At 40.5% G+C, this 42,197-nt stretch carries 24 protein-coding genes (1 of these 24 only partly in view); 15 read left to right on the forward strand and 9 right to left on the reverse strand.

The genetic code is table 11. The features are described from left to right. The 6 genes from GGR21_RS05975 to GGR21_RS06000 all read left to right on the forward strand — a co-directional run. Window positions 1-166 carry the final stretch of an APC family permease gene (locus tag GGR21_RS05975; RefSeq protein WP_183306273.1) on the forward strand. Its footprint begins 1,133 nt before the window's first position, so only the last 166 of its 1,299 coding nucleotides appear in the window; its start codon lies beyond the left edge, outside the window; its stop codon occupies window positions 164-166. A 486-nt stretch (window positions 167-652) separates the two neighbouring features. Beyond that, window positions 653-1,528: an ABC transporter ATP-binding protein gene (locus GGR21_RS05980; protein ID WP_183306274.1), complete on the forward strand. Its 876-nt coding sequence runs from the start codon at window positions 653-655 to the stop codon at window positions 1,526-1,528. Between the two features lie 12 nt (window positions 1,529-1,540). Continuing rightward, window positions 1,541-2,212, forward strand: coding sequence for a hypothetical protein (locus GGR21_RS05985; RefSeq protein WP_183306275.1), 672 nt, complete (start codon window positions 1,541-1,543; stop codon window positions 2,210-2,212). 23 nt (window positions 2,213-2,235) lie between these two features. Then, window positions 2,236-3,471 (forward strand): DUF4857 domain-containing protein, encoded by a 1,236-nt coding sequence (locus tag GGR21_RS05990; protein WP_183306276.1) that lies wholly within the window; start codon window positions 2,236-2,238, stop codon window positions 3,469-3,471. 50 nt (window positions 3,472-3,521) lie between these two features. Beyond that, complete coding sequence (locus tag GGR21_RS05995) at window positions 3,522-4,070, forward strand: hypothetical protein (RefSeq protein WP_183306277.1); 549 nt, start codon at window positions 3,522-3,524, stop codon at window positions 4,068-4,070. Further along, window positions 4,006-4,620 carry a PepSY-associated TM helix domain-containing protein gene (locus GGR21_RS06000; protein WP_246348004.1) on the forward strand — a complete coding sequence of 205 codons (615 nt, stop codon included), beginning with the start codon at window positions 4,006-4,008 and terminating at the stop codon, window positions 4,618-4,620. The genes GGR21_RS05995 and GGR21_RS06000 overlap by 65 nt, the downstream gene beginning before the upstream one ends. A 36-nt stretch (window positions 4,621-4,656) precedes the next feature. Here the strand turns inward: GGR21_RS06000 and GGR21_RS06005 are convergent, their stop codons facing one another. From GGR21_RS06005 to GGR21_RS06030, 6 genes are all read right to left on the reverse strand, one after another. After that, on the reverse strand, window positions 4,657-6,273 hold the full coding sequence (locus tag GGR21_RS06005; RefSeq protein ID WP_221232933.1) for a DUF6850 family outer membrane beta-barrel protein: 1,617 nt from the start codon (window positions 6,271-6,273) through the stop codon (window positions 4,657-4,659). A 19-nt stretch (window positions 6,274-6,292) separates the two neighbouring features. Then, entirely contained in the window at window positions 6,293-7,624 is a 1,332-nt protein-coding gene (locus GGR21_RS06010; protein WP_183306279.1) for a DUF4876 domain-containing protein, read from the reverse strand. A 26-nt stretch (window positions 7,625-7,650) separates the two neighbouring features. Further along, window positions 7,651-10,626, reverse strand: a complete 2,976-nt coding sequence (locus GGR21_RS06015) for a TonB-dependent receptor (RefSeq protein ID WP_183306280.1) — start codon at window positions 10,624-10,626, stop codon at window positions 7,651-7,653. 249 nt (window positions 10,627-10,875) lie between these two features. Further along, complete coding sequence (locus GGR21_RS06020) at window positions 10,876-11,088, reverse strand: hypothetical protein (RefSeq protein ID WP_183306281.1); 213 nt, start codon at window positions 11,086-11,088, stop codon at window positions 10,876-10,878. A gap of 211 nt (window positions 11,089-11,299) precedes the next feature. Continuing rightward, on the reverse strand, window positions 11,300-16,321 hold the full coding sequence (locus GGR21_RS06025; protein ID WP_183306282.1) for a hypothetical protein: 5,022 nt from the start codon (window positions 16,319-16,321) through the stop codon (window positions 11,300-11,302). 4 nt (window positions 16,322-16,325) lie between these two features. Beyond that, window positions 16,326-17,009, reverse strand: a complete 684-nt coding sequence (locus tag GGR21_RS06030) for a hypothetical protein (protein WP_183306283.1) — start codon at window positions 17,007-17,009, stop codon at window positions 16,326-16,328. 779 nt (window positions 17,010-17,788) lie between these two features. Here GGR21_RS06030 and GGR21_RS06035 point away from each other — a divergent pair. Further along, window positions 17,789-18,121: a hypothetical protein gene (locus GGR21_RS06035; RefSeq protein WP_183306284.1), complete on the forward strand. Its 333-nt coding sequence runs from the start codon at window positions 17,789-17,791 to the stop codon at window positions 18,119-18,121. Between the two features lie 24 nt (window positions 18,122-18,145). Here the strand turns inward: GGR21_RS06035 and GGR21_RS06040 are convergent, their stop codons facing one another. Then, on the reverse strand, window positions 18,146-22,210 hold the full coding sequence (locus GGR21_RS06040; protein ID WP_183306285.1) for a hybrid sensor histidine kinase/response regulator transcription factor: 4,065 nt from the start codon (window positions 22,208-22,210) through the stop codon (window positions 18,146-18,148). Between the two features lie 252 nt (window positions 22,211-22,462). On the opposite strand from GGR21_RS06040, the gene GGR21_RS06045 reads away from it, so the two are divergent. From GGR21_RS06045 to GGR21_RS06075, 7 genes are all read left to right on the forward strand, one after another. Further along, on the forward strand, window positions 22,463-23,611 hold the full coding sequence (locus GGR21_RS06045) for a glycoside hydrolase family 26 protein (RefSeq protein WP_221232935.1): 1,149 nt from the start codon (window positions 22,463-22,465) through the stop codon (window positions 23,609-23,611). A 102-nt stretch (window positions 23,612-23,713) separates the two neighbouring features. Further along, a complete protein-coding gene (locus tag GGR21_RS06050) occupies window positions 23,714-25,093 on the forward strand; it encodes an FAD-dependent oxidoreductase (RefSeq protein ID WP_183306287.1) in 1,380 nt (459 codons plus the stop codon). Between the two features lie 49 nt (window positions 25,094-25,142). Continuing rightward, a complete protein-coding gene (locus tag GGR21_RS06055) occupies window positions 25,143-25,997 on the forward strand; it encodes a glycoside hydrolase family 16 protein (protein WP_183306288.1) in 855 nt (284 codons plus the stop codon). 10 nt (window positions 25,998-26,007) lie between these two features. Next, complete coding sequence (locus tag GGR21_RS06060) at window positions 26,008-27,861, forward strand: FAD-dependent oxidoreductase (RefSeq protein ID WP_183306289.1); 1,854 nt, start codon at window positions 26,008-26,010, stop codon at window positions 27,859-27,861. Window positions 27,862-27,918: 57 nt separating this feature from the next. After that, on the forward strand, window positions 27,919-31,122 hold the full coding sequence (locus GGR21_RS06065; RefSeq protein ID WP_246348005.1) for a SusC/RagA family TonB-linked outer membrane protein: 3,204 nt from the start codon (window positions 27,919-27,921) through the stop codon (window positions 31,120-31,122). Window positions 31,123-31,137: 15 nt separating this feature from the next. Further along, entirely contained in the window at window positions 31,138-32,910 is a 1,773-nt protein-coding gene (locus GGR21_RS06070) for a RagB/SusD family nutrient uptake outer membrane protein (RefSeq protein WP_246348006.1), read from the forward strand. Window positions 32,911-32,944: 34 nt separating this feature from the next. Then, window positions 32,945-33,763: a hypothetical protein gene (locus GGR21_RS06075; protein WP_183306290.1), complete on the forward strand. Its 819-nt coding sequence runs from the start codon at window positions 32,945-32,947 to the stop codon at window positions 33,761-33,763. A 522-nt stretch (window positions 33,764-34,285) separates the two neighbouring features. Here the strand turns inward: GGR21_RS06075 and GGR21_RS06080 are convergent. Together GGR21_RS06080 and GGR21_RS06085 are read right to left on the reverse strand one after the other, a co-directional pair. After that, window positions 34,286-40,045, reverse strand: coding sequence for a hypothetical protein (locus GGR21_RS06080; RefSeq protein WP_183306291.1), 5,760 nt, complete (start codon window positions 40,043-40,045; stop codon window positions 34,286-34,288). A gap of 135 nt (window positions 40,046-40,180) precedes the next feature. Then, a complete protein-coding gene (locus tag GGR21_RS06085; protein ID WP_183306292.1) occupies window positions 40,181-40,834 on the reverse strand; it encodes a hypothetical protein in 654 nt (217 codons plus the stop codon). Window positions 40,835-41,453: 619 nt separating this feature from the next. Between GGR21_RS06085 and GGR21_RS06090 the strand changes: the two genes are divergently transcribed. Continuing rightward, window positions 41,454-41,849 (forward strand): hypothetical protein, encoded by a 396-nt coding sequence (locus GGR21_RS06090; protein ID WP_183306293.1) that lies wholly within the window; start codon window positions 41,454-41,456, stop codon window positions 41,847-41,849. The last annotated feature ends 348 nt before the right edge of the window (window positions 41,850-42,197 follow it).

Here is a 42,197-nt window from a genome sequence, read left to right on the forward strand (position 1 = left end):
TAAAAGTCCTTTATTTCCCCTATTCCAAATCTTTTTTATTGTTATATCCTTATGGATGATCGGCTTTGCTTTTTTTAATAACCCCATTGAGTGTATAATCGGACTAAGTAATATATTATTAGGATTAGCTACGTATTTCCTTAGTATAAGGCTGAAACAATCATAAGTAAATATTTTCATCCTTTTGCCTTACTAGAATATCGAACAGGCAGAGCAAAAGAAATATCCGATGAGACTTCTCTTCGAAAATAAAAAACAGAGAGAATATAAAAAATATCCTCTCTGAAAAATTCATTCTATTTTACGCAGTAGCCCTACAATCCAACCTCTTCTACATTTGTGTATTTATGAAGAGACCCAATTTGAATTTAGCTGTCAAAACACGACGAACAGCACGGTCTATATATATATATTTCTTCCAACTGATTTTTGGAGGGGCTGTTTTACTTTTTTATTTTATTTCCATTATATAGCAAATCCGCCATGACATTGTACCTATTAATAGGTATCCTTATCCTTTCTTATACCCACTAATAGGTATTTAAATAATGAATCTATATTTATAAATTCGCAGCTTAATTATTATACTCACAAAGAGTTGCTGTTATAAGTCTACTTCAACAAAATGTGACAATTATCCCTAAACTACCGAATGAATACAATTATTCAATGTGATAACATTACCCACTATTACGGTACACGTTTAATATACGAGAACCTGTCTTTTGAAGTAAAGCAAGGTAAGATACTTGGCCTGCTTGGAAAAAACGGAACAGGAAAAACGACAATAATCAATATATTGAACGGTTATCTCAAACCACGTTCGGGTATATGCAGGATGTTTGGTGAAGATATGGAAAACATTTCACCTGCAACTAAAGCCCGTGTAGGGCTATTACTTGAAGGGCATATACAACATACCTACTTCAATGTAGAGCAAATAGAGCGCTTCTACAGCAAGTTTTTTCCTAACTGGCAAAAAGATGCATATTACGAACTACTGAAAAGGTTGCAGGTAACGAAAACCCAACGTATCAGTACAATGTCATGCGGACAGCGTTCACAGGTCGCATTAGGGCTGCTATTTGCCCAAGATCCTGACTTATTGATTTTAGATGACTTCTCCATGGGACTCGATCCCGGATATCGTCGTCTGTTTATCGAGTATCTTAAAGAGTATGCAACGGCTGAGGGCAAAACTATATTCCTCACATCGCATATTATTCAGGACATGGAGATGCTTATAGATGATTGCATGATTCTTGATTATGGTCGCTTGCTACTTCATGAACCGACAAAATATATAATGAACAACTTCCGCCGTTTTCGTTTCAAAAGCCAATCTGAAAAGATAGAAAAACATGGTGGCCTATGGAATAGTGAAAAACTGGGCTCATCCTGGGAAACATACTCTTTTTTATCAAAAGAAGATGTACAGAATATTCTTTCACCTTATAATATAAGCGAGTTGAAAGAAGAGAGCTTATCATTGGAGGATGCATTTATTGGCTTAACCGGAAAGTATTAAACAACGATTTTTATGTTACAAGCATTATTTTACAAAGAATGGTGTAAGACAAAGCGGGTAATACTGCTCTTATTCCTTGTTTTCATTGGAGTTCTGGGCTATACGTTTATCAATATAGATCAGATGTTCCGTATATCGGGAGCCATTAACACATGGTCTAATATTATAATGAAGGATATGTCCATCTTACCGCAGATAATGACATGGGTACCTGTTTTAGCTGCCCTATTATTGTCATTCGCTCAATTCATTCCCGAAATGACAGATAAACGGTTGAAACTGACGCTGCACCTTCCTATGCCCGAGAACAAGATAATGACAACAATGTTATTATATGGGATATGTACGCTTCTCACATTGTACATTTTAAGTTATATCATATTAGTAATAGGAGCAAGCATATATTTTCCTTCCGAAATTGTCGCTGGTATGTTATGGCAATCCATTCCGTGGTTTCTGGCCGGGATTTTGAGTTATATACTTGCCACATGGGTCACCCTTGAACCGACATGGCGTCAACGCATATCTAATGCATTCATTGCAATATGCTTTCTTTCGTTTTTCTTTATTACCGCCAAATCGGGCGCATACAGTACATTTATCCCTTACCTGATATTGGTTGTAATTATCAGTATTAGCTTTCCATTCTACTCTACAGCCCGGTTTAAGGATGGGGCTCAATAAATAATGACCAGCAAGATCAAACAATGAAACAGAAAAATAAAATATATTACATTATCCTTATACTCACTACTCTAATAGGAATGTGGGTATTGCCTACCCTGGTAAAAAAAATCACATACAAACCCGATTCTTACCCTTTTGTGTACTACAGTTGCATGTTGAATGACTTATGCTTTATCGAATATTCGAACAAGAAGACTCCGATGCAAGATACAAAAGGGAATATATATACAACTTCCCAATTCGACTCACTGATGCCTATGCTCAATTTCAGGCAACTGATGTCTGACGGGCGGTTGCCTGATAGTATAAAAGGGATTGCGATCGAACCCAGAATTATAAGATCGAAGATGGTCAATTATAAATATAGCCCTAATGAAACAGCCACCCCTCAAATCGGTTTATACATCTTATTCGAAGCTATGCCCAAACGTGTGGGGATAGAAATGCCCGATGATGTATTCCGCATAAAGGATAAAATAGAATTTATAAATACGGGCACAAACTCTGTGAATAAAGAGAAAAGCAAGCTGTTTCAGGCTGCTATGGATAAAGAAGGCTATACCTTCCCTACCCAATGGGCCTCCGGGAATCTGAATCCTAGAAAACCATATGATGAAGGTTATTTCTGCCTTGATGCTAAGGGGGAACTTTATCACCTGAAGATGGTTAATGAGCGTCCGTACCTAAAAAACACACATATAAGCGATAGCATCGACATAGCCCACTTTGCTATGTTAGAAGTTGCAGACAAGCGGTTCTATGGTTTCCTATATAGTAAAACCGGAGAAATGTATATCATCGAAAATGAAGGCGGAGGATATAAAACAGTGAAATTGGACATAGATCCGATAAATTTGCAACAAGATCAGATCATTCTGATGGGGAATATCTTTGACTGGACTGTATCTGTCATTACCCCCGAATCTAAAAAATGCTACGGATTAGATGCTGCATCCCTGAAACGTATAGCAGAACACGATATAGATCGCACTCCCGGCAAATGGGACAAAGTATCGAAATGGATATTCCCGGCCTATATTACCATCGAAAGCAAATCCAGTGATTACTTGCTTCCTGCATTCCATTTCACTGCATTCACTGCATTATTAATCAATTTTTTATTAGCTTTGGGCATAGGTTTATTTGTACAGAATACTACCAGGAAAAGGTTATTCAATTTTACATTTGTCCTGATAACCGGAATTGCCGGATTCGTAGCACTACTTATCCTGCCCGGATTGAGAAAAAAATATTAGAAAGGAAATAATAAACAGGTCTGTGACCTTAACTAAAAAATTATATTGAAATGAAAAAGTTAATTTTATTTGTGTCCATACTTGGCTTATTGGTATCGTGTGGAAACAAAAAAGAGAATCAGGCAAGCGATAATGACAGTCGTAACGATACAGTTATGGCAAATAACATTCCAACCTATGGTTTAGATAGCTTGTTGGCTGTGGCAGATCAATTAATAGACAAAACAGTAATAGTGAAAGGTAGTGTCACGCATACCTGTAAACATTCGGGTAAAAGATGTTTCATTGTAGGTGACAATGAGAACGTTACCATGAGAGTGGAGGCTAAAGGCGATATCGGAGGATTCAACCGTGAACTTGTCGGTTCGGAACTGGCTATAAAAGGCGTTGTAAAAGAGCGTCGCCTGACAAAGGAATATATAGACCAAATGGAAAAAGAAACTAACGAGAAAAAAGCTAAAGAAGACGGATCTGCTGAAACATGCCAGGCCGAATTGAATAATATAAAAGAAATGCGCGACTGGATGAAAGCGAATGACAAAGAATATTATTCAATCTATTTTATGGACGGAGAGCAATATGACATCGTCAGCAAATAACGATAAAAGCAATAAGAAAGTCATATCTAAATGGGCTCGCATAATTCATCGCGATCTGGGATTCTTAATGGTCGGAGTCTGTTTAGTATACGCAATATCGGGCATTCTGCTTAATCATATGGACGGAAAAGATCCGGCTTACAAAACTGAGGAAATCAGCCTTCGGTTTGATCCGGATCTGAGTAAAGAAGAGCTTATGGTAAGCTGGAACGATAAAAAAGATCTGCCCGAACTACGTAAAGTGATGACGATCGATGACGATCATTTACGGTTGATGCTGGACGGTGGAGTTGGTGTTTACAATAAGTCAGACGGCAAACTCGATTACGAAAAGTATACAAAAAGAGAATTTATATACTGGATCAACAAACTCCATTACAACAAAGTGAAAGGATGGAGTATTATGGCCGATTTTTTTGCCGCTTCGCTTATTTTCTTCGCCATTTCAGGATTGGTAATAGTAAAAGGGAAAAAGGGTATTTCGGGCCGTGGAAAGTGGTATCTGATACTCGGATTACTTATCCCGGTTGTATATGTGATATTTAGCTGACCTGAGAAAAATAACAAATAAAAACAGGTTGTTCTTCTAAAAAGAGCAACCTATTTTTATTGTAGCGGATGTATAAGAACTTCCCTGCAGGTATTTTATATCCATTGCTTTAGTAAAACTACAATCTAAACCGACATAGCCATTCACGCTTTGCGATACTGGTGTATCGAATTTAAATCCGGCATTGATACCAAAGCGCGATGCGGTCAGGTATTCATATTCACGGTTTAGGTGCATATCAGAACTTTCCGGCTCTTTCTGGCTAGACGATGGGGTGGCATACAGTCCGTCATTGTTTGGTGTACCACTGCCCGAACCATAACCGGCACCCAGAGATATACTGTAAATATTATTTCCCGAGAATATGCTTCTACGGGCAGATACATTGCCCACGAAAGAGCGTATCGTTTGTTTACGGTAATAAGGATATACCGATACGGTTTGTTCCCTGCTTGAGAAATTCCCTCCGGCTTTCAACACCCATGTCGGATGATTGTCTTTTAGCCCGATATTTCCGGTGTATTCAATTCCGGCATTGATATCTTTTCTTTCCAGCATCTGGGTTTCCCCATAATATTCTATTATAGTATTTCCCGCGGAAGTAGTTATCCTTTTATATATTTTCTCGTAATTATCCAGTTTTTCCAGACCAGCTACCAAACGGACAGAGTGAAGGTCTGATTTCGTTTTCAGCGAAAACATCCCATTGTATTCGAGTAAATTGCCTTCATGCCTTGTATATTGAATTGTGGTACTTGACTTTATACCATAATACCCATCCCGGGATTTATATGTGAATTCGTTAAACAGATTCACTTTAGGCGACAGATTCAGGTTCAATTGGACAGCCCCCCCGTTAAACTGATTAAAGACCGGTGTAGTTCCACTGGTCTTGCTGGTATAACCTGAGTCTCCAAACAATTCGGATCTGCCATAGAATGACCCAAAACTGATCAATGAGTAATATTGCCGGTCAGTATTTCCGTACGTTTTGAAGTTCATCCCTTCGGTATTGCGCCTGTAGAAATAATTGGCTCCAATCTCTATTAACGGATTAATCTGATAGCTGGCACCTAAAGTCAGGTACATGTCCATCAGTGTATTTTGATGTCTCAAGTCCTTTATTTTAGCATAATTGCCTGTCAGATAATCTATTTTTCCTCCCAACCGTAACCCCTTGTAAACCTCAGCGCTGATAGCACCTGCAAGATGATATCTCTCCAGTTCTTTTTTGCCGGAATTTTCATCACTCATCTCCACTATATCAAATGGCATATAATAGGGGTCTATAAATGCAGACCCACTCATTTCCTTGCCTACAAACCTGCTGTATTCCACATATCCGTATAATACAACTTTAGGATTCATGCGGAAATACGATTCGGCTTTTCCTCCATACTGGTAACTATCCCCGGATTCAAAATAGTTGATGAACTTACCGTTACTTTTATTCAGATAGACTTCAGCTATAGAAACATCCTTGACCGGCAGGGTATGCAATCCTGCAGCATTATCGCTAGTAAACCACGCCTCCTGATTTTTTATATATTCAAAATCGGAGAGGCTTCTTATGCTGTCCTGCGCTGCTATCCCGGCGGAGCCGAAAACTCCGCCAAGCAGCATTAATAATGTTAATATCCTAAGTCTAAACATTATTTCTTGTCAGTGTATATCAATCGCGCAAAGAAGCTCTGCTACGTTGATGGAAATCATTCGTTGAGTTGTTTGTATCTTTATAAATGATACGTGCACCATTTTTAATTGAAGCTTCAGCATCGATACCGCTCGGATCTGTAGAGTCTGTTGTACCAAAACCATAATTGTATACAAGTTTATCAGCATTATCAGCTCTGGCTTCGGTTGCCTCTTTATCTACATTACGATATAATGTATAACCCTGCTTAGAAGTAAAGTTCACGAATCCGGCATCTACCCCTCCGGTCAGTCGTTTACTATTGCTCGTAGCAGCACTGGTAAATACTTCCATTCCGTCAACGATCCATTCTACCGGTACTTTCTTGCGGGCTTGTGATGCACTTCCCCCATAGTTATCCGTCAGGCTTGCGTCATCATTAAATGCTTGTAAGGTTGTCTCTTCATCGGGGATAAAGATAAAAAATGCAGGACTTGTCTGGCTTCCTACCCATGCACTTCCCTGAGAAACCCTCAAGGCTTTCAAGTAATGGCTGGAACTGATCTCCGCCGATGGTGCAGAATAGTATGATGTATGATTAAATCCGGATTCGGGATCATAAGTGCAATAATATTTTGAATTAGCAAAGTTGATAGAGTTACTAAAAGTGATTGTATTATCGATAGCATTATTAAGGGCAATAACTATATCTTCGCCTGGAGCCAGTTCTTTTGAGCTCGAGAAATACCATATAGCCATACCTGCCGGTATCCAGTTTTCCGCCTCATAAAACAGAACTCCATCTACGTAATCTTTATTCGCAGCATTAGAATTCCACGGATTAACACAAGCCAATGCTAATCTGCTGATATCTATAGGTATGTCCGAGTTGTTGGTAAGTACTACGTACTGGTCAAAGGCATATGCCCCACTGCCATCATCTTTCTGGCATCCTCCGGGATAAACTTCTTTAAAGACAACACCTCCCACTTTAGAAAGAGTGAGATTAAGCTCTACAATAGTTTCAGAGTTCCAATCCGCACCTATCGAATAACTGTTTTTAGAGCCGGTGAGACTATAACCAACACCACTGCTGGAGCGTACATCTGTAGCAGAAATAGTATATACACCGGCCACAACTGTAAAGGTTGCTTTTCCTTCTTCATCTGTCTTAGCCTCAAAAACAGTGCCGGTACTGCCTGTTAATGTAACCAATATATCTTTTTGAGAAGAGAATTCACTCTCGCTGGGGTAATTTAGCTTTACATTTACATTATAAGTTTTGTAATCATCGCCTCCGTTGTCATCATCGCTACAAGAGTAACAAAACAGTAGCGAACCAAGTAGTAAAAAGAATAAGTATTTTTTCATTTTTTTATTGTTTTAATTCAACATTTTCAGATTTTTATTCGTAATGATAAGCCATAATAAAAGCTGGGAATATAGCTTGTATTTTCATACAGGCTCACGTCATTGTCAGTCTGGCTCGATTTCACAGTCCCCAGACTGTTGAAAAAGTTCCTTGCATTGAAAGTTATCGATGCGTATTTTCCTATTTCCTTCGTTACAGAGATATTTGCATTGTAATAAGCCGATATCTTATTCGAATTGAATGTATAATTGCTAGAAGTCTTATTTACCATTTTTACCAGATCGTTATATAAAGCAGTATTATTCTCCTTTGCATCACGTAAGAGTTCGGCTGTGAATGGTATCTTGGTGTTCATATCATCATGACTTACATAGTATAGAGGATATGTGGCAATATACTGATCTCCTGCATATATATCCTTTTTCGTTTCGGAAGGAAGAAAGTCATCTTTAGAATCGAGAACAAAAGAGTAAGCCTTCCCTTCATATTCACTTATATATCGTGAGTAGTTGTAAAGGCAGGCTTCGATGCGAAGAGAAACAATAAGCTTTACTTCGGGAATATGGGTTGTAATAGTTAAATTTGTATTCAGTTGCTTACTTATTTTTCCATTAGATGTAGAACCGGTAGATCCTACATAATATGCTATATATTTGTATGAGTCGTTTTCTTCTATATTTACAGGCCGGGTAGCGTATAATGATTCGTCGGCACCTTTATAATAATAGTAGTTACCATCCAGACGGAACGAAGTTTTCAGGACTGGTATCTTAACAAAATCTATAATCCATTCCAGACCGCGACGTGTAATGGGAGAACCGTTAGACCGCATCAAATTACTGATAAAAGTATTCCTTACATTATATGCTAATTGCTGGTCGGGGTTTGCTCCTGTTTTATCCGATACAGTTACAATGCCGGTCGGATCTATCGAGTAAATCCTGTTTCCATCAGCAATAGGAAATGTTTCATTCTCAGGATTTGGAGTATATTTATATGAAAATGGTGTGTAGACAGATCGTGATGTATATGGATTTATCGTTTTATTGCTGTAGAATGACAAACTGACATTTGCCCATTTTGTTTTCAGGTCAACGCCCACCTCACGTAAACGATTCTTTTGCCATTTCAGATCCGGATTGTATAAAGCTTTGGTGGATGTAGAATAATATCCATAATAGGATGTTCCGTCGCTTAACGATCCGGGAGCAAAGACCGGAATATCTTTGTATGACGGTTGCGGGTAAAGAACCTCAAAAGAAGGAAGTTTTACCGCTTCACCCCATCCGGCACGAATGTCAATATTTCTGAGGAAAGCATCTTTGTTGAAAGGGATATTGTACTTCAGATTGAAACGCGGGGAGAAGCTACTTACTGTCCCATACTCCGACCTACTTATCGATGTTATATCGGAGCGAATCCCTGCGGTTAATTGCAGACTGGTTCTATTAATCGGTAAAGTCACCTGATCTTCAGCATATAGTGCCATATTGTTGAGTGCAGGTAAATCGCTGTAAGGATAATCGCGCCATGTGGGTGCAGTAGCTATATCTCCATAATACACGCCACGCCCATTATTGCTTGTACGGCTAAACTCCGAGCCTATTACCAGACGGTTGGTCATCCGGTTTATTTTCTTATTCCACGAAGCTTTAAGCTTTCCGTTCAGTGTTAATTCTTTGCTCTCATCATTTTTTATCTCGTACCAGTTTCCGGCAGGTATCAGATACACACCACTATAGGGATCACCGAGCTGCCCTACATAATAGCCATCTTCTGTGGCTCGGAGGACAGGAGTAGACGAAGCGCTTGAATTATATTTATTCTTTTTCCAATGCTTATAGTTATAGTTTGCCGAAACAGAAGCTTCCAGTTTAGTTATCCAGGGTTTGTTCAATAACCAGTTAATCTCCACATTACCTCTTATCAGGTTATCGCTTTGTTTCACATACGTATCGGCATAATAGTCGGGGTCAGTTTGTGCATCGTATCCTCCGAGATTACCAGTGAGGCCTGCTTTCAATATTATAGGTGCTCCTCCCCTGTTTAATACATTATTATATGCCAGTGATGCTATATTTCGCTTGTAGGAAGTATGTGGAGATGCGATATCCGATACCGACTTGGTATGTTCCAGATGTAAATTCAGCGTTCCTGATTTTTCACCTAGCAGGAATCCTTTGCCCAGTGTATATTGTTTAGCATTCGATTTTGTTACAAATTCAGCCGTAAGAGGAGATTTGCCTTTTATTGTGTTTACCTTGATAACTCCACTGGTTAAATCACCATATTCAACAGATGGTATACCTGTAATGATTTCGACAGACTCAATATTGCTCGAACTTATATTACGGGTATCAATTCCTTTGGGAGAAAACAATGAGCTATTTGAAATAAAATTAGTAGGATTGGTCATATTCCCATTATTCGACAATCTTACACCATCCACCTCAACTACGGTACCCATAGTGGCATTGCCAAGCTCACCTGATCCGCTGCGCAACGAAAACTGGTCTCCCGATTCGGATGCCAATGTATTTTTCCGGCTTGTTTGTCCTCCGGGTAACAGGCTGGTAAGGTCTGCTACATCCAATACCTGCATATGATCTATCGTGGTACGGTCAAGTATATAGGTCGTCGTAGCATCACTTTCTTTACGTTGGGCTGTAACAGTCACTTCGCTCAACGCCAGATTATCTTCGGAAAGAGTTAAAGTCAGATTTCCTATATCTTTTCTTACATCGATGTCTAATTTATATTTGGCATATCCGATATATGATGCTATTATTGTTGTTTTTCCAACAGGAACTTGCCTGATAACGAACGATCCGTCTTTCCCACTTACCGCCCATAAATCATAAAAGGGCAATGTTACAGTTGCGAATTCTACAGGTTCTTTAGTGACATTATCCAAGACCTTTCCAATGATGGTATAATTCTGGCTAAATACAGAAAATACAGGATAAAATATAAAGAATATAACTGTTATATATCTTCTCATCAGATGGTTAATCATTTAAGATGCAAAGATATTAATACCAGAAAATTATGCAATCGCCAAAGATAGGTATCATCGATATTGTTTATACCTATTTATAGGTATACATGAAGATTTTACAGCAGTATATCAAAGGAAATAATTCATTAAGAAGTTTTAACTCCATTGAAAATGGGCTTTTTATTATTGGGTATATCTAGCATCACCTGTTCTGCACTTTCCCCTGAACTATAGGCAGACGATTATCTCGGATTACCAGTCCAAAGTAGAATGGTCACATGGAGTCTTTGATGGAAAAGTAAATATTGAATTAAATGTACTTGCTACATCACACAATAGCTCATTAGAGGTGGAAGCTACTATCAAGTCATAGCCATCCTGGGAGAACGAGGGTTCCAAGTGGTCTAATGGAAACAAGGTTCCCGATGGAAATATCCCTGCAGCAAGAGACGAAGTGAAATACATTCAGCGAATCGATAAAAATCTAATTACTCATTGTCTACACAAATAAATCAAAGCCGCCTAGTCACATGACCCGACGGCTTTGTCTATTTATTGGGAAGAAATACTGGACGGCCTTGTCTGCCGGCGGCATAACCTACTTCCCCGAAGTATTACAGTAACACCCTGTACTATTTGTTTTTTGTTTTCATAAAATATCTTCACCATTATTTATCTACTGCACCCGCACCCGCATAGCCGGATTAGCCCTCGGCACAATCGAAGATTTACCTATTGTCACAAGATCGGAGGCGGAGCAGCTGTCGTTGGTTACTGTCCAGCGCAGTACAGCCTGTTTGGTGTCGTTTATCAGTTGAACCGTAGTAGTAGGAGAAGCCGTATCTGCAATCGTTGCCTCTCCGGTTACGAGTGTCCATTCTCCCGTACCGCCGGTGGCTGTTGCCGCCATAGTGAACGGATTGAGTGGATTGCCATTCTGGTTCGGCCCGGCATTGGCTGTCGGCATATCGCTTATTTCTACCCCGATGTGCGAACGCATAGGAGACGTACAGACGTTGTTGGTTACAAATTCCAGATAGTAGTCACCGCCATTGGTTAGCGTAAGCGTATCGCGCAACAGGTTACCACCAGTGGCAGCGTCATATACCTGGATCGTGTCAAAAAGCACAGTATTGGTGTAAGCCTCTGACACGGAATCCAGTTTTGTCATCAGGTCACTGACACGGAAAGTATTCGTTTCACAATAGTTCCAGGTGATGTCGGTTGTTGTTCCATTAGCAAAGGTAATTATCGGAGCCTGATAGGTGATGGTAATTTCGTCTACACTTTTGCAGGCGGTTGTCGCCGTAGAATCGTACACGATTTCCACTTTGTAAGTACCGTCCAGGCCAAAGTCGCGGGTATCTATTTCCTCTGTAGTTGAAGGCATAGCAAGCGGTGTTATAGAATAAGTGCCGTTGGCATTCTGGCGATACCATTTGTAGGTACTCAGGTCGGTACCGTAAAACTCTTTAGCCGAAAGCATATAGGCCTGGGGGTTGGCTACGATGTCAACGGGAGCACAGTATGTGTTATCGGGTAAACCCACAAGCCCAGGTTCCCCATAAAAGACCACCTTGTCGTTGTTAAGACTGTAGTTGGACGAGTTGCCGGCGAATTTCAAGCTGTCACCTGTGGCAAGGATTCCGCCCACCTTTACCTGATCCCACTCATTAACTCCCATGGAGTTCAGATAGTTGATACTTGCCGTAGCAGAAATTTGCGTAGCTCCCGATTCGGTTGTCGAACTACCCGCACGAAGCGTGTTTTGCAAACAGGGCGAACCACTGAGTTGCATCAGGTTGTTGACCGTCTGCGTGGTGCCGTTCGCCAGATAGAGTGTGAGGCCTCTCGGGCGTAACAGCAGCGTGTCGATGGTATTACTGCCCACGAGCTGCCGGTCATGGTTCAAAATCAGTTTCTCAAAATAAAGGTCGCCTGTAATGGTATTCATAAATACTGGTTCACGACCTCGGATAGTTTCCACTGTGCCGTATCGATGTCCGTTAACCCCGACGAAGTTGTAATACACCTGGATATAGCTACCTCCGGCATTCAAGGTGGCGCCGGTACCGGAGTAATACCAATTAGAATAGTTAGAACTGCCAGCTGTGGTTGGTATTATTATCTGCGCGTTGCGGATATTCAGGGTACGTGTGCCACTGGTACTGCTGAATCCGCTTATATTCCAATACGTATTGTCGGCATTCAGCGTGCAGGAACCGTTCATTGTGTAAGTGAAAAATGAGTTGGTGGCTCTGGTCATAAGCGAATCCGCCATATTGACAATACCTGCATTATGCACAATCTGATAACCGCTAAGTTTGTCCATATCGAGAGTCAGTTCGGTAACCGCCGAAATTGTCAGCGTATTGACCATCGTCATGTTATCCTTAAATGTCCATTGGGCTGCGCTGTTATTCACTACCAGCCGGTAGAACGATGAGCCTGTGCCGTTGATTAGTTGAGCATCTGTTGCCGGGCCTAGCAGATTGACCACATAAGAAGTATTATTTGATGTAAACTCCATGTCTTCGCCTGTATGAAAGAGGTTACCGTAGGAGTTTATCTGTACAGAAAATTGATTGATGATAATCCCGGAAGGGGTTCCCGCTTCGGCTATGAAGTTATTGAAATTTGCATCATTAGTCTCAATCCTGATGGTTTTATCAGCGGGTATTACAGAATACTGATTGAAATGGACGTTGTCCATCCTGGCCGGCACACAGCCTCCGTCTGGTGTCCCGTCGGAATTAGATGTCCAGTTCGTGGACGTATTCCACAGTCCGTCACCCGCTGCTCCAATCCAATAGAGGTCTTTGGTGAAGCGCTCGGTAAATATCCAGCCGTCATTGCCGCCGTTGTCGATACCCGAAGCGGTGAAATTGCCTCCGCCGGTCGATTTGACGTTGGTCATCTGCACATTCGGAATATTAATGTTCACCGCCGAAGAGATGGTTGCCGAAGCGGGATTGTAGGGCTTTAGCGTTGAAAACCCGGTGCAGTCGGGTGTCGGTATTTCCATCGACTCGTTGATAGTCAACTGAGCTGTAAAACCTATGCTGGATGCAGTCCCCGATGTAGGGCTTGGCAAATTAACGGTAGAAAACGGCGCGGCATAGAGTGAGTCGAGCTTTACCCATCTGGTTTCGAAAGTCAGAGGCGAGTTATCTTCCGAACGTATGGAGTTTGCCTCAAACTGTGTCAGCGAAGAGGTCTGCCCAGCATTGGATATCCTATTGGTTCCTAGACCTTTGAATACAATATTGTAGTAACGCAAGGTTCCCAAAGCCTCGTTGCGGGCAACAACGCTCGGATTGAGGGCACCATTGAGAGCCGTTGGAGATATGTCGGTGGATATGGCGCTGCTGTAAGCGGATAGTGTACTAGATCCTGCGATTGAACTGTTTGCGGGATCGAATATTATTGTGGAAGTGCCGGCATCAAGCGTATCGGTAACGGTATTTCCGAAAAACCAATTGCAGGAAGAGAGGGACAATCTCCCCCTGATGGTTATTTCCGAACTGCCAAGAACCAGCTTGCGGTAAGCCATAGCACTACTACCTGCCGGAAGATAGCTGGCACCAGAATCGTTTCCGTCAAAACTGTTGGCAATATCTACTTTATGCCCGTTGGTGTTGAGCGTTCCATTCCGGAGAATCAGGTCTCCGTACTGAAATGATGATCCAGTATTAAAAACGGTTTTCAGGTCGTCCTCCAGCACCCAGCCACCCACATTAGTAAAATAAATATCGGAGAAGGTTGAGGTATTGGATGTAATGGTTTCGTCCATGTCGTCGGACATAAAATATACATCGGGATACACGCTGACGCCCGGTTTCATATACCATGAGCCGTAGCAGTAGATTGCAGGTGCCACCGCACTGTTAATAGGTGAAGGCAGGATGGAAAAAGTCGTTTTGGGACAATCGTCCTCTATAGTGATGTCGTGAAAATAGGCATTTACGGTGGTGATGGTAATGGCGTCGCCGGTTATTACGGAGTTTTCGTCAAACACGATGTCATCATACTGTGTGGGCGTGCAATAGTCGCTGCCACCCGATGTACGCGACCAGTTTTCGAGTGTATGCCACTGGTCGTCACCGGCATGCCCTACCCAGTAGAGCTTTTTGGGATTGGGAGCCGTAAATGTTATGTTGGTATTGCCTCCGTCGTCGATACCCGTAGCGTTTATGGCGTCGGTACCTGCGCCAATGATACCGAAAATCTGCACGTTTTCGAGCACAATGCTGTGACCTGTACTGTTGTTGAGGGTTGCCACACTGCTACCTCTAAGTTGCCAGTAAGTTTCGCAGTCGGGCGTGGTATCTACCAAATCGTTAGTCAGGGTAATGGTTCTGCCGCTACTGATGGTGTATGCCGCAGAGGGCGCCACGGTGAGCGTTCCGATGGACATGCTTTGGGCGATGGTAGCGCCACGCTCCATAAAGGTCACCGAACCGATGGTGATTCCCTGCGAGTAAGTACCCGTAGATGACAGGTAGGCTTCTGCGTTGGCGTTGTCAAAAATCACCTTGTTGATTTGTGTTCCGTCCTTTGCAAGAAAATGGGCATTGTTGGTTGATGTACCAGCGGCTGTACCCGTATAGGTGATATGAAACTCAGACTTATCGGCATTTAGCAGTGTTCCGCTGAATCCCCATCCCCGGCAGGCTACAAGGGTTCCACCTGTTCCCAGCGCCAGCGAGGTGTTTGCATTTCCCGTCTCCATTTCTGAGGTCAGCGTAAGAGTTTGAAGCGCAGGGAAAGATTGGGCAATGGTGCTTGACAGTGTAAATGAATATCCCGTTATGGTCGTACAGACAGGCATAGACAAAAACGATGGCTCGAGAATATTGAGAGGCGACCCCTCACCTAATGAAAAAGTAGTACAGAGCGGTAGTGTCAGTCCGTAGCTGGAGTGGACATATGTAGCGCCGCTACTGAAGGACGTTACCTGGGGTACGATCAATTGCGCGTTTGTTGCGGGTAACATAGCCGAAGCGGTCTGGACACTGTAGTCAGTCGCTGTTCCGCCAACATATGAAACACCAGTATTGGTGTATGTGTTGATATTGGACATATTCATTACCGTACCGTCATTCATTACATACATAGAAGCGCCTGACCAGTTGATTCCGTTGAAGTTGAGCGTTCCACCATACACCCTGAGGTCAATGCCAGAGATGTTGTCACCCACGATATTGGTAGTCCCCGAGCCATTTTTTCCGAAATAGAAAGTTAATGGATTATTATTAGTGGTCAGCGTGGATGTGTTGCCTGCATCCGGTTCCATGACGATATTAAAAGATCTATAACTTGTAATAGTTGTATTCGCCTGCAGGGTAATATCACCTGTAACCCTCAATATTCGGTCGCCTGAATAATGTAGAAAAGCATTGCTTTCTGGGGTAAAAGTCAGCGACTTGATAACCGGAGAAACGTTTATTAAGATTCGCCTGGCCGATGAAGTTGTTGTACCCGCCAGACCCGAATTGCCATCGATGATGACGTTGGTGGTAGCCGTAGGCACGGACGATGGCTGGTTGGACGGGTCTTGCGTTCCCGACTGATATGACCAGTGGGTAAGGTCGCTCCAGCTTCCCGCTCCGCCAATCCAGTACATTGTTTGCTCTGTCTGTGCAAACGCAGAAGTAGCAAGGATGGCGAGAAATATTATAAGTAAGAAGTGTTTCATGACGTTATTTGACTTTAAACACAATATTCATGAACGTCTTTTCTGTGACCTTTGTCGGGTCTGCCTTGTATTTCAATATGCCGTTGGCATCGAGCGATTCGATGGTAAACGTGTCTTTGTCGTAATAGACGATAAAATACTCCAACTCGCTGGTAACCTTCACAGATAGGGTTCCTGCACCGTCACTTTTATAAGAAGTGGTGGCATCGACCATTCCGAACTGTTTGGCATAGACATCGGTGTATAAGTCGATGGTGAATACTTGCGTCCCCGAGTCGTAAGTTCCCCACGAAAGAGAGACTGGGTCTGTCGGCAATACGATAGAAGGCATGTAGAACTGTTGCGGAAACGCACCCGCAACTGAAGCTACGCTCACCCACTTAGAGCCATCGTTGTAATAAATGCCTTCTTTCACAGCCGTAGCACCTGTACCATTAGGGGCTGTGTTATAAACGAACATACCCTTCACATTTTCGGTTAGGGGGGAGGGGTCATCTGTCGCATTAAGGGTTACGCGCGGCAATAGTAAACCTTTAGTCGATGTTCCTGCTGTTGTTTCCTTCAGGTCGAGAAGGGCATTCTCGTCCGGTTCTTTATCAGCACCGATAGTTACTTGTGCGTGTGTGGCAATAGACAGGCATACCAGCAAGACCAGTATCGCTATTAATTTTTCAGTTCTTAGTTTCATAACTCATTAGTTTGTTGTAATTTTTTAGTAAAGTGTTTGTCCTTAATTTGCTGATCGTCGTATGTTTCTTTAAAATGGAATCATTCTTCTATATTTTTTTAGTATTGAGATATCTGCACGGGCCGATACACATTGGTGTTTCTCCGCTTCCTGATATATTACATTTGATAATCTGGTTGTTTTCTGGATTTGCAATCTGTTGTTTGTCTTAAATATTTGTCTTTTTATATAAAACCGTTTATCTGCTTCCGGTATGTTGCTGTTTCCATGTATTAATGAAGTTATTATTGTAAAAATTTATCTTTAAAAGGTAGTACATTTTCAATCTACAGGATTTCATATGGACAGATAATATTTCTTCCGGATGAAAGATATCTAACTCCCATATTATCAGCAATAAAAACTGAATGGTAAATACCGCATTCCAGTCTTGTTTTCATTCTCTAAGTCGCATTCAGTTTACGACCGCAAGTTATCGGGAAATTTTTATATAGACTTTATAGAATTTCGCCATTCTGTTTTACATTTTCTCCCTGCTATGACAATTTGAATTTTTGCAGATAAGATTTTTGTAACTATTCCGCTGTTATTTTTTTTCAGAAGGCTATTTATCTTTCCTTATATTTATTACTTTCATCATCTGGAAAACTGTTATCTTTTGTATTTGTGACATCTGCAGTTTTAATTATGAATAAGATAATGTAACCCGTAGTGCATTAATATTAGTTTATTAATGTTCATCGAAGATTCAAATTTAGTAATGATACCTATGAAAAAAAATGAAATATTCTTCTTTTCCTAAAATAGATGAAGATAGAATAAAAGATTTTCTATATGAAAAGAATGAGTCTGATACTATCCGCGATTTTTTAGATAAAGAATTACAGGATAAAGGTATTTCAGGCGCATACAGAACTTATATTTCCACTCATTTTGCACAATTTGTTCAAATATATTTGGGGGAAGGGTTGAAAGATCCGAGAAATAGCGATGCACTGATAGATTTTCAGCGTATGCTTTTAAAAGAGTTAAAGAAGATAAATCCGAGTTATGAAAATACATTGATTAAAATACAAAATAATTACAATAAAACGATCAATGTAAAAAATTGACTTTATAAAAAGAAATCAGATCAATTATATTACATATGTTTGCGTATTTGAAACATCGCTTCCATTATTAAGCTCCATGTAACGTTTGGGAGACATCCCATACTGTTCACGAAAGCTATTTGAGAAATGTGATGGTGACGAAAATCCGGTAGCATATGCAACTTCGGATATCGTAAATTTTTGTGTGGCCAACAATTGCGTAGCATACCTCAGCCTGGCTATCTTGATGTATTCGCTGGGATTTTGATGGATCAGCTGTTTCGTTTTTCGCTGAAACTGTGAGCGGCTTATTCCCATTTGGCTGCTGATTGTCTCAACAGACAGTTCCGGGTCGGATATGCGCTCTTGAATAATATCATCAAATTTTTTGAGAAAAATATCATCTGCTGATCTCACTTTACTCGCATCAACTTGTTCAAACTTACCTTTATATTTATCACTCATAGTCGTGCGTAACTCTATTAGTTTGGCTATACGTGTCTTCAGATGTTCGGTATTAAATGGTTTCGGTATATAAGAATCGGCTCCCATACGTAATCCTTCGATACGATCTTCTATTGTTGTGCGGGCTGTAAGTAAAATAATTGGTATATGAAGTGTTTGTTCGTTTTTTTTCAGTCTGTTGCACATCTCTAGCCCATCAATCTGGGGCATCATAAGATCGGATATAATACAATCGGGTTGTTCACTGATTGCCTTTTCAAGCCCTTCTCTTCCATCTGATGCCTTCAATATAAGATATTCATCTTTTAGAATAGCTGTAAGGTAGTCTTGTATTTCTTTATTATCCTCTACAATCAATAACCGACGTTTATGTTTTGTGTTTTTTTTACTTTGTACTATCTCTTCAGTCTGCTCAACCATAATCAAAGGTTCTATAACAGACGCTTTTATGTCTGTATTTACTGCATTAGTCATGGGTTTCAGACGAATGTCATTCAAGGGGATTCTAATAATAAAACGAGTTCCGATACCATTGTCAGTATCTTCAATGTATATATCTCCATGATGAATGATCATCAAATTGAGAGATAGATGTAAACCAATGCCAGTACCGGTTCTTACTTTATTATCTTCGTTAGGTATGCGGAAGAAACGATTGAATACAGATTCACGCAATTCATGAGGTATTCCAATACCAGTATCCGAAACATGTATAAGTAATGAGTTGTTTTCAGAAGTTGCCAGGACTTTTATGCAGCCACCTTGTGGTGTATACTTCATCGCATTAGATATAACATTTACTAATACTTTGTCCATGATATCAGGGTCGACCCAGGCCTTAGATACACCTTGACCGACATTAAATGTAAGTGTTATGTTTTTGTCCTCTGCCATATAACTGAAAGAAGATATGATGTTTTCTATAAATCCGGCTACATCCAATTCTTCTGTACGAAGCACGACCTTACCTCTGTCTATCTTTCGCATGTCCATTGTCTGATTTACCAGTCTTAAAATCCGGTGTGCATTCCAGAACATTAATTTATACAACTTAAGTAGCCTTTCGTTTTTTTCTTCCTTGATAAGTTGTTCGATTGGAGAAAGGATCAAGGTAAGCGGCGTACGTATCTCGTGTGAGATATCTGTAAAAAATTGAAGTTTAGATTGCATAATCCGGGCTTCATTAGCTTTTGCAATGTTTTCTCTCCTTTTTATTTCCTTCTTTTTAATAATATAATATGCGTAACTCCCTGCTGTTAAGAATAGTAATACATAAATGATCATAGCCCACCATGTTTTCCAGAGAGGAGGAGTAATAATGATCTTTAAACTTTTCTCCTGCGGGTTATTTCCCGATAAAGAAGCCCTTACCCTGAATATATATTCTCCCGGAGGAATGTTTGTGTAAGTCGCAATCCGGCTGTTTGCGGAAACTGTTTTCCATTCTTTATCGAAATTATCCATACGAACTTGATAGATCACCTTATCGTTGGCTGTATATTCTATTGCGCCGAAACTGATAGAAAAGCTCTTGGTATTATAGTTTAGTGTTATTTCCTGTGTGTTATTTATATCATCTTTAAGTATAGAGTTCTTGTCACTGTTAACTTCAACACGTGTATTATATATATACAAATCAGTAAAAGCAAGCCCAAGCAACGAATGTGCAGGCAACTCCGTAAAGGATTGAAAATACACCACTCCTCCTATTCCTCCAAATAATAATTCGCCATCGGTTGAACGACAATGTGCTCCACGCTTAAATTCACCGTTCATGTCCCCTCGCGGAGTTACATAGCCGGTTATCTCTCCTGTTGCTGTATTCAAAAAAGCAAGCCCCATACTGGTACTTATCCAAAGATTATTATTTTCGTCAATTTCAAGACCGTTGATCGAGGCATCAGGCAAACCATCTGATTTTGTATATATAGTTTTTATCTCATTGCTATTACTTTCAAGACAGTTAAGACCATTCTTTGTTCCTACCCATAGATTTCCAGATTTATCTTCTGTAAACGCATTTATGCAGTCGTTACTTAGCCCGCAGATCTTCGTTGTAAAATCAGTATAAGTTCCTGTTTTTATGTTATAACAATTAAATCCCGCACTGCTGGTACCTATCCATAATTGTTCCGAAGCGCTTAAATACAATGTATTTATAGCGTTGCTAAGCAATTGGTCGCTCGTTTTTTGTATGTCATGCTTCAACCACTGCATCTGGTTTGATCCCGGCGTATATACACAGACGCCATCACTATTTGTTCCTATCCACAGGTTCCCGCTATTATCTTCTGTGATGACATTTATATCTATCAGTTCTACACCATTTCCAGAAAAGTTCTCAAGTAAAAATAGATCCTTTTCAGGATGATATCTGTATAATCCTGATAAATATGTTCCTGCCCATATTCTACCCTTTGAGTCTTGAAAAAGTGTTACTACATTTTGCCCTTTCAACAAGTCAGCATTGTAATGTTTCCGCACATTCTTACCTGAATCGAGCTTGTATATGCCATCACCATCTGTCCCAAACAAAAAATCGCCATTACTATCCTGAATAATAGCCAATACCGGTTCTTTTCCTATATTCTTTTTTGTATAGAAAGGATTGAATCCCAGCGTCCGGAACGTTTGTTCGTTGGAAGGTATAACCATTACGCCTTTTTGGTAAAGTCCCAGCCAGATATTTCCTTGTACATCCTCTATGATGCTATGTATTTTGGCCTCACGCATATCTATCAGCGGAGAGTAAGAATCGAAACCTGTAGTTTGCTTAGTATTATAATTATATTGCTTTATCCCTTTTCCATCTGTTCCAATCCACAATATTTTATTTTTGTCATTTTCAAGCGTGTAAACCCGCTCACAATCAGGTATATAATTGCGGATTATACGCCGGGTAGAATAATCGAACAAATCAATGCCTGAATCAATGGAACCAATCAGTATGTTTCCGTCCGGAGTACTGGATATCGTAAATATTTTATTACTTGACAAGGTATTTACATCACCCGAAACGTTCACATAGTTAATAATCATTCCATTGCCGCTATTAATAACGCTAATGCCGTTGTCGTGTGACCCTATCCATATATTTCCAAACTTATCTTCAAAAATCGTATTGATCTTATTGCTGCATATATTGCTGTTTACAGGCATATAATAAGTCGGTTGATAGGTATCGGCTTTTAGGCAAATAGCTCCAGCCCGGCTTGTTGCCAACCAGATATTTCCTTTCCGGTCTTCAATAATACTATTGATATAAGAAAAGTCGTTAACATGAGGATATGAAAACTTTATAGCTTCAAACGTATCAGTCTTTCTGTCGAAACGTTGAAGTCCTTCGGTAGTACCTACCCAAAAATTATTTCGGCTATCTTCGAGAATCGTAAGGACAGAATTCGTCATCAACGAAGTAGAGTCACCATACTCATGATAGTATGTTTTAATATCAGACCCATTATACCTGCTTAAGCCATTGTCAGTACAAAACCATATATAGCCGGTCTTATCCTGATATATTTTATGAATATGACTATTGATCGACTGATTTATATACGAAAGGTATATTCCGTTATTGCCCCAAAGCAATACAGATATCATAGTCAGTACAACAATAAATAAATATTTTTTCAGATCGTGCATCCATTCACCACTATTAGTTCAGTATTGAGGTTGGCGTATAACAAATTTAATTCATTTTTCCGGAATTAGTTTATCCAATCTGGGCTTTGCAACATTTCTGCATCAATATGCAACATTTCTGCAAGTCCGTGTGCATAGATGATACTATTTGATTGATTTAAACAAGCTCTGTGAATCTATATGAAGTATTTTCGCATATCTCAGTTTCTGAAATAATACACCATGTATCTAATATATAAAAGGAAAATGATATTGAAAAAAGAAATACCGGTTTTAACTGTATTTATACTATTTTTATTTTCTTGTACGCAACCCGCAAAAGTCACAGAAAGAGTAGAATGCCCTGTGTCGGATGTTCAGGCTACTCCCCGAACCAAAGAATTAATGTCTTTTTTGTCTCATGTCAAAAAGAAAGGAATCATGATTGGTCATCAGGATGGATTGCTATATGGAAATTCATGGTTCAATATAGAAGGATGGTCGGACGTAAAAAGGGCTACCCACGACTATCCGGCAGTAGCCGGGTATGACTTCGGAAAGATAGAAACGGATGCTGATATAAATATTGATTCAGTACCATTCAGTATTATCAAAAATAAAATTATCGAGGGATATAAAAAGCAAATCACTACCACTATAAGTTGGCATGTGGACAATCCCCTGACTGGCGGAGGATACAATGATACGTCTACCGGAAATACTGTTGCAGGTCTGATACTACCTTCCGGTAATCTGGATAACAAATTCAAAATATCATTAGACAGGCTCTCTGACTTCCTTTGCGAACTGAAAGATGATAATGGGATTGAAATTCCAGTAATTTTAAGACTGTTTATGTCAGGAAACTGCCAGGATGAGTATTGGTGGAGTATTTCTCATTGCAGTCCCGAAGAATACAAATCATTATGGAGAAAAACTGTAGAATATATTCGCTCCGAAAGGAATATACATCATGTGTTGTATGCGTATTCTATCCGGGCAACCGATAATCCTGATGAGTTGCTTAACCTCTATCCAGGCAATGAGTATATTGATATTATAGGAGTCAATTATTACTTTCCCGACAATGACTATAAACTGGGACAAAGAGATATATTTGATCAAACACTGGCCGTTGTGTGCGATTTTGCCGAGAAACATAAAAAGATTCCGGCTCTGACTGAAACAGGTATGGAAGGCATTAAAACACCTAATTATTTTACTGGCCAGCTTTATCCCATACTTTCGAAATACGAACTCAGCTATGTTCTTTTCTGGCGAAATGCATGGAATATGGAAGAGCACTATTATGTACCGATTCCGGGGCATCCGGCTGTCGACGACTTTGTCAATTTTACAGCGAAGTCCACAATCTTTCTTCGTGAAGATATTAAAGAAGACTATATCAAGTATTTGAAATAGAAAAGCTATTTCCGAATTAGTATATCTTTTGCAATATAATACTTACACATAATTAAAAAACAAATCATCTACTCTGCCTTAAATCTTTTAACTATATAGCTTATGACTATTAATCGCAGGAATTTTCTAAAAAAAACGAGTCTGCTTGTGGCAGCTTCTTCTGTCCCATTTATAGCGAATTCACAAACAATCATAAAGGAGAAAAATCCCAAAATTCCAGTTGATAATCAATGGGATGTTATCATTGTTGGTGGAGGGCCATCCGGCTGTACTGCTGCTATTGCAGCCGCACGTGAAGGAGCTAAGACCTTGTTGGTCGAAGCTACAGGACAATTGGGGGGAATGGGAACTAGCGGTATGATTCCTGCATGGTGTCCGTTTTCCGATGGGGAAAAAATTATATATCGCGGATTGGCTGAAAAGATATTTAATGCCGCAAAGAAGGGCGTGCCACATGAACCCGCAAAAAAATTAGATTGGGTTTCTATCAATCCCGAACAACTTATGACCGTCTATGACGATATGGTTATAGGTTCGGGGGCAAAAGTATTATTTTTTTCGCGTTTAGCCAAAGTAGAAATGAAGTCGGATGATACAATAGATGCCATTATAGTAGCAAACAAGGCAGGGCTTACTGCCTTCAAAGCAAAAGTTTTTGTTGATTGCACAGGCGATGGAGATTTGGCTGTGTGGGCAGGTGCAGGGTATTTGATGGGAAACGGTGACGGCAAAGTCCAGAAATCGACATTATGTTTTTCTGTAGCCAATGCAGATTCTTATGCTTACACAAACAGCCCTAATCTGTATTATGAAAATGCGGATAGTCCATTACACGAGGCCGTGAAATCCGGAAAATACCCATTGGTAGACAAACATTGTTGCAATAATTTTACTGGCCCTAATGTTGTGCAATTCAATGCCGGACATATCGAAATGAACGACACAACTAATCCTTGGCAAATATCCGACGCTATGATTCAGGGGCGGAAAGTAGCCGGAGAATATCTGAAAATGATAAAAGACTATCAACCAAGTGTATATGGGAATTCATTTATCGTAAAAACAGCATCATTGCTTGGAATACGCGAAAGCCGGAGAATCGAAGGTGACTATATCTTTACCATACATGATTGGATCGCCAGAAAGAGTTTTGATGATGAAATAGGGCGTAATTCCTATTTTGTGGATATACATACTGGCGGTTATGAAGCCAAACATTATGGAAGAGGTGAGTCGCACGGCATACCATACCGCTGTCTTACCCCTAAAAAACTAAAAAATCTATTGATAGCAGGCAGATGTATTTCCTGTGATGAGGAGGCTTTAGGTAGTCTTCGTGTAATGCCCCCCTCTCTCGTTACCGGCGAAGCTGCCGGATTGGCTGCTGCTTTAGCAATGAAACAATCAAAAAATGATGTTCATAATATTGACGTGTCATTTCTACGTAAACGATTAAAAGAAGAAGGACAATATTTTCTATAACTAACAATTGTTTCTTGCTGATTTTCAAATCAATATAAAATAAATAAGAATGAAACAAATTCAATCTCTACTGCACAGTTTAATAATAGTGGTGTTGGTCAGTAGCTGTGTAAACAATAGCACATCACAAGAAGAAAGTACGGATATTGCCGACAATACTGTTGTTGCTATTCCGCAAGGATATTCAAAAATAGTTTTTCAGGACGAGTTCAATGACAAAGGATTAGTAGACGCAGCCAAATGGGGATATGAAGAAGGATATCTCCGAAACGGTGAAAAACAATATTATACTAAAGGACGTTTGGAAAATTGCCGTGTAGAGAACGGGGTCCTTTATATAACCGCATTGAATGACAGTGCCCTGATAGATGGAGCTATACGTCCGGTTACCTCTGCAAGTATCACAACCAAAGGTAAAGCAGAGTGGAAATATTGCCGCATTGATGTTCGCGCCAAGCTTCCGGTTTGCTTAGGGACCTGGCCTGCTATCTGGATGATGCCTGCAGAGAGTTCTTATGGACGCTGGCCCGACAGTGGCGAAATTGATATTATGGAGCATGTAGGGTACGAACCAGAAAGTGTACATTATGCCATTCATATGAAATCAAATAATCATATGAAAGGTAACGGTTTTACATCCAAAGTGTTTTCTCCTACACCGAATGATTTTCATATATACAGTATCGAATGGCACGAAGACCGTTTAGAATGGTATCTTGATGGACGTAAACGCTTCGTTATTAATAAACCGACAGAAAGTAACTGGGAAAACTGGCCGTACGACCAACCTTTTTATCTGATCCTGAACTTCGCTTTTGGTGGAGGTTGGGGTGGCCAAAAAGGAATAGATATGGAAGGAATGCCTCTGGAATATGTTATTGATTACGTGCGCGTCTTTCAATAATTAGCTAATTATGAAAAAGATATATACACTACTTGCTCTTTTTATAACTATAAATACTACATCGCTCCGTGCAGCTGATTACCTGCTTGAAGCCGAAAGCTTCATAAGCAAAGGAGGTTGGGTTGTCGATCAACAATTTATGGATATCATGGGGTCTCCCTATCTTATGGCTCATGGTATGGGTGTACCCGTTGCCGGAGCAAAAACTAAGATCACATTACCCGTGGCAGCTACTTACCATGTTTATGTGCGTACTTTCAATTGGACTTCTCCGTGGCTGAAAGGAAAAGGTCCGGGCAAATTCAACGTGTGCATAGCCGGGAAAAAACTAAACACAATATTAGGAGATTCTGGTACTGAATGGGTATGGCAATATGCAGGTCAAGTATCAATCCACTCACTGGATACTACTGTCGAACTCCATGACCTGACCGGATTCAATGGACGTTGCGACGCCATTTTTTTTACTACGGAAGAAGGAAAAGTACCTCCTTCTAACCAATTGGAACTAGCCTGTTTCCGAAAAAGAATACACAATCGCCCCGAAAATCCAGACTCTGCCGGAGAGTTCGACCTGATTGTAGTCGGAGGCGGTATTGCAGGTATAAGCACAGCTGTGTCGGCGGCAAGGTTAGGATGTAAGGTCGCTTTAATCAACGATCGGCCTATATTGGGAGGTAATAACAGTTCTGAAATCCGTGTACACCTGGGTGGCCGCATCGGAGTAGGTCCATATAAAGAACTTGGAAACTTACAGAAAGAATTTGGTCCCTTACGTGAAGGAAATGCTAAACCTGCCGAGTATTATGAAGACGAGAAAAAGGATAAGATAGTTAAGGATGAAAAGAACATTACCTTATTTGCCAGTTACAGGGCTGTAAAAGTGGAAACAGAAAGCTCAAATATAACCATGATAACAGCCGAGCATATAGAGAACGGGAATGAATTACTTTTCTCCGCACCCTTGTTTGCCGACTGTACCGGCGATGGCACAATAGGTTTTCTGGCTGGTGCTCATTGGCGTATGGGCAGGGAGGCTCAATGCGAATTCGGAGAAGAAACAGCACCACAAGTCACAGACAATATGACTATGGGTTCATCCGTGCAGTGGTATTCTATAGATATGGATAGATCGATAAAATTTCCCGATTTTTCTTATGGTATCATCTTTGACGAAGAAAATTGCGAAAAAGTCGATATGGGTGAATGGACATGGGAAACAGGAATGAATTATAATCAAATAGATGATTTTGAACGAATCCGGGATTATGGGCTTTTGGTTGTATATTCAAACTGGAGTTTTCTGAAAAATAAATCGGCGGACAAAGAAAAGTACAAAAACAAAAAACTTGATTGGCTAGCTTACATGGCAGGTAAGCGCGAATCGCGCCGTTTGATAGGAGATTATATACTGAAAGAAAGCGATTTGCGCAAGTTCCTTGTTCATGAAGATGGAACGGCCGCAACAACATGGACTATCGATTTGCATTATCCTGACCCCGAAAACAGCAAACATTTTCCAGATACAGAATTCAAATCAATAGCAAAACATACAGCAATATATCCATATCCTATTCCTTACCGATGCCTGTATTCCCGAAATATAAATAACCTTTTTATGGCTGGACGCAACATCAGCGTGACGCATATCGCTTTGGGCACGACCCGGGTAATGCGAACCACAGGAATGATGGGAGAAGTAGTGGGCATGGCCGCTTCGCTTTGTAAAAAATACAATGAGAAGCCACGCGGAATCTACTGGTATTATTTAGATGAACTGAAAGACCTTATGGATTCAGGAGTAGGAAATAGTAAACTCCCGAATAATCAACAGTATAATCAAGGAAATATGCTGATAGATTGAATAAATTCTAACAAACATACAATAGTTAACCTTATTATTCACATAAAAAAAGTAAACATGAGAAAAATCAAAAACGTAGTGCTGATTAAATGCAGGAATATATGCATGATAGCATATCTTGCAGCCTTATTTTGCTGCCCTTTGTGGTTGAAGGCACAAAGCCCAAATATACAATTGGTAGAGACTAAGTCTGTTTCGGATAATACACAAATAAATCACAAAATTCGGGGAACAGTAAAAGACACTGCCGGCGAATCTCTGGCAGGAGCCGTTGTAGCCGTTAAAAACTTACCGACAACCGGAATAGTGACGGATGCTGACGGAAATTACGAACTGACTATACCTTACGGTTCTGAAATGGTCATTTCCCTTATAGGATATGCATCTGAAGTTATCAAGGTTGAAGAAGGGAGAAACCTGTATATAGTAATATTAAAAGAAAATGCTCAATCGCTGGATGAGATTGTGGTTGTAGGATACGGTGTACAAAAAAAGAAATTACTGACAGGTGCCACAATACAGGTTAAAGGAGACGATTTGCAGAGGTTAAACACTGTTAACCCTTTGTCGGCACTGCAAAGCCAAAGTCCCGGAGTAATGATTACGCAAACATCCGGTCAGCCCGGCGAAGGTTTTAAGGTGAATATCCGAGGTTTAGGGACTGTGGGAAGTTCATCTCCGTTATATATTATCGATGGTGTTGCAGGCGGAAATATAGATGCTCTCAATCCGTCCGATATAGAGACCATAGACGTGCTAAAAGATGCCGCATCGGCAGCTATTTATGGTGCACGCGCAGCAAATGGTGTAATACTGATTACAACCAAACAGGCCAAAAGCGGTAAAATGTCTGTAACTTATGATGGATACTATGGTTTGCAGTATATGTATAAAATGCCGGATATGCTAACTGCAAAAGAGTGGATAAACCTGCAGAACGAGAAATCTTTCAACAATGGCATAATGGATTATATGGATGAAATAAAGGGCAAGCTTCCGGCAGCCACATGGAATGCCATACAAAACGGTGAATGGGAAGGGACAAACTGGATGAAAGAAGCCTATAATAAGGCAGCCCCAATTCAAAATCATTCAATTAATATCGTTGGTGGTAGCGACCAATCTAAATTGTCGATGGGCTTCTCATACACTTCTCAGGAAGGGATATTGGGAAAACCCGTAGAATCTCAATACGATAGGTATACCGCACGGGTAAACACCGAAGCTGTTTTACTGAGAGGCAATGGATTTGACATCATTAAAATAGGTGAAACATTGAACTTTATGCACGCGAAAAAATCAGGGATTGCTGTTGGAAATTACTACTGGAACTCTATATCCGACTATCTCGATGGAAATCCTCTGATTCCGAACCGGAACGAAAGCGGCGGTTTTTTCGATTATTATGATATGGAAAGTCTCGGATATTCTAATTTTACCAGTTCTAATCCTGTAGCTCTAACAGCATTAACGGCAAAAGGATTAAATGAAAGTACCGAGTACAGATTGCAAAGCAGCGCTTATCTGGAAATCCAACCTGTCAAAAGTCTGATTTTCCGTTCTCAATTCGGATATAAGATGTCAGCCTATGCTTACCGGAGTTACTCTGACATATATAGACTTTCTCCTACTATCATGAACTCAGTGGATGAGGTAATCCAGCGTAGCAACCATAATCATGGATTGACCTGGGATAATACACTGGCATATTCATTTTATGTCAGCGAAGACCATAAATTTGATGCGGTAATAGGACAATCTATCGAAAAAGCTAACTTAGGGTCTAATATGTCTGCAACCGGATCTAATTCGATATTCCCGAATTCTTTCGACCATGCCTGGCTGTCTAATACAAATGCTTCTACTTTGAATGAAATCGCTGTTTCAGGAGCACCTTATTCAAAATCTACTTTAGCTTCTTTTTTCGGACGTGTTAACTATAATTATAAAGAAAAATATTTAGCTACAATTGTAATGCGTACCGATGGCTCCTCCAATTTCGCCCGGGGACATCGCTGGGGGTATTTCCCTTCCGTATCGGGCGGTTGGATTATCTCAAACGAATCATTTATGGGATCCACCGGAAACTGGCTGGACTTCTTAAAGATTCGTGCCAGTTGGGGGCAAAACGGAAATGCTGATATTAGTAATTTTCAATACCTGTCTACAATCGTATTTAATGAAGAGGATACATTCTTTTTTAACGAAACAACCCCTTCCTCCAGTGCAACAGCGGGTGTGTTAGGTAACCCTTCTGTTTCATGGGAAACATCCGAACAATTAGATCTTGGTTTGGATATGAGTTTCTTATCGTCGCGTTTAGGTATAAATTTCGACTGGTATAACAAAAAAACAAAAGATTGGTTGGTAACAGCTCCAATAGCATCGGTCTTTGGAGTCGGAGCCCCGGTTATCAATGGAGGAGATGTAGAGAACAAAGGTGTAGAACTCGCAGTTAACTGGAATGATAAGGCAGGCGATTTCAAATACGGGATTAATGTAAACTTTGCACATAATAAGAATAAAGTGACACGCATCGCGAATGCCGAAGGGATTATCCATGGCAACACAAGTGTCATTGCTTCGGGAGAAATGTATCGTGCGCAAGTAGGTTATCCCATTGGCTATTTCTACGGGTATAAAACCGCCGGAATCTTTCAAAATCAGGAACAGATAGACAATACCGAGGCAAAATATGATGGTGTACAGGCAGGTGATGTTATTTTTCAGGATTTGGACAATAGCGGTACTATAACAACAGACGACCGTACAATGATTGGAAATCCGCATCCGGATTTCACATTAGGCTTGAATCTTAATTTTTCATACAAAGGATTCGATCTGTCGATCACTTCATTTGGTGCATTTGGTCAGCAAATAGCAACAAAAATGCCTTTGGTATATCAAACTACGGATATATTCTCCCGCTGGACTGGAGAAGGAACATCCAACAGATATCCCCGGTTGGGCGGCCATGCATCTAACCTGAGCAACTTTTCGGATCTTTATATTGAAGACGGAGACTACATGAAATTAAGGAACCTGACTGTAGGGTATGATTTCAAGAACCTGTTTCCAAAGATGCCTTTAGCTCAGGCCCGGCTCTATTTTACAGCTCAGAATTTATTTACTATCACCGGCTATTCGGGTATGGATCCGGAAATAGGTTATGGAGACGATAAAAACTGGGTTTCAGGTATCGATCTAGGCTTTTATCCAAGTCCCAGAACCTTTATGATTGGAGTAAACCTTAAGTATTAATTTCTAAAAAACACAATGATGACTAGATATTATAGATATATTATTATTGCTTTGTTTGGAGTAATGTTCGTGAACTGCGAAGGTTTTCTGGACACCGAAAGCTATACAGATAAAAATACAGGTAATTTCCCGACTACAACAGATGATGCCACACAGATGGTGTCGGGTGTATATTCTTGTTTCTACCCCCCTCAGGACGGGGTTACTTCCACTTACTGGCTAAATGCGCTTCTCAGTTCGGATGATTGTTTTGGCGGGGCTCCATATACAGACAGGGGCTATCAGGCAATAAATCATTTATTGTGTACAAACCTCAATCAATACCAATCGTACTGGAAAAAGTCGTATAAAGGGATTAGCCGTGCAAACATGGCGCTTGCCAATCTGGATAAACTGGAAAATGAAGCCCTGAGAAATCAATTGTTGGGAGAAGTCCATATTCTGAGAGCTTATTTTTATTTCGAATTAGTACAATTATTCGAGAATATTCCTCTGATGACTACAGTTCCCGAAACAATAGACGAGATAACGAACTATCCCCTACAAGCCAGCCCTGATGAAATCTATGGAATAATTGCCTATGATTTGAAAAATGCTATAGAACTGATGCCTTCAAACAAATGGGATGCAACAGTTACCGGAACAGGCCACCTCACAAGGTGGGCAGCAGAAGGAATGCTGGCACGTGTATTTCTATTCTATACAGGATTCTACAACAAGGAGAATCTCCCTTTAATGGGTGACGATTATACTATTACCGGATCGATTTCAAAAGATGACGTAGTTAAAGTTCTAGAAGATTGTATAGATAATAGCGGGCACGATTTAGTCGAAGATTTTCGTTCCTTGTGGTCGTATACCAATAGAGCGACACGTAAAGACTTCTATTTGGCAAAAGATGCCCCTGAATGGGTGGAGGATGGCAAAAACAAGGAACAGGTCATGCATATTCCTTTCAAGACCATGTCTAAATGGTTTACTTATGAATCTGTTTACAATAGTTATCGGCTTACTTTAGGGACACGCTCCGATTTCTCAGCGGGCTATTTAGTTAATATGTTTCCGATGGGACATGGATGGGGAGCCGGCCCTGTCAATACCAAATTATATGAAGAATGGAAAGCTACCGAACCGAACGATATGCGCAGGGATGCCTCAATAATCGACTTAACGACATTTGACGCATTTCAGTTTGGCACAGGCAATATGATGGAAGAAACCGGTTACTGGCAATTGAAGCAATGCCCGATATCGGCTGTGCAAGAGAAAAATAGTGATGGATCTATTAAGTCTTGCTATGTCACTATGGAAACTTCCGGAGAGTATGATTATGGCGCAATTGGATCGTCAGAATGGTTTTGGGCTCATGGAGTAGATTTGACATTAATACGTTTTGCTGATGTGTTGTTGATGCATTCTGAATTGACAAACACACCGGACGGAATAAATCGGGTTCGTAGCCGGGCAGGCTTGTCAACTGTCGCATATTCCGATCAGACTCTACGTAACGAACGTCGATGGGAACTGGCTTTCGAAGGACTCAGGTGGGGTGATGTGCGCAGATGGGGTATCGCAGAAGAGACACTGGCAAATCAGATTGGTGTTTCTATTTATAACAGAAAACAGGCTACAACGATGAAAGCGCAAGGAGTTGGCTTTGTCGAACGCTACAAACTGACACGAGGTTTCCGTCCGTTACCGTTCGACGAAATCGAACTCTCGAATGGAGTTTTAAAACAGAATCCAGGCTGGGACAACTCGACAATATATAATGGCTGGGTTGACTGATAAAGTATTATTAACATCAACAAAAATACAAATTATGAATAATATATTTAAATATGCAATAGCAATATTACTCTTATCCTTATATGCCTGCGATCCTATTGAAAACAGGGATGAAATGAAAGGTAATAATATGACAGAGGCCAAAATTAGCGCCACACCGGTTGTTGTAGACGGAATGAATTCGAATAAAGTCATACTTAACAGTGAGGGCAATAAATGCCTTTCTAACTGGAACTGGGGAACAGGTTCGAGTTCCAATTCATATGTGGAAGCAAAACTGGTTGTAAAAGGAGACCAGAACATAACATATACGGGATTAAATCCGGACGGAACCCAGTTTCAACAAGTATTGACGGTTCATATCGAAACACTTCTCGACGTATCTCCTTTGTGGGGTTATCTGTGTGGAACCGGAACTAAAGAATGGACTTGGACGGGAACCGCCTGGGGAATAGGCGAGTGGCAGAATGCTACAAGTCCTAACTGGTGGGGAGCTGGGTCTGATATGATGAATGACCATGAATGCGGACTTTATCCTTATCAAGGTACAGGAGCAACTATGACCTTTACTGTGGCGGGAGGAAAACTTACGATCAAACGTTCGGATGGAAAAACAATGGAAGGATTCTTTTCAATAGACGATACCAAAACATTGAATCGTCCTAATGGAAACCCGTGGTCGGTCGGACAATTGAAAACAACCGGTGTAACTGTTCTTCACGGAGGGCTTATAAATGATGGCTGTGCCCCTGTATATCAGTACGAAATAGTTGTTTTAGATGATGATAAATTAGTCCTTGCTGCCCAAAACTCGGCAGGAGCCGGAACATATTGGATGTTCGCTCCTATTTAAATAAGAAAGGTGATTATTTACTCATGAGTGGCCGGGATTTTTTCCCGGCCTCTTCTGCATTAACCTTTATTAATTTATTGATTAAGCACATAGATATACTTTGTTAATAGTGGCTGAAAGATAGTCGCACTCTAAAAATATATTGGCCGCAGGTAATTCGCAAGAAGTCGCAGTAAGGTATGACGTTACGGTACAGGTAAAAATTCCGGTATATATCTGAACCCTATTTCCGAAACATCTCTGGAACAGGAAATCAGCACCACAAAAGGGAATGTGCGCAAAAAGCAGAAGAAACCAAATAGAAAACTGAAATAGATTGATTTTTCAACATTATATATTAAGACTATCAGAGTAAGTTCTGTTAAAATGTATCAAAACCAGACGAAAAGCAAGCCTATTGAAGGATCTTTTATCTCTCTCCAAGTAAAACACAGGATGCAAAGGAACTCCGGACTGATCTTGTCATCAAATAATTATCCTAAAAACAGAGGTGTTCTTTTGAACACCTCTATAATCACTAAACTATCTGAGACGTGGCTGTATCATTCTGTTTGTAATAACAGCCTCTTTCGAGCGGCAGAATGGTACCGTCAACTCACCATCCGCTTCTGTGAGGGAAGAAGGCATACAAATATTATCCATATCCGTACCGAATGAATATCCTATTACCAGATCTATAATAGCCTGATCATCCGAATTAAATGAACCTGTCAGAACTTTGCCTTCCCAGTCCAACGGATTGTCGGCTTCATCGACGTCTCCTATCAAACCGGATTTAAGCGGCGCTTGCAGTTTGAAAGTAATAGTAGACACCGTATTGGCCGGTAATGTAAAATTCTCTAAATAAAACAATCCCGGTACAACACCATCTTCGTCCGTATCGAAATTAGGATTACCTTCTATGCCTGATATAGACGATTGCAGGCTGCCATATACATATTTAAACTCTTCATTGTAGTCTACATCAAATATCATATTGGTGATGTTGTCATTCGGATTATCGATACGCAATGTTACCATAATTACACTGGAAGGACTATAACAATCCCTGCTTTTCTCTGCCGTCACGGTAACAAGACTCAGCCTTGCCCCGCCATCCTTGACATAAGTCGAGGATTTAAAACCTTCGCCTCTGTAATAATCGGCGCTTGGCTGCGGATCAATTTCGATCTCAACATCATCCTTTGTCAAAGAAGTTTTCAGCCATGCCTGATTATAATAGGTACTATCCATAACAACACTATCGGTAAATCTGGCTCGTGCCGTAAAAATAAAAGGGGTGGAGTTTGCGGGTACCATTAAGTTATTAATTCGAAGAATTCGTTTGTCTTCAGAAATACTAAGGCTGTAATCATCTGCCCCCATTGCCGTTTCCGGAATATAAATCAGGTCTTTATCCCAATTCAGATATTTTGGCAATGTATCCGAAATAGACACGCCTTTATGATCACAATTTACGCTGTAAATACGAAAAGTATAATCCACTCTGCTGGTCTGCCCACAATAAACGACCGTATCAGTTGCCTGTTTGGAAAAAGCAAAGCCGGCTTCGCTGTATGTCGGTATCGGTGCCGGACAGGAAAATGCTATCGGCCCGATTCCCAATGTCTGGGAACCTGTCTTACCGCCTGTGGCTTTCTCTTTTATAACAATCTTTTCCACCGGAAAATCAAATGTTATATTCATTTTACCCCGGTCGTTGGCATAAGCCGAAGTCGGAGACTTCTTGGCTTTTGCCAGATTGCCTGTTATGGAGTAAGAAGATACCCTATTCGATACTTCCGACAATTGGGGCATTACAAGCCCTGATTCGCATAACCCATAAACCTCAACATATTTGTACCTGCTGCCTTCCCTGTCCAAGTTAAAGATCTGGAATTGTGTGGCAACAGCAACACTTGGTGTTATCTCTGTAATCATTTCAGCCGTCGCGTCTTTCCTTCTGGATAGCCTCAGTGAATTTTGAGACGAATTGCGCGGATATTTGTTTTGCCAAGTAATTGCGTTCTCATCGGTTTTTACTGTTACAATAAAGTCCGTACCATCTTCGTTTCCATCATTGCCCAGATTAAATTCCTTCTCCTTCACCCCCTTGGGGCTCCACGTCTGGGCGGTAAACGCTATTTGCCGTGTACCTGCAAAATCGCAGGTCTGGCATGCTCCCGGCAATGCTTTTATCCCTAGCGAGAAATAGGTAAATTCTTCGGTAAAAGTATAGTTGATACATTGTTGCTGCTCATCTTTGAGGTAAACAGAAGGGATGGCGATATCCCAGTTATTGCTATCCAGCTTGGCCGGATCGTCGGCAACCAGCAGTAGAATCTGATATCCCGGAGACACATAGTAGCCGAAATCGCCCTGAAGGATACGGATCGATACATCTACCTTATCCAGGTTAGCCGTTTTCTTAACCATCCATATTTTATCGGTCTTCGAACTCATTTCGCCACACAACATTTCTATTTCGGCAGCAGTAAAATTATAAATATTGTTGTCACCGTTGTTGCCCCATATCAATGCGCTCTTATTTTCGTTTAAGAGGGATGTATCTCCTTGTCCATTGGTTCCTTTCTCATTTCCCCGTATCATCATTGTAATCGTTGCTCCGGCATCCGTGGAACGGGCAACATTGTTAAACAGGTCGGACGTATCGTCACGTACCAGCGCGCCTATATTATTATGGTATGTACCGTATAGGGCATCATTACCATCCCATAGGGATACCCCGTCAGAGAACTGATAATCGAATGCGGTAGGCATCCGCAGGGTCACGGCATATTTCAATCCAAGATAAGAATATAGTTTCTTTTTCTCCACATCGTCCAGTTCGCCCTCGTAGAAGATAGACTGCGCCATCACACCCTGCATTTGATAGTCGCGCCTCGAACCTCCGCCGAGGACACCTACCCCACTCATCCTCGAACCGTTACCCAGCGAAGCACCCGCTGTTTTGCTTTCAGAAATGCCGTTCGATTCGAAGCGCACCATTCTTGTCGCCCTGTTTATCGTTTGAATATTGATGGAGGTAGCTCCCTCCTTGAAAAGGGCTGTCGATCCTTCTACACCACGGGTTCCACCATTTTCATAGAAACGCCCGTGTACAACAGTCCCATTCCCTTTCATCCCGAATACGGGTTTCCGCGCAATGTTATTCGATATTTTCGACCCGAAGCCCATAAAATATGACCGGTTGGCTTTAATAAAGTCATTATAAACAACATGGAAAACGGTATAACTATGTGGCGAACGCATCGACGCCGGTCCCTTATTTGTAGACAGGTATTCTCCCTGCACGCGGTAATTAATTGCCGGATAGAAGTTGGTATGTACCGATGCAGTATCATATCCGGGCACTTTGTTAGCTGAATTTGCAGCCATATACGAATATCTTGTATTACTTACCTGACTTTTGTCACCCCATTGGTAGACTTCTCCATCAGTTATATTTATAAAATCCTTGTCTCCGGCATCGAGCCACATCCTCAACCCGTTGACTACGCCTCCGGGCCCTATGACGTAATAGGCAAAACTGATATAATCCCCGTCTCTCAAAGGGACTTCTACATAGTCCAGCTCCCTGTCTATCTTATATATTTGTGTGTTTATAGGTTGAAAAGTCGGATCGGTATTTGAAACGAGGATATATTTTCCGGGGGCACTGATTTTTACATCTGCGACAGCAATATTTGTCAACTGCACTTTCCATACATTTCTATCCCTGAAATTGATCCTTTCGTCCAGAGTACCGGTAAACGGAGGGTCATCTTGCGGGTTATATTCGTATCCCGTCAGCCCCGACAGGCCGTTCGAACCGAACATAGCATACGTATCGTCAGCTATAAAACCTGGATTATCCATATTCAAGTCGGTCAGCTCACCTACAAAGGCCGTAAAAATAGGAGAACTCGAACTGGTCGCCTGTTTTACATACAAAGATGAAGGATTGTCGCGTCCCAAGCCGAATACATGGTGCTCGTAACCGAGATTCTTATTGCCGGTTCCATCCCATATCTTTATTCCTTTGGATGTTATATAATCCTGATTATCTAACGATATGCCGTATTTAACAGCCAGATAAGTATGTATCTTTTTCAGGTCTTCGTCGGCCATTACTTCTCCGGCTACACCACTATATACGATTATCTCCTGTACTGTTCCAAAGAAAGGGCCTGATTTGTCGGAATCGGCGTTACCGATAATTGCAGTACGGGATCCGGTATACATTTTTTGAGCAACATAATAATTTCTGATCCCGTTTATATATTGAGATTCCTGAACCGGAGGAGAACCTGTGGTGTTAGGCCTGATTATGGCGCCAATACCTGCCGTAATGCCCGTTCCTGTCGGATGATTTATATAACTATTATTTCCGGTAGAAGTAGTCAGTGTCACCGCAGGCGGATTTGAGGACGTCCTTGTTATATTCCATCCCTGATCATCATAGTTCTCATTTGATCCGTTAAATGTAAAAACTATACCTTTACGGTTATTCCCAGTTCTTCCCGGCTCATGATCTCCCGTGAGACCGGCAATTTCCGCATCAACTTCCGAAACCCAGAAGGTATAATAAGATTTGTTTGCTTCGATAGGGAAAGTCGAATTAGAAGCCAGCTTTCTTTGCCTGTCGGCTGTGCTTACATTAGTTGTTTCTGCTTCTGTTTCCGGAATATCCTGATAAAAGTCCAATGCAGGATTAAAGTTTAATCCCTGATAAGTGAATCGGGGCACACTATAACTACCAGACTTTGAGAAATTCCGTCCATAGTCCGACAGGTCGTTCCATGCGGTTACATCTTCTTCGTCCCCCGGCAGGTCTTCCGATTTACCTAACAAATAGCTCGCCGATAACCACAACTCAAGGTTAGATTTTAATCCTCCGGGAACGCCTTCGAAAAGTGCAAAACTGATATAGTCTTCGTCGTCAATCTGTACCGAAGCAATATTTGTTGTCGGATCTATATTATATATGCGAGTCTCGGCCGATGGGAAGTCCGGATTAGCAGATACCAGTATATACATAGCATCGGCGACAAGCTTCACATCTGAAAAGCTTTTCCTGATTGCTCCTGTCCGGGCCTTATAGGTTAGTTCTTTCCTGAGATTGATTTCTCTGTCCAGAATGTTTCCCGGAAGGTCTCCCCCCATAAAAACATTTCCGGGCTGGTATTTATAAGAAATAAACTGCTTTTCCCGGTTCGATCCCAAAAGCAAATAATCTTTATCGCCGAGATCACTGGTGTTTTCGGAATTTAGGGCATATAATTGATCTCCCAGATACATCTTTAGCTGGCTGTTATCGGCACTTACCGACTGCTTTTGGTAAAGCCCTGTCGCATCGTCACGCCCTATACCAAAGATTTCATCATTAAATCCGGTATTCAATGTTTTATCCCATATTACGGCACCGTCCGAGCTGACATAATTGAAGTCGCTTCCAATGCTTATCCCGTACTTTATGGCAAGGTACGATTGTACCTTATTCAACTCAACCAGATCGATAGGCGGATTACCCGAAGAGGACAGGACTATAATTTCCTGTATCTCGCCAAAGAAATAATTGGCCTCCCTCAAGTCAGAATTGCCTATTACAGCGGGGTTGTTTCCTCCGTTAGATAGATAGCTGGAAATCATGTTTTTTGAATAACTGACCCCATCCTGGTATTGTACCTGCACTCTTACCGGAGCTTCTTCGCCATTTTGCCGGTAAACAATACCCAAACCGTAACTTTTATCTACTTTACCATCATTTGTATAATTCGTAGCTCTTACCTTATGCCATATCTGATTGGTTTTGTACCAGCCGTAATAGTCATCGGAACTCTCATTGAAAGCTAAAACGGTAGAATAATTAGTGCTGCCCGGTGCCAGCCTGCTGACCCAAAATGTATAATATGCTTTGCCGTCATATCTTTTAAAAGGGATATTCTCCTCGGAAATCAACTTCCTGGATCTGTTTCTCCTGTCCGATTCTGTCGTTGTATAAAATTCTACGGCAGGATGGTAATTCATCCCTTCATACTTGAACCGGGGCAAAGTATTGTAGTCTACATTTTTTTCTTTATTCTCTACGAAATTGCGCTCATAGGCCGAACGGTCTGTCCAACTCTCAACATCCGCTCCGTTAGCGGGTAATACTGTTCGCTGTACCTGATCGGCCGATAACCATAATTCTACTTCAAGGCTTGTCCCTCCCGGTGTTTGTGCTTTTAATCCGATACTGGATTGCATTAACAATAGCCAAACAACGAATGGATATAATACTTTTAAATTATTATATATCATATTGTTATATTTATCTCTGTAAATACTTTTTCACGGAAAGTATGAATAAGATAGTATCTCCTTTATATATAGTATCCCCTCTATATATATGTTGCTGTATTCATTGTCTCCTGTTGTCTCTTCTATATATACTGTCTATTTCAGTACAAATACAATATTAACATATGAAAAGTCTGTCGCAGGTCCTTTTACTTTATATTTCATCTTGCCGTCAGTCGAAATCTCTTCTATTTCAAAGACATCATTCGGATAATAGGTTATGTAATAATATAAGTCCTCGGCTTCTGGTATATAGGGCACTTTTAGCGGGGCATTCTTACTGGCTTTAGAGGTTGCGGTATTAGCTCCCGTAAATTCATCCTTATATCTTTGATACAAATCGAGATACTCCCACTGGGTGGACTCTGTAGCCGTCGGAATAGCGATGGACGGCATATAGAACCAATTGGTATATCCCATATACAGACGTTCCCATTTTTCCCCGTCATTGTAATAAAATCCGGGTGAAACACGGGTATTCAGGTTCGTTTCGCCTGCAAATTCTGAAGTTGCCGTATTATATACTATCATCCCATGAACATGTGCAGACAAAGGGGCAAATTCATAGATGCTTACCAGCTCAACTCTAGGTAAAAGCAAGCCCTTATTGGATTTTTCCCCATCTTTTTCTTGCTTAAGGTCGAGAAAGGCATCGGGGTCTGGTTCGTATCCTGATCCGATAGTGACTTGGGCCTGAGTCATCATAACAAATACAACAAAGGATACTACTAAGAAAACAAATCTTCTCATAGTTATTATTTTAAAATTCTGTGATTAGAAAATAGGTGATTACTTATGGCATTTTAGTTACATTACAGGTATTAAGTTTCATAAAATTAATTTTGGGCAAAATACATCTAATCATCAAATAAAACACATATTCATCATATGTCAAACTTACACATAGTCCAAATTTAAAAAATTAAATGTAATAAACAATTTTTTCAGTACCTTACTTATAAGGGATTATGTTTTTTTAACTAAAACAGGCCAGCTATATATTATCTATTACCTACATTATTTTCAAAAGGATATCTAATATGATAAAAGAGAATCCGGCTTTAGCTACTTTGATTGATAGCTTTGATTGTGTTGAGGTGTAGCGGTAGGGCTGAAACTGATGAGGGGGTACGGGTAACCCCCTTTGGTATTATGATAAATTACGGTTTCGGTGTAGAAAATTTTTTTAGTTATTTTTTTTATTTTTTGGTTCCGGGATTTCACCTATGAGTTTTTTAAGGATAAAGCATGACTGATTCGCACATTGATTGTATGCAAATCGCACATAAATTTATGAAAAAACTAAATGAAACAAATCCCTTTCTGGAACTGATAAGCGATATTACTATTGGCTGGAAGCCTTCATTGTATGCTAAAGGGGGAAAGTGTATCGGTTGTTGCAGAGGAAACAGGAGAAGTAAAGGGAAGGGGCTTTAATGCTGTAATCAGGGATCGGCAATATGATAAAGACCATTTCGTAAAGATATATAAAGCAGGCCGGGAAGTGATGCCAAAGTTAAGTGTGAGGGCAACGAAGATATTGTGGTTCCTGATAAACGGTATGGGCTACGACGACACTATATCCCTGAATATGATGAAGGCGAAACAGATAACAGGTTATAAGAATGATGCTGATATTTACAGGGGTATAACAGAACTTAAAAAATATAATATCATAGCTAATGCCTATATGAATGGCCTGTACTTTATTAACCCGGCAATGTTTTACAGGGGGAATCGGTTAAAACTGATAATTTACCGTTAAAGAAAATGGTAAATTATGTTCTACAACACATTTAACATTGTTAATTTTAAGTAAATAAATATTAATTTTGGAAAGATAAGGTTAACCGGAGAAGTCTTAAATCTATCCATTCATTTATGAAAGCAGGGATTTTCAATTATATAATAACATATCTATTATTATCCTGATTGGAGGGAAAATTATTCTTGGAGTTCTCGCTTTATATTAAATATTTGTGGAAAATATTCATTCAGATTATCTATAGAAGGAAATCAGAAACAAGTAATAATTAAAAATACTTATTCACCACTAAAAGACTAATATCTATGAAAACAATCCTCCTGATGCTGCTGGCAGCATTTATGGGTG

It is taken from the genome of Dysgonomonas hofstadii, assembly GCF_014196915.1.
Lineage (GTDB): Bacteria > Bacteroidota > Bacteroidia > Bacteroidales > Dysgonomonadaceae > Dysgonomonas > Dysgonomonas hofstadii.

Excerpts from the sequence above, each read along its gene's own strand:
- GGR21_RS06005 (WP_221232933.1), bottom strand. The coding sequence starts at position 6,273 with ATGTTTAGACTTAGGATATTAACATTATTAATGCTGCTTGGCGGAGTT.
- GGR21_RS06050 (WP_183306287.1), top strand. The coding sequence starts at position 23,714 with ATGACTATTAATCGCAGGAATTTTCTAAAAAAAACGAGTCTGCTTGTG.
- GGR21_RS06085 (WP_183306292.1), bottom strand. The coding sequence starts at position 40,834 with ATGAGAAGATTTGTTTTCTTAGTAGTATCCTTTGTTGTATTTGTTATG.
- GGR21_RS06030 (WP_183306283.1), bottom strand. The coding sequence starts at position 17,009 with ATGAAACTAAGAACTGAAAAATTAATAGCGATACTGGTCTTGCTGGTA.
- GGR21_RS05980 (WP_183306274.1), top strand. The coding sequence starts at position 653 with ATGAATACAATTATTCAATGTGATAACATTACCCACTATTACGGTACA.
- GGR21_RS06035 (WP_183306284.1), top strand. The coding sequence starts at position 17,789 with ATGAAATATTCTTCTTTTCCTAAAATAGATGAAGATAGAATAAAAGAT.
- GGR21_RS06020 (WP_183306281.1), bottom strand. The coding sequence starts at position 11,088 with ATGTATTTCACTTCGTCTCTTGCTGCAGGGATATTTCCATCGGGAACC.
- GGR21_RS05985 (WP_183306275.1), top strand. The coding sequence starts at position 1,541 with ATGTTACAAGCATTATTTTACAAAGAATGGTGTAAGACAAAGCGGGTA.
- GGR21_RS06015 (WP_183306280.1), bottom strand. The coding sequence starts at position 10,626 with ATGAGAAGATATATAACAGTTATATTCTTTATATTTTATCCTGTATTT.
- GGR21_RS06000 (WP_246348004.1), top strand. The coding sequence starts at position 4,006 with ATGACAAAGAATATTATTCAATCTATTTTATGGACGGAGAGCAATATG.
- GGR21_RS06025 (WP_183306282.1), bottom strand. The coding sequence starts at position 16,321 with ATGAAACACTTCTTACTTATAATATTTCTCGCCATCCTTGCTACTTCT.
- GGR21_RS06090 (WP_183306293.1), top strand. The coding sequence starts at position 41,454 with ATGCTAAAGGGGGAAAGTGTATCGGTTGTTGCAGAGGAAACAGGAGAA.
- GGR21_RS06060 (WP_183306289.1), top strand. The coding sequence starts at position 26,008 with ATGAAAAAGATATATACACTACTTGCTCTTTTTATAACTATAAATACT.
- GGR21_RS05995 (WP_183306277.1), top strand. The coding sequence starts at position 3,522 with ATGAAAAAGTTAATTTTATTTGTGTCCATACTTGGCTTATTGGTATCG.
- GGR21_RS06065 (WP_246348005.1), top strand. The coding sequence starts at position 27,919 with ATGAGAAAAATCAAAAACGTAGTGCTGATTAAATGCAGGAATATATGC.
- GGR21_RS05990 (WP_183306276.1), top strand. The coding sequence starts at position 2,236 with ATGAAACAGAAAAATAAAATATATTACATTATCCTTATACTCACTACT.
- GGR21_RS06070 (WP_246348006.1), top strand. The coding sequence starts at position 31,138 with ATGATGACTAGATATTATAGATATATTATTATTGCTTTGTTTGGAGTA.
- GGR21_RS06040 (WP_183306285.1), bottom strand. The coding sequence starts at position 22,210 with ATGCACGATCTGAAAAAATATTTATTTATTGTTGTACTGACTATGATA.
- GGR21_RS06080 (WP_183306291.1), bottom strand. The coding sequence starts at position 40,045 with ATGATATATAATAATTTAAAAGTATTATATCCATTCGTTGTTTGGCTA.
- GGR21_RS06010 (WP_183306279.1), bottom strand. The coding sequence starts at position 7,624 with ATGAAAAAATACTTATTCTTTTTACTACTTGGTTCGCTACTGTTTTGT.
- GGR21_RS06055 (WP_183306288.1), top strand. The coding sequence starts at position 25,143 with ATGAAACAAATTCAATCTCTACTGCACAGTTTAATAATAGTGGTGTTG.
- GGR21_RS06075 (WP_183306290.1), top strand. The coding sequence starts at position 32,945 with ATGAATAATATATTTAAATATGCAATAGCAATATTACTCTTATCCTTA.